Below are 57,343 nucleotides of genomic sequence, written 5' to 3'. Positions count from 1 at the left end.
CGCACCTCGGCCAGCGGGCCATGGGCCCGGATCCGCCCGCTCGCGATCACCGCCACCCAGTCGCACAGCGACTCCACCAGCTCCATGACGTGGCTGGAGAAGACGACGGTCGCGCCGGAGCGGGTGTAGCGCTCCAGGACGCCGCGGATGGTCTGGGCGGAGACCGGGTCGACGCCCTCGAAGGGCTCGTCGAGGAAGAGGACTTCGGGGTTGTGGAGCAGCGCGGCGGCCAGTCCGATCTTCTTCCGCATACCGGTGGAGTAGTCGATGACCAGCTTGCTCTGGGAGCCCGCGAGATCGAGGACGTCCAGCAGCTGGGTGGCGCGCCGGTCGACCTCCGGGCCGGGCAGCCCGCGCAGCCGCCCGGTGTAGGTGAGCAGCTCCCGGCCGGAGAGCCGCTCGAACATCCGCAGCCCCTCGGGCAGCACCCCGATCCGCGCCTTGACCTCGACCGGATCCCGCCAGACGTCATGGCCGCCGATCTCCACGGTCCCCCTGTCGGGGCGCAGCAGCCCGGTGATCATCGAAAGTGTGGTGGTCTTACCGGCGCCGTTGGGGCCGACGAGTCCGATGAACTGCCCGGCGGGCAGCTCCAGATCGATCCCGGCGACCGCGATCTGCTCCCCGTAGCTCTTCCACAGGCCGCTCACCCGCACGGCGGCGGCCCTGGACGACTGTGACTGTGTGCTGTCCGCTGCTTGCTCCTGCGGCACCGGCTCACCCCGTTTTCCCGTGGGACGTGTCCCACTGACGTATCACGCGGGGGCCGGTCACGACGCCCCGCCGTCGCTCCACGATAGGGGCCGCTCCGGGGAGCCCTTCGGGGTGTCAGCGGCGCTCGCGGCCGCAGGCGTAGGCCAGGGCGCTCACCAGCTCTTCCGCGTCGGGCAGCCAGCGGTTGGCGGCGGTGGGCCGCCGGGCCCACTGGATCGGGCCGCGCACGCCCACCCGGGTCGGCGGCGCGACCACGTAGTCGCCCTCGCCGCGGGCGGTCAGGTCGATCGCGTTCGGCGGCCAGCCCAGATTCCGCACCAGGTCGGGGACCTTGGCGGCGGCGCCCGGGAGGACGAAGAAGAGCATCCGGCGCCCGGGGGTGCAGGTGACCGGGCCCAGCTCGACCTGGCGGCGCTCCATGCGGGCGAGCGCCAGGCAGCCCGCGGACTCCGGGACGTCGAGCGCGTCGAAGGTGCGGCCGGTGGGCAGCAGGATGGCGGCGCGCGGCGTCCTGGCCCACATGCGGTGGACCACGACCGCGCTGCCGGTGGCCTGGTTCACCCAGTCCCGGCCGGTCGGATGGGCGCCGGGGGCCGGGCAGTCGGCGGTTCCGCAGGAGCAGCGCTCCACTCCGTCCACGGCCTCGAGCCAGGTGCCGGAGAGCACGTCCCAGTGCCGCTCCTCGGCGTATCGCACCGCCGCGTCGCGCAGCCGCTCCCCGCGCTGCTGAGGGATCTGCGAGGTTCCCGCGGGGAACCGCGTTGGTCCTGTCACGTCCATGGTCTCTTCCACGCACAGGACAACTTCCGCCGTCAACGGGGGTTACGGCCGGGCCCCCGCACGGGCGGTGCCGTCGGGGGTCCGGGGTGCGCGGTGACGGCACGGCGGGGCGCATGGGTGCACGGGCGGGGGCGCGTGTGGGGTTGCGGCTGTGTGAGCGGGTAGCCACCATGCGTGACGGGCGTGCGAGTGTCCGGTGGCCATGCCGCGGCGTCAGGGGGAGGGCGGTCCCGGACTCGGATCGGCGCCGTAAGCGAACGATGCGGTCTATGTGGTCAATACGGGCAAGTTCCGCATTCGCCGTATACCTGCGATATCTGCGGGGCATCACTCAGCAACAGGGACGGATACGCCGAGAACGCAAGCAGTCACTGGGGGTAATGCCATGGCCGCTAGGCCGCTTGTGGCGCGGCAGCCGAACGAACGGTTGCAGGCGCTCATCCAGGAAGCCGGCTGCTCCAACGCCGGGTTGGCGCGCAGGGTCAACATGTGCGGCGCCGAGCACGGTCTCGATCTGCGGTACGACAAGACGTCGGTGGCCCGTTGGCTGCGCGGTCAGCAGCCACGGGGGCGGGCGCCGGGCATCATCGCCGAGGCGCTCGGCCGCAAGCTCGGCCGTACGGTCACGATCGACGAGATCGGCATGGCCAACGGCAAGAACCTCGCCTCCGGGGTCGGTCTCCAGTTCTCGCCGACCGTCCTCGGCGCGATAGAGCAGGTCTGCGAGTTGTGGCGGAGCGACGTGGGGCGCCGCGACTTCCTCAGCGGCTCGACGGTCGCCGCCTCGGCGCTGGTCGAGCCCAGCCGCGACTGGCTGATCACCGGTGCCGACGCCCAGGTGGCGCGCACCGCGGGCGCCCGGGTGGGGCGGTCCGACGTCGCGGCGGTGCGGGCCACCACGGACGCGCTCGTCGACCTGGACCACCGCTACGGCAGCGGCCATGTGCGCCCCGTCGTCGTCCACTATCTGAACAGCGTGGTCTCCGGGCTGCTGGCCGGCTCGTACACCGAGGCGGTCGGGCGCGAACTGTTCGCGGCCGTCGCGCGGTTGACGGAGCTGGCGGGCTACATGGCGGTCGACACCGGGCAGTCCGGCCTCGCCCAGCGCTACTACATCCAGGCGCTGCGGCTCGCCCAGGCCGCCGGGGACCGGGGCTACGGCGGCTATGTGCTCGCCGCGAGCATGAGCCATCTCGCCGCCCAGCTGGGCAATCCCCGGGAGATCGCCCAGCTGGCGAAGGCCGCGCAGGAGGGCGCGCGGGGCCAGGTGCCGCCGCGTGCCGAATCGATGTTCCTGGCGGCCGAGGCGCGCGGCCACGCCCTGATGGGGGACGCGCGGGCCTGTCAGTCCGCGGCCGGGCGGGCGCTGGACGCCATGGAGCGGGCGGTGGGCAGCGGCACGGGCTCCGTCACGGGCGACGAACCCAACTGGATCCGCCACTTCGGCCATTCCTATCTCGCCGATGAGCTGGCCCACTGCCACCGTGACCTGGGCCAGGCCGAGCAGGCCAGGCGGCGCGCCGAGGAGGCCCTGGAGGGCCTTCCGGAGGGGCGGGTGCGGCGCCGGGCGATCGGGCTGCTGCTGCTGGCCACCGCGCATGTGCAGCAGCGCGAGGTGGAGCAGGCGTGCCATGTGGGCACCCAGGCGGTGGATCTGCTGGGCACGCTGCGGTCCAACCGGGGCGCGGAGTATCTGGACGACTTCCAGCAGCGCTTGGAGCCGTACCGGGACGAGCCGGTGGTGCGGGAGTTCGGGGCGCGGCTCCAGGTGCAGGTGGCCTGATGCGCGTGGGGTGAGGCATGGGTGTTGTGGAGCGTGTTGTGTTGTGTTTACCGCTGATACGGATGGGGTTCATATCGCCCCCGATCGTGGTGATGTGCCCCATGTCGCGGTGACCAGTCTCTCTCCGTCCCGATGGGCTCATGGGCACCGCGCCCTCTGGGGAACCGGTAGCGTGACCCGACGATTCCGTCGTTCCGTATAACCAAGGAGTCCCGGTGACGCAGAGCGGTCAGGGGAATGAGCCGCGGCTTCCCGCGGTCCCGCCCGCGCAGCCTGTGCGCGAGGGGGTTGTGCTCCCCGCCCAGGGGGACTACAGGCCCTCGGACGCCCAACAGGGGGCCCCGGCCGGGGGACAGGCGTGGGGGCAGCCTTGGGGGCCGCAGAGCGCTCCGGAACCGCCGCAGCAGGGCGAACTGCCGCCGCCGGGTGAGTTCGGCGCGCCGCCGGCGCAGGGGGAGCTGCCCCCGCGGGCCGAGTTCGGCGCCCCGCCGCCGCCCGAGGTGCCGCCGTACGGGCAGCAGCAGGGCTGGACGCCTCCGGAGAGACAGGCCCAGCCGCCGCACAACGTCCCGTCGCCGCACAACGTCCCGTCGCCGTACCAGCCCCAGCCGCTGCCGTACCAGCCCCAGCCGCTGCCGTACCAGGCCACCGACGAGACCCAGGTGATGCCGCCGCAGCCCGCCGGGGACGCGGACGCGACCCAGGTCATACCCCCGGTCCCGGGTGAGGCACCGCCGCCCCTGGACACCCCCACCACCACGCTCGCCCCGGTCAAGAGCGCGCCGCTGCCGCCCGAGAACCGGCCCGAGTCACCAGCCGAGTCCACCACCCAGCTGCGCGCCGTGCGCCCCGGCCGCCGGGGCGCCCACCGCCAGCAGCCGCCCGCGCCCGCGGCCGCCGAGGAGACCGCGATGCCCCGCCCACGCCCGCCGCGCCCGCCGCGCCCGCGCCGATTCCGGAGCGGCCCGGCAGCGCCCCGTACGCGATCCGTCCCGGCCGCCCCGGGGACCGGCCGCCGCCCTCGGAGTTCGACGGTCTGTTCCGCGACGCCGGCGGTGCCGGTGGCGCCGATGAGACGCAGCAGCTTCCGCAGTTCGGCCCGGACGTTCCGCGGCCGCCGTCCGGCGGCCGTGGTGACGGCGGCCATGGCGGCGGTGGCCGGCGCCGGATGTCGCGGGGCATGATCATCGGCGTCGTGGTGGTGGCGAGCTGCGCCGTCGCCGGGCTCGCCGCGGGTGCCGTGCTCAGCATGGGCGGCGATGACGACGGTAAGGACAACTCGACGCTGAGCAGCGCCTCGCCGAGCGCCGCGGAGTCCTCCAAGGCCGCCGCCGACCCCGTCGAGACGCAGGCGAAGGCGCTGGACGCGCTGCTCGCCGACAGCAACAACAGCCGGTCGTCGGTGATCAAGGCCGTGGACAACATCAAGTCCTGCAAGGACCTCACCACCGCGGCATCCGATCTGCGGACCGCCGCGGGCCAGCGCAATGACCTGGTGACCCGGCTGGGCAAGCTGTCGGTGGACAAGCTGCCCGACCACGCGCGGCTGACCGCGTCGCTCACCAGGGCGTGGAAGTCCTCGGCCAGGGCCGACAACGAGTACGCGGCCTGGGCCGACCAGGTCGGCGGCAAGAAGGGCTGCCCCAAGGGCAAGGCCCGCCGTTCGCCCCGGGTCGGGGCGGCCGAGCGGGCGAGCGGTGAGGCGACCCAGGCCAAGAAGACGGCCTCGGGGCTGTGGAACCCGATCGCCTCCCAGTACGGCCTCACCTCGCGCCAGGCCACCGACCTGTGACCGGGTGGCCGGGGGCGGCGCGGCTGCCGTCCCCGGCCCGGCGCGTGGCCCAGTGGCCCAACCCGTGACTCAGGCCGCGGCCCAACTGGTGGGTCAGTCCGCCGGGCGGTAGCGCTCCAGGATCTTGGACACGTTGACGAAGCCCTTGCGCACCGCCACCAGCCGGCCGTCGCGCACCATCTGGTAAGTGACGTCCGCGTTGACGATCCGCGAGTAGTTGGGCACGTGCAGCGTGTCGTCGTAGCCCCAGCGCAGCGTCGGCGTCAGCCCGCCGGTGTTGACCGCGTGGCCGGCGTCCAGCGCGTTGCGCACGGTGCGGGCGCTGATGTCGTCGGCGTGCAGGGACATCAGCACCGAGCGCAGCACCGTGTAGCCGATCCAGGTGGTCTGCGTACCCGGGTCGTCCGGGTCGATGCGGTTGTCGTCGAAGGCGTACTTGTTGATGACCTTCTTCATGGAGTTCCAGCGCGGATCGTCCCCGGCCGGGTACCAGCCGGTGGCGTACGTGCCCTCCAGGGGGCTGGAGGTGCCGCCGGTGGAGTCGATCAGGGACTGCCGGACGCCGCCGAGGATGGAGGCTATCCGCACCTTGGGATGGTTCTCCTGGACCCGGCGGAAGGAGTCGAAGAAGGTGCCGGTGCGGTTGCCGAGCGCCGCGGTGACGCAGGAGCTCTCCAGGGTCGCGCCCTGGTCGGCGCCGCCGAGGGAGCTGTCGGCGCCGACGCCTTCCAGGGCGGTGGTGGCCTGCTTGCTGTAGTCGCCCGCGCCCGGGGGGGCGCGGACGTCGTGGGCGTCGGCGCGATTGCCCGCCCTGAGGCCGGTGTTGAGGAGCTGGGGCAGCTCGTCGCCCGCGATGGTGTCGGGGCGCACCAGCGCGGTGCGCTCGCAGCGGGAGGCCAGCTGGCGGCCGTTGCCCACCAGCAGGGCCGCCTGGCCGCCGTTGACCGGGTAGGAGTACGGGCTGTCGAACTCCTCCTGCGTCAGCCCGTAGCCGCCTATGTAGGGGATGCCGGCGACCTCCAGCGGGGAGATGAAGGACCGGCCGTACTGGCTGTACGAGCCGACGACCGCGACGGCCTTGTCCTCCTTGGCCCGCTGGGCGCAGCCGGCGGCCTGGACGGCGTCGTTGCGCTCATTGCAGGTGACGACCTCGAGCTTGCGGCCGTGGATACCACCGGAGCCGTTGACCCAGCGGGCGAAGGCCTTCGCCATCGCGGGCATTCCCGGCATATTGGTCGCTTTGGTGCCCTCGGGGGCCCAGGTCATGACGGTGATGGGGTCGCTGTCGCTCTTGTTCGACAGCACCGCGCCGCAGCCGGACAGCAGCGACGCACTGACCGCCGTACACAGTGCCGCGACGGCGGCTCGGAAGGGGCGGGAGGAGGGGCGTCGCCGTCCGGTCATGGCAAGCGAGCTTGGTGCTTCGCGAGGAACGCAGCCGCTATGACAAGACAAGGGATGGTGACGTAGAGGTGAACAGCGGGGGCTGATCCGTCCCTGTGTGTGAAGAACGTACGATCGGTGACTGTGCAAGGTTCGGAGAAGTCTTCCCGTCGCGCCCGTCGCTCGACCACCATGGGGGCCATGCCTGCCAACGACATGCCTTGGTGGCGCTGGCGCACCAATGTGCGCTCGGCGCTGCATATGCTCTCGGACCCCGTCTTCCAGCAGGAGTGCTGGCTGGCCGGCCAGCCTGGGTACGGGGATGTGACGGACGCCGTCTACCGGCTGGTCGAGGACACCTGGCTGGACAACTGGTCCGCCGAGAAGTACGTCGGCACGATCTTCCGTGACTCGCAGGAGGCGGCGCTGGTCGATGTCGCCGTGCTGCGGGTGCTGAGGATCATGCACCAGGCGGGCGCGGACGCCCCCGTCTCGGCGTACCTCGAGCACCATGGCTGGCCGGAGGCCGTACGAGCGGCCCGCGAGGCCCATGTGCGGCTGGCCACCAACGACGGCGAGGATCCGGACATCCCGCCGCGCACCCTCGAAGTGCTGGCGATCATGACGCAGGCGGTCTGAACGACGTCGCGGGTGTGGGGCGCTGTCGCGGGTGTGGGACGCTATGGAGTCATGAGCGAGTCACATCCCGTCCCCGACCAGTACATCCTGACGCTGTCCTGCCCGGACAAGCAGGGGATCGTGCACGCCGTGTCGAGCTATCTGTTCATGACCGGCTGCAATATCGAGGACAGCCAGCAGTTCGGGGACCGTGACACCGGACTCTTCTTCATGCGGGTGGCCTTCCGCGCCGTCTCGCCGGTGAAGGTGGCGGATCTGCGGGCCAGCTTCGCGGCGGTGGGCGAGTCCTTCCGGATGGACTGGGAGATCCATCGCGCCGACGAGAAGATGCGCATCCTGCTCATGGTCAGCAAGTTCGGGCACTGTCTGAACGACCTTCTCTTCCGGTCGCGGATCGGCGCGCTGCCGGTCGAGATCGCCGCGGTGGTCTCCAACCACACCGACTTCAAGGAGCTGGTGGGCTCCTACGGGGTTCCGTTCCACCACATCCCCGTGACCAAGGACACCAAGCGGGAGGCCGAGGCCCGGCTGCTGGACCTGGTGCGCGCGGAGCGTGTGGAACTGGTGGTGCTGGCCCGCTATATGCAGGTGCTCTCCGACGACCTGTGCAAGGAGCTGTCGGGCCGGATCATCAACATCCACCACAGCTTCCTGCCGAGCTTCAAGGGCGCCAAGCCGTACCACCAGGCGCATGCGCGCGGGGTCAAGCTGATCGGGGCCACCGCCCACTATGTGACCGCCGATCTGGACGAGGGCCCGATCATCGAACAGGAGGTCGAGCGCGTCGGCCATGGGCTCACCCCGGACCAGCTGGTGGCGGTCGGCCGCGATGTGGAGTGCCAGGCGCTGGCCCGCGCCGTGAAGTGGCACAGCGAGCGCCGGGTGCTGCTCAACGGGCACCGTACGGTCGTCTTCGACTGACTCGGAGGACCTGCTTCAGAGGCGGGACAGGGACGCTGTGGCGAAGAGCACATCCCGGATCGCCTCGGTGTCCCCGGACAGGCCCGCCGCCGCGTCCTGCGGCGGCACATGCCCGGACGCCAGCAGGTAGAACGCCTCCTGGTCCAGCGCGATCGTCGCCACCGCCTCGTCCGGCGCGGCCGTCGCCGCCGGGGAGTCCAGCGGGATGTACCAGTCGCCGCCGCCCGTGCCCTCCACCTGGAGGTGGAGCGTACGGCCCGGGGTGCCCGCCTCGACCAGTCGGCGGGGCGGGGCCGCGAGCCCGGCCCGGCGCCGCTCGGCCAGGGTCCCCGGGAGCAGCCGGGCACACAGGTCGATCATGGCCTTGAGGTGGGCCGAGGCCGGTGGCTCATAGGGGTAGTCGATGGCCTCGGCGATGTCCCCGGCGTGCACCCAGCACTCCAGGGCGCGGTCGAGGAACGCGTCGCGGATCGGCAGCGCGAAGTCCCCGTACTCCACATCGAGCTCGGCGACCCCGCGCCCGGCGAACGACACCGTACGGACCAGGGCATGGCCCTGCTCGCGCCACAACTCCCGTACCGCACCGGGCGGACCGGCCCCGTACGCGGCGCCGGGCTCGTGGTGCCAGTACGCCTCCGTACGGGCCAGGGGCGAGCCGGGGGCGGCGGCGCCCATCGGGTCGGGGAGGCCGAGGGAGGCGGCGACGATGCCGTCCACGACCATCAGATGGCCGATCACCCCGGCGACGGTGGTGTCCCGGCCGGTGAGCCGCCGCCCGTCGAACCACTTGAGCCGCACCGGCGCACGCCACTCGGCCTCGCCCATGTCGCGCAGCAGCGCGTCCAGCCGGGCGGCCTCGGCGTCGTAGGCACCGGCCCAGCCGGGCATGGGTATCCGGGCCGGCCGGCGGCCCAGACAGCCCGCGAGCACCCGGGAGCGCAGCATCGGGTCGAGGTCCAGGCTGTGCTCGGTGTGCAGCAGCCCGACGGCGTCACGCAGCCGCAGCGCCTCCTCGGCGCAGGAGGGGCAGTGGTTGAGATGCGCCTCTACGGCGGAGGTCTCCTCCTGCGAGCACGCGGTGAGCGCCCAGGCTCCGAGCAGCGAGCGGAGCAGGTCGTGCGAGAGCGGATGGGCCGCGGAGGGTGTGGGCGCCGCCAGGGGCGGGGCCGGTGGGGCGGGTGCAACCGCGGGCGGGGCCGCGGGCGTGGGCAGTGCCGCGGAGGCGGGCGGTTCAGGGGCCGGACGCGGCTCCAGCTCTGGCCCTTGACGCGGCTCCGGTTCTGGCCGTGAGCGCGGCTCCGGTTCTGGTTCCGGGCGCGGATCCGCTTCCGCTTCCGGTTCCGGATTCGCTTCCGGGCCGGGGCCCGGGGCCGGTTCCGGTTCGAGGCCCAGGGCCGGTTCCGGTTCGGGGGCCGGGACGGGTTCCGGGGCGAGGGCAGGATCGGGCTCCGGTCCGGGCTCCGGGGTCCGTTCCGCCGCTGCCTCGTTCGCGCGTGCCCCGTCCGCCCGTGTCTCGTCCGCCCGTGTCTCGTCCGCCGTCGGCGGGCGCGGGGCGGGGATGCCGCCGTCCAGGGCGCCCGGCCAGTGGCCGCTGTCCTCGGCGGCCGAGCGCGGCGGCGGTATGCGTGGTGGCCCGGCGGGGTGGGACGGCAGATCCGCGTCGCCGCCCCGTCCGGGCCCGTCTCTTCCGTCCCCGGAGCCGCCGGAGCTCTCGCCGTAGGCGTCGTCGTACGGGTCCGGCCCGCCGCGCCCGGTCACAGCGCCCGCCCGTAGCCAGGGGGCGAGACCGCGCGGGGCGGCTGGACATGGGCCGTGGACAGCAGTTGGAGGCCCAGCCGGAGGCGGCGCCTGGCCTCGTCCTCGGTCACCCCGAGGGCGGCCGCGGCCTGCCGGTAGTCGCGGCGGTCGAAGTAGGCGAGCTCCAGGGCGGCGCGCAGCGGGGCGGGCATCGAGGTGACGATGTAGTCGGCGCGGGCGGCCACGGACGCCTCGCGGATCCGCTCCTCCAGGGCCTCGCCCGTGAGGGGGTCTCCGCAGGCCGACGCGGTCTGCGACGTGCGTAGCCGGTGCACCGCCTGGCGCTGGGTGAGCATGGCGATCCAGGCGCGCAGCGAGCCCTGCCGGGGGTCGTACGCGTCGGGGTTCTCCCAGACGTAGCCGAAGACTTCCCGGGTGACGCGGTCGGCACCGGTGTCGTCCTCGAGGACCCGATGCGCCAAAGTGTGGACAAGTGAGGCGAAACGGTCGTAGAGCTCGGCGAGTGCGGCCGCTTCGCCGCGTGCCAGCCGCTGTTGCATCCTGCGGTCCCAGCGGGGCGGTGCGTCGTTCGCCATGCGGCCCCCAATCCCGAGTTGTCCGGCCGGCCCTCCAGGCACTATGCCCACGTTCATATCGAATGTAATGCCGGTGGCTCTCACAACACGCGTCCATCAGGCAAAGTGCGTGAGAACGAGGCCGCGCATGGTATGGGGACGGTCGCTTTGCGCGGGATCGGGGAGACGAAACGCTTCGGCGCGGCATAGGGTCGTCCCTCAAGGCGTATGCCTGGGGGAGTTTCATGCGCCGATGGGCGGGCAGCCGCCCGGGAACGGCAAATTCCGGTTAGCGGCGAGCGAAGGGCTTCGGGCGCGTGACGTTGAAGGTGATGGAGGACCGGCGGGGGGAGTGGGTCGTTCTCCAGGTCTCTGGAGAAATGGACCTGGTGACCTCGCCCGCAGTCCGGCAGCACGTCCACGACGCGGTCGCCGAGGGCCGCCATTGGCTGGTTCTGGACCTCTCGGAGGTCCGGTTCTGCGACTCCAGCGGGGTCGGCGTACTGATCGCGGCGCGTCGGCTGATGCGGTCGTGCTCGGGGCGGCTGCGGCTGATCCTGCCGCCGCAGGACGCCGCGCACGGTTCGCATGTGCATCGGGTGCTGGCGGCCCTGGGGGTGCGGCGGCTGTTCGATGTCTACCCCGATCTGGGGGCGGCCACGGAGCTGGACGAGGACGACGAGGACGCGGTCGACCCCCTGTCGGCCTAGGCGCTCCTCGGGAAGCGCCCTGACCTGCCGTCGATCGTCCTCGGCGCCGTCGTGGCTGGTCGCGCCCGCGCGGCGGAGCCGCACATCGACACAGCCCCGCGCCCCTTCGGGACGCCACCGAACCGCGGCCGGCTTCCCCCTCCGTACGCCTGCGGGTGCGCCCGGGGCGGTATGCGGCCCGCTCATGCCGGACCCGTGACGCGCGGGGTCTTGGGGAAGTCGGCCCGTACGACGAAGCCGCCCTCCTCCGTGGGCCCGGCCTCCAGCGTGCCGCCCAGCAGCTGTGCGCGCTCCCGCAGCCCGACCAGACCGTGACCGCCGCCCGGCAGCCCCGGGGCCACGGCGGAGGCGTCGGGCGGGCCGTTGCGCACCTCGACCCGCAGGCCCCGCGTCTCCTCCGCCGCTTGAGCCGTCCCGTCCGCCGCATGGGCCGCCCCGTCCGCCGTCTTGTGTGCCGCTCCCCGAGCCGTCCCGGGCGCCGCTTCCCGAGCTGTTCCCCGAACCGCCTCGCGATCCCCTCCCGATCCGTCCGCCGCCTCCGTCCCGTCCGTCGCCCCCGTCCCGTCCGCCGCCTCCGGCCCCTCCGCCTGCGCGTCGTTGACCCGTACCGTCACCCGCGCCCCCGGAGCGTGCTTGCGGACGTTGGTGAGCGCCTCCTGGACGATGCGGAAGGCGGCACGTTCCACCGCCTCCGAGTGGCCCGGCCGCTGGGTCGCGCTGTCCGTCTCGAAGCTGACGTCCAGCGCGCTGAGTTCGATCAGCCGGGGCAGATCCGCCAGCCGGGGCTGCGGGGTCAGCTCCTCGTGGTCGCCGCCCGCCGCGCGCAGGATGCCGACCATATGGCGGAGTTCGTCCAGGGTCCGCACGGACAGCTCGCGGATGGTCCGCGCGCCCTCCCGCGCCTTCGCGTCCTCCGCGCTGATCTGCACCGCACCGGCCTGGAGGCTGATGAGGCTGACCTGATGGGCGACCACGTCGTGCATCTCGCGGGCGAGCCGGGCGCGTTCGGTGGACAGCACCCGCTCGGCGATCAGCTCGTCCGCGTGGCGGCGGCTGCGGGTCAGGTCCTCGATCCGGGCGGCGAGCTCCCCGCGCGTACGCACCAGGAGGCCGAGCGCGATGGGTCCCACCGAGGTCACACACGCGTCGATCAGCGTGAGGGTGTTCTCCCGGTACGCGGTCGGCTCGAAGTCGGAGACCGGCCAGGGGATGAAGTGCGCGGCGGCCAGCAGCAGCGCGGAGACCCCCAGCAGCCGCCGGTCGGGGCGGAGTCGGGCCACCGTGTAGAGGGCGATCATCGGCGCGAACCAGACGTAGCCGATGAGGATTCCCGGCAGTGTCACCAGGAAGACCAGTGCGGGCAGCTTCCGGCGCACCAGCAGCGCGGCCGCCGCCACCAGCGAGACGTTGAGCTCCAGGCCGAAGGTGACGCCGTTGACGAGCAGCGCGTCGGCGACCGCGAGCAGGACCGGGACGATCAGCGAGCCCCAGCGCATGACCCGCTGCGGCGGCCGCCGCCGGAAGACCGTGGCGGACGGCGGCGGGGAGGGGGTGGGCGCGGGCGCGGACGACGCGGCCGGGGGCGCGCCGGACGTACCGGACGCGCCCGGTACGCCCGGCGCACCGGGGGACGAACTCCGGGGCGGAGGCAGCGGGGAGACGGTCACCGGGGGCCACCTATCGGCGGACGGCTGGTGACGAGCCCGGCGCGGTCGGCGACGATCGCCGCCTGGACGCGGTTGAGCCCGCCCAACTTGCCGAGCACCGCCCGTACATGGTCCTTGACGGTGCTGGGCGCCAGCCCCATCCGCTCGGCGATCTGCGGATTGGCCAGCCCCTCGCCCAGCAGCGTCAGCACCTCGCGCTCGCGCGGGGTGAGCGCCTCGACGGCCTCGGCGGCCGTCGCCTCCGCCTCGGCGGCGAGATAGCCGCCGATCACGGCGCGGGTGACGGCCGGGTCGAGCACGCTGCCGCCCTCGGCGAGCGTGCGCACGGCCCGTACGAGCTGCTCGGGATCGGTGTCCTTGAGGAGGAAGCCCGCGGCTCCGGCACGCAGCGCGGCCGCCAGGTACTCCTGGACGTCGAAGGTCGTCAGCATCGCCACGGCGGGGGAGCGGGGCGCGGCCCGCAGCTGTCTGAGGACGCTGAGCCCGTCGGCGTCCGGCATCCGGATGTCGAGCAGCACCACATCGGCCTTGCTGCCCAGCACCGTGTCCACCGCGAAGGCTCCGGAACATTCGGCGACCACTTCGATGTCCGGGGCCGTGCCCAGGATCAGTCGCAGACCGGATCGCACGAGCGCCTCGTCGTCCACTACAGCCACACGGATCACCGGCCGCTCCCTCGCCTCAGCTGTCATGCCCATTGTCCGGACAGCCTGCCTCATCGGAGAGCGAATATGGAGTGGTTGGCTCCGTCAGTGGGCGGGAACACCCCCGCCGGTCGGAGGGGGTGACGGCAGACCAATGGTGGATTTCCCCGGCGGCTCCCGGCAGGCAGAGTGGATGTCAAGCCGCATCACCCCGTGGGGTCGTCCCGAACCCCAGCCCCGTGACCGCGCCGGAGTGCCTCCCGATGCGCGATCGGCGGACACGGCAGCGGGGCGTTGCCGCGGTCAGGCCGCCGCGACCCCCACACGCGGCGGCCTGTTCGTCTCTCCGACCGCCTGCCGTGCGGTGCGCCCCGACCAGGCGCTCGGCCCGGCGCCCCAGGCGCCGGCCGGCCCCCGAGAAGCTACGGGGAGGGGCCGGGCGGGCGGTCGGTGGGGGCGGGGAGGGGCCGATGGACGCCTCACATGGGGGGCTCGGCGGGGGCCGGGCCCAGGGTGGTGGTGCCGGGCGCGGCGCGGTGGCCGAGCCCGGTGCGGTAGGCGTCCATCGCGGCCTCCAGGCGGCCCTCCCGGCGGAGCAGATCGCCCAGCAGCCGGCAGAGGTCGGCCAGATCACCGGCGGCGCCGGTGCGTTCGAGCAGGGACAGCGCCGCGCAGTAGTGCTCATCGGCGGCCTCGGCGTCGCCCCGTTCGTCCGCGATCACGCCCATCAGCCGGTGGGCGCCGCCCGCGTGGACCGCGCCGCGGTCGGCGGTCAGCCCGGCCTCGCCCGGTGCCGCGTCCAGCCCCGCGGGGGCGCTCGCGGCCCCCGCGGCGGGGGTGCGCGCCAGCAGCGGCAGCAGCAGGGCCTCCGCCTCCGCGGTACGGCCGCGCCGGCGCAGCACATCCGCCAGCTCGACCTCGACCTGCACGGTGAACAGCGCGGCCCGCTTGGAGGCCAGCATGTCCCGGGCGGTGCGCAGTTCACGCTCGGCGCGCTCCAGATTGCCGTCCTGGGCGTGCACATAGCCGCGCATCCAGTGGCAGTGCGCCAGGTCGGTGTGGATGCGCAGCTGCTCGTACAGCTCCTGCGCCTTGGCCAGGGAGGCGTCGGCCTCGGCCGTGCGCCCCTCGGCGATCAGGGTGCGGGCCACCCCGCGGTGCATCCGGGCGATGAGCCCCGGGTCGTCCACGCTCGGCGCCAGCGCGAGCGCCAACTCGGCGGCGCGTACGGCACGGGCGTGCGCCCCCATGTCCATATAGGGCGCGATGGCCGCCGTATAGAGCAGCAGCAGCGCGTACGGGTCGTGCAGCCCCGAGGCGTTGAGCTCGTCGATGGAGCTCTCCAGCAGATAGCAGGAGTAGCGCAGTTCGCCCGCGAGGAGATGGGCCACGGCCCGGCCGCGGATCGCCGGGATCCGGCGGGGCAGCGGTTCCCCGGCGAGCAGCCGCTCCACGGCCTCGAAGTGGTCCCGGGCGACGGTGAGGTCACCGGTCTCCAGCGCGCAGTCGCCGAGCCCCAGCAGCGCCGCCGAGCGCTCCTCGGCGAACCCGAGCCGCTCCGCCTCGTCGCGCACCTCCGCGAAGAGCCCGGCGGCGTCCTCGGCGGCGCCCGTCGCCAGCGCCCGCCGGGCGTCGGTGACGGCGGCCCGCAGCCGGGTGGCGTCACGGGGTGAGCGGCCGGTGGTCAGCTCCTCGTAGCTGACGCCGAGCCGGTCCGCGAGATGACGCAGCGCGGCCTCGGATGGGCGCACCTTCCCGGCCTCGAGGGTGGAGACATAGGCGGCGGTGTACGCGGGCTCGGCCAGCTGCCGCTGGGTGAAGCCGCGTTCGGTGCGCAGTCTGAGCACCCGGCGCCCTATCTCGGCGGTCGACTCCGCCCCGGCCGCCCCCGTCACCGTTCCCGCCGTCCGCCCGTCACCGGCGCTTCTGTCGGCCACCGTGCCCTCTTCTCCCCGGCGGTAACTTAATCGCCGGGCTAAGTCCATTTAACGTGAGGATTGAAGGATGCAGCAGGCAAGCACAGCGGTACCGGCCGGGCCGGGCGCCGTGACGACCGTCCGTCAGCCGGAACTGCTCCTCGCCGACTATCACTTCGACGTACCGCTCGACCATAAGGCTCCCGAGGGCGAGCTGATCCGGCTTTACGCACGAGAGGTCGTCGCCGCGGGCAAATCCGCCGCCGAGCGCGAGCGGCTCCCCTGGCTGCTCTACCTCCAGGGCGGGCCCGGCTGCGGTGCGGACCGCCCGGTGGGCCGCTCCGGCTGGCTGGACCGCGCGCTGGACGAATACCGCGTGCTCCTGCTCGACCAGCGCGGCACCGGCCGCTCCACCCCGGCCAACCGCCAGACGCTGCCGCTGCGCGGCGGACCCGGGGAACAGGCCGAGTACCTCTCCCACTTCCGCGCCGACGCGATCGTCCGCGACTGCGAGCTGATCAGGCGCCGGCTCATGGGGGACCGCCCGTGGACCGTGCTCGGCCAGAGCTTCGGCGGCTTCTGCGCGGTGACCTACCTGTCCCACGCGCCCGAGGGGCTGGACGCGGCCCTGATCGCCGGCGGACTGCCCGCGATCGACCCCGGCACCGACACGGACGCCGTCTACCGGACCGCCTATCCGCGGATGGAGCGCAAGACCCTCGCCCACTACGCCCGCTATCCGCGGGACGCGGACGCCGTCCGGGCCCTGGTGCGGCATCTGGCCGACCACGAGGAGGTCCTGACGGACGGGACCCGGCTCACCGTCCCCGCCCTCCAGCAGCTGGGCTTCCTGCTCGGCACCGGCGACGGCTCGCACCGGCTGCACTACCTGCTGGAGGACGCGTTCGTGCCCACCGCCGACGGGCCGCGGCTGAGCGACGCCTTCCGCGAGCAGACGGCGGCCGTCCTCTCCCGCGCCGCCACCCCGCTCTACAGCCTCCTGCTGGAGCCGACCTACGCCCAGGACGGCCGGGCCACCGACTGGGCCGCGGAGCGGATCCGCGCCGAATTCCCCGCGTTCGACGCCGGTAAGGCGGTCGCGGAGGACCGTCCTGTGCTCCTTACGGGCGAGACGGTGCACCCCTGGATGCTCGACACCCACGCGGCGCTGCGCCCGCTCGCCCGCACCGCCGAGCTGCTCGCCGCGCGCACCGGCTGGGGCCCGCTGTACGACACCGAGCGGCTGGCCCGTAACACCGTGCCGGTGGCCGCCGTGATCTACCACGACGACCTGTACGTGGACACGGGGCACTCCCTGGCCACCGCGCGGGCGATCCGGGGCCTGCGCACCTGGGTGACGGACGAGTTCGAGCACGACGGGATCCGGGCCGGGGGCCGCCGGGTGCTGGACCGGTTGCTGCGGCTGGCGCGTGACGGGAGGGACTGCGCGGGGAGGGGCTGAGCGGCAGGTCGGGAGGGGGTGACCGGGGGACGGGGAGGGGCTGAGCGAGCAGCGCGGCGCATGGTTGTGCGATGCCCGATTTCCTAGCCACTTCCCTAATTCCCATTGCCCCCGCCACCCGGAGCCCTTAGGTTGAGCGGCGAATTAATCCTGCTTAACTGGCCGCTTATCGCGAAGACTTCGGGAGTCACCGTGCGCAGACGGATACGGAGCCGCATACGCAGCCGCATTCCCCTGCGCACCGCGGCCGTCGCCGGAGGCATCGCCCTGGCGGCGGCCGCGGCCATGACCGCCCCGGCCACGGCGTCGCCGGGAGCGTCCGGCTCGTCCGCCGCCGCCGACGCCGCCTCGTCCCAGCGCGCCCTGGACGTGGAGTACTTCACCGGCCCGGGCGGCCACCCCCGCCACACCGAGGTCCCGGCGGCCACTCCCGAGCGGCTGGCCCGCGCCGCCCGCTCCCTGTCCGCCAAGGAAGCCGCCGCCGACGGCCAGGTCGGCTCGGTCGTCGACAACGGCACCACGGCCGACAAGCTGGACGTCGTCTTCATCGGCGACGGCTACACGGCCGGCCAGCAGGAGGACTTCCACGCCGACGCGCGCTCCAAGTGGGAGCAGATGTCCGCCGTGCAGCCCTACGCCTCGTACAAGGACCTCTTCAACGTCTGGACCGTGGACGCCGTCTCCAACCAGTCCGGCGTCTCCGGCGACCCGTCCAGGGACGTCGTCAAGGACACCGCCCTCGGCTCGTACTTCTGGTGCGACGACATCGAGCGGCTGCTGTGCGTGGACACCGCCAAGGTCGAGTCCTACGCGGCCAAGGCGCCGCAGGCCGATCTGGTGGTCGTGCTGTCCAACTCCACCAAGTACGGCGGCGCGGGCTACACCCTCACCTCGCAGGTCGGCTATGACGGCATCGCCACCGCCGCCTCCGACCACGCCGACTCCGACCAGATCGCGGTCCACGAGACCGGCCACTCGCTCGGCAAGCTGGCCGACGAGTACTTCTACCCGGAGTACGGCACCTACACGGGCGCCGAGCCCGACGAGTCCAACGCCACGAAGCTGAGCGCGGCGCAGCTGACCGCGCAGCAGAAGAAGTGGTACCGCTGGATCGGCCAGACCTCGCCCGACGGCGGCACGGTCGGCGCCTACGAAGGCGGCCGCTACTACCCCAAGGGCATCAACCGCCCCACCGACAACTCGATCATGCGCACCCTGGGGCGGGAGTTCAACCTCCCCGGCCGCGAGGCGATGATCGCGGGCTTCTACCGCCACGCCAGCGCGCTCAGCAGCCGTACGGCCACCGCGAAGGCCGTAAAGCGGTCGGCGGGCATCGAGGTCGACGTGCCCAAGGGCGCGTCGCTGAAGTGGTACGTGGACGGGGCGGAGGTCACCGCCGCGAACGGTAAGACGAGCGTCACCCCGGCGGAGCTGGGCGTCCCGAGCGACGGTACGACCCACAAGGTCACCGCGAAGGCGGCGGACGGCACGAGCGCGGTGAAGGACCCGGCCCTGCGCAAGCTGCTGACCGACTCCCGGACGTGGAAGGTCACTGGCTGACCTTCCCGTTCCCCCTGACTGGCCGCCCCGTGGACCCCCGCTGCGGGGCGGCCCACTCCCCTTTTTTGAGGCTCGGTTCGCCTCCGGGGCGCCTTAGTCTCCCCACAGCTACCGCTGGGAGGTGCCCCCTGCCGGAAGACCTCAGGGGCCGGAAGCGCGAAGGTGCCCGATGAGGGGCGGCCGCGGTCCGCCCCCCTAACATCGGCGGGTCCCAGACTTCCGTATGGCGCGCCCGGGCTCAATCGCCCGTGGGGGCGGGTCGGTGGTCCGGTGTTCGAGGGCCTCCGTGGGGTGAGGCAAGATGAGCCCATGGGTACCGGGGGAGAAGGCCGTCTGATCGCCAACCGCTACCGGTTGGCCACGCGGCTCGGACGCGGCGGAATGGGCACGGTCTGGCGGGCCGTCGACGAGTTGCTGGGCCGCGATGTCGCGGTCAAGGAACTCCATGTGGACGAGGGGCTCACCGCCTTCGACTCGCAGTTGCGCGGCGAGCGCACCCTGCGCGAGGCCCGGACCGTCGCACAGATCAAGCACCCGAACGTGATCGTCCTCCACGATGTGATCGAGGAGGACGACTGCGCCTGGATCGTCATGGAGCTGGTCGACGGGCTCTCGCTCGCCGACCGGCTGGGCGCGGACGGCCCCGTCGGGGCGCGTGAGGCGGGGCGGATCGCGACCGCGCTGCTGGGCGCGTTGCGCGCCGCGCACGCGCGCGGGGTGCTGCACCGTGACATCAAGCCCGCCAATGTGCTCGTGGAGTCGGGCACCGGCCGGGTCGTGCTGACGGACTTCGGGATCGCGCAGGTCACCGGGTCCACCACGATCACCGAGACCGGCTCGTTCGTGGGCTCGCCCGAATACACCGCGCCGGAGCGGATGTCGGGGCGGCGCACCGGGCCGGAGTCGGACCTGTGGTCGCTGGGCGTGCTGCTCTGCACGCTGGTGGGCGGTGAATCCCCGTTCCACCGCGAGTCGCTGGCCGGGGTGCTGCACGCCGTCGTCTTCGACGAGATCCCCGTGCCGGAGGCGGCGGGCCCCCTGAAGCCGGTCATCGAGGGGCTGTTGCGGCGGGCTCCGGAGGAGCGGCTGGGCGCCGACGAGGTCGAGCGGATGCTGGTGATGGCCCAGGAGGTGGGCGACACCCCGGAGATCCCGCTGGAGTACACCCCGACCCAGCCCAGCGTGCCGTTCGGGCCGGACGGCCGCGGTTCATCGGCGTCCGTACCCGTGCCGCCCCCGGTGTCTCCGGTGTCCTCCCCCGCGCCGTTCCCCGCTTCGGCGCCCCCGGCCGCCTCCGTACCCGCGGCCGCTTCCGCCGCCCCCGCCGCCCGGTCCCGTTCCGGCCGTGGCGGGCGCCGCCGTGCCGTCCTTATGGCGGCCGCCGCGGTGGTCGCGCTCGCCGGCGTGGCCGCGGGCGTCGTGGCGCTGCTGGACGACGGGGGCGGTGACGGCGACACGGCGCTCGGCGGGCGTACGAGCCAGAGTGCCGACAAGGAGAGTTCGCGGAGCCCGGGCGCCCCCGAGAAGGCGCCGCAGCGGCCCGTGAAGGACTCCGAGGCCACGGCGAGCCCCTCGCCCCGGCTCCCCGACGGCTATGAGCTGGTCAAGGACCCGGTCGGCTTCTCGCTCGCCGTGCCCGAGGGGTTCGCCCGCGAGTACAAGGCGCCCCGGGTCTACTACAACTCGCCCGGTATGGAGTTCCGGATCGGGATCCACGTCCAGGAGCAGAGCCCCGAGGGCCCGCTCGGGCTCAGCCGTAAGGCGGACGCCAAGGGCCCGCGGGACTATCCGGGCTACCGCAGCGGCCAGGTCATCGAGACGGAGCACGACGGCCGCCCCGCCGCCCTGTGGGCGTTCATCTGGAACGGCTCGGCCGACGACGGCGGCTCACGGCAGACATACGACCTGAGCTGGAACGAAGACGGCAAAATGTACGACCTGTGGCTATCCGCCCCGGTCGGTGAGAAATCCCTGGGCAAGCGGCATTTCGACACCGCCGCCGCCACGTTCTCGCGCACCGGCGCGGAGAACTGAGCGACGTCGCAACGGCTTTGTCACGAGCGCCCACGGCGTCTCCACAGCGGTGCTACCGACCGAGTAATGATGGGCGCATGACGAACGACGGGGGACGGGCGAACGAGCCCACCAGCTACAGCCTGCGGCCACCGCACGCTCCGGCCGCCCCGGTGCCGGCGCCGCAGCCGCCACCCGAGGGCCCCGGGGCACCCGAGGCGCCCGAGGCCGGGGCGGCGGGGCCGTCGCGGGGCGCGTACGAGCCGACGCGATTCGCCGATCCGCGCGGCGGCGCCCAGCCGCCCACCGGACAGCGGCCCGCCGAAGGGACGCCCGCCGAAGGGACGTCCGCCGAAGACCGGCCCGCCGAAGGGACGCCCGCCGAAGGGACGTCCGCCGAAGACCGGCCCGCCGCGCAGGACCCGAGCAGTGGGCGGCTCATCGGCGGCCGCTATCAGCTCGTCTCCCGCCTCGGCCACGGCGGTATGGGCACCGTCTGGCGGGCGCACGACCAGATCGTGGACCGCGATGTCGCGGTCAAGGAGCCGCGCGTCCCCGACCATCTGCCCGAGCGCGAGCGGCGGACCGTCTATCAGCGGATGGAGCGCGAGGCGCGCGCCGCGGCCCGGATCGACCACCCCTCCGTCGTCACCGTCCACGACGTGGTGGTCGAGAACGGCCGCCCCTGGATCGTGATGGAGCTGGTGCGCGGCCAGTCGCTGGGCGACCGGCTGATGGAGGGCACGCTGGATCCGCGCGAGGCGGCCCGGATCGGCCTCGCCGTGCTCGGCGCGCTGGCGGCGGCCCATGAGGCGGGTGTGCTGCACCGCGATGTGAAGCCGGACAACGTGCTGCTCGGCCGGAGTGACCGGGTGGTGCTCACCGACTTCGGCATCGCGCAGATCGAGGGCGAGCAGCGGCTGACCGAGACGGGCGGCTTCGTCGGCTCGCCCGAGTTCATCGCGCCCGAGCGGGTGCTGGGCCAGCGGCCGGGGCCGGAGTCCGACCTGTGGTCGCTCGGCGTCGTGCTGTACGCGGCCGTCGAGGGCATGTCCCCGTTCCGGCGCTCCCACGCCCCCGCGACCCTCCAGGCCGTGCTCGGCTCCGAACCGCAGGTCCCCGCGCGGGCCACCGGTCCGCTCGCCACGCTGATCATGCAACTGCTGCGCAAGGACCCGGCGATGCGCCCGGCGGCGCCGGAGGTGCGGCAGGCGCTGGAGGCGGCGGCGCGGGAGCCGCGGTCGGTGCCCACCATGCTCACGACGGCCGGATACCCGCCGGGCGGCGGGCAGTCGGCGGGCAGCCGCTTCGTGCCGCCGATCCTGCACAAGAACCGTAAGGCGCAACTCGGTCTTGGCGGTCTGGTGCTGGTGGTCGCGGCCGCCCTGGTGCTCACGATCATGAAGCCGTTCTCCGATGAGGGGCTGCCGCCGGGCTGGACGGTCCGGGAGGAGCGCGATGTCGTGGGCGCGTCCCTGGCCGTGCCCGGCGAGTACCGGCGGGTCCAGGACGACAGCGACTCGGACAACCCGCTGGTCACGTACTACGACCCCAGCGGTGTCTTCAGCGTCTCCCTGCGGCGGTCCACCCCCGACGGCGAGAACGACCCCGCGAACCTCGACGCGGCGGCGGACCAGATCGTCGCCTTCTACAAGGACGGCGGCGGGGCGACGGTCGAGGAGGCCAGGAGCGAGAAGGCCGGGTCGAAGCAGCAGGGGAAGGAGGCGCGGGACGTCACCACCTCCTATCTCCCGTACGGCACCAGCAGCAACAAGAACCCCATCCGGTATGTGAAGCGCGATCACCTCTATGTCAACAAGGCCAAGGTCGTCTGGGATCTGACGGTCTCCATGCCCGCCAACGGTGACGCACAGAGGGACGGCGAGGAGCTCTACGAGCGGATCGTGCGGAATCTGAAGATCGACCAGCTCTGAGGGAGCATCGACGAGCCCCGCGGGAGTTGGGCGGGTCCGCCCGGGGTCAGGGGCGAAAGTTGTTACCGCCGGGTACCCAAAGCCGCCGGGCGGGCCTACTCTCGCCCCCATGACGGACTCGCACATCACGCAGGGCGGCGCCGGCAACCCGGTCGCCCCCGAAGGCACCCGCACCGCCGCCGACGTCGTCACCCCCGAGCTGATCACCCGGCTCACCCGGGGTGTCGGCGGCAGCGGCACCACCGTCAGCCACACCCCGTTCACCGGGGAAGTCCTCGCCGCCGCCCTGCCCGAGTCCACCCCCGAGGACGTCGCCACCGCTTTTGAGAACGCCCGCGCCGCCCAGCGGGCCTGGGCCGCGACCCCCGTCCGCCGGCGCGCCGCCGTCCTCCTCCGCTTCCACGATCTGCTGCTGCGCCGCCAGCCGGAGATCCTGGACCTGATCCAGCTGGAGACCGGCAAGACCCGGCTGCACGCCCAGGAGGAGATCCAGGGCGTGGCCATCGTGGCCCGCCATTACGGCCGTAAGGCGGTCGCGTATCTGCGCCCCAAGGGGCATCTGGGCGCGGTGCCCACCCTCACCAAGGTCACCGAACTGCGCCAGCCGCGCGGGGTCGTGGGCCTCATAGCGCCCTGGAACTACCCCCTCCAGCTCTCCGTGGGCGATGCGATCCCCGCCTTCGTGGCGGGCAACGCCGTGGTGATGAAGCCCGACACCGAGACCGCGCTGTCCGCCCTGTGGGCGCGTGAGCTCATGGTGGAGGCCGGACTTCCGGCCGGGGTGTGGCAGGTCGTGATCGGGGACGGCCCGGTGGTGGGCCCCGCAGTGGTCGAGCGCGCCGACTATGTCGCGTTCACCGGCTCCACCCGCACCGGCCGCGAGGTGGCCCAGGCCGCCGCCGCCCGCCTGGTGGGCTGCTCCCTCGAACTCGGCGGTAAGAACGCCATGCTGGTGCTGCGCGACGCCGACCTCGCCCGCGCGGTGGACGGCGCGGTGCGCGGCAGCTTCGCCTCCGCCGGGCAGCTGTGCATCTCCATGGAGCGGCTGTACGTCCACGAGTCCATCGCGGACGACTTCCTGGAGCGCTTCGCGGCCCGTACGAAGGCCATGCGGCTCGGCACCGCCCTGGCGTACGGGGCGGAGATGGGCTCGCTCGTCTCGGAGCGCCAGCTGGAAACCGTCACCCGCCATGTGGACGAGGCCGTCTCCAAGGGCGCCACGGTGCTCGCCGGCGGCCGCGCCCGCCCCGACATCGGCCCGTACTTCTACGAGCCGACGATCCTGGACGGCGTGGAGTCCCCGATGGCCGTCTGCACCGAGGAGACCTTCGGCCCGGTCGTCTCCGTCTACCGCTTCCGCGACGAGGGCGAGGCCATCGAGCGCGCCAACGCGACGTCCTACGGTCTGAACGCCAGCGTCTGGACCAAGGACGCCCGGCGCGGCCGCGCGATCGCCGGTCGGCTCCGCGCGGGCACCGTCAACCTCAATGAGAGCTACGCCGCCGCCTTCGGCAGCGTCGCGTCGCCCATGGGCGGCATGGGCGACTCCGGACTCGGCCGCCGCCATGGCTCCGAAGGCATCCTCAGGTTCACCGAATCGCAGACGGTCGCCCAGCAGCGGCTGATGCCGCTCGGCCCGGCATTCGGGATGACGGACGAGAAATACGCGGACTTCATGACCCGCAGCCTGCGCGCGCTCAAGGCACTGCGCCTGCGCTGACCAGCACATTTCAATGGAGGTACCAGTGTCAGGGGAGAAGTCTGCCCAAAAGCGGGCACAAGAGCGCGGCCACGACGAGGACTTCGCCGACGGTCTCGAGGTCCATGCCGACACCCGTCCCGACGACGGTGACTTCGACTACGACGTGATCGTGATCGGCTCGGGATTCGGCGGATCGGTATCGGCCCTGCGACTGACCGAGAAGGGCTATCGGGTCGGCGTCCTCGAGGCGGGCCGTCGATTCACCCCCGAAACCCTGCCCAAGAGCTCCTGGGACTTCCGCAACTACCTCTGGGCCCCGGCCCTCGGCTGCTTCGGCATCCAGCGCATCCATGTGCTGGGCAAGGTCATGGTGCTGGCGGGGGCCGGGGTCGGCGGCGGCTCGCTGAACTACGCCAACACCCTCTACGTACCGCCCGAGCCGTTCTTCCGGGACCGCCAGTGGGGGCACATCACCGACTGGCAGGAGGAGCTGAGCCCGTACTACGACCAGGCGCGGCGGATGCTCGGGGCGCGTCTCAACCACACCCTCACCCCGTCCGATGTCCACCTCAAGGCGGCCGCCGAGAAGATGGGCGTGGGCGACACCTTCCATATGGCGCCCGTGGGCGTCTTCTTCGGGGACGGCCACGACGCCGACGGCACCACGAAGGCCGTGCCGGGCGGGGCCGTTCCCGATCCGTACTTCGGCGGCGCGGGCCCGACCCGTAAGGCGTGCACGGAGTGCGGTGAGTGCATGACCGGCTGCCGCCACGGCGCCAAGAACACCCTCAACGAGAACTATCTCCACCTCGCCGAGCGGGCCGGAGCCGTGGTCCACCCGATGACGACCGTCGTCGCCCTGTGCGACGACCCGCACGGCGGCTATACGGTCACCACCGTCCCGACCGACAACCGCCGTAAGGGCAAGCCGAAGGCGCTGCGCTCCCGGTACGTCGTCCTCGCCGCCGGTACGTACGGCACCCAGACGCTGCTGCACACGATGCGGGACAAGGGGCTGCTGCCGCGCGTCTCGGAGCGGCTCGGCATCCTCACCCGCACCAACTCGGAGGCCCTGGTGGGCGCGCAGACCACCGACCGCCGCTACCGCCGCGCGCGGGGCGGGGAGGGGCGGGCGGACTTCACCCGGGGCGTCGCGATCACCTCGTCCATCCACCCGGACGAGAACACCCACATCGAGCCCGTGCGCTACGGCAAGGGCTCCAACGCGATGGGGATGCTCTCCATTCTCCAGATCCCGCACGGCGGCCGTGTTCCGCGCTGGCTGCGCTTCCTGGGCGCCAACCTCCGGCACCCCACCCTGGCCGTGCGATCGCTGTCCAACCGCCGCTGGTCGGAGCGGACCATCATCGGCCTGGTCATGCAGACGCACGACAACTCGCTGACCACCTACCGCAAGCCGAAGGGGCCGGGGAAGGGGCTGCTCACCGCCCGCCAGGGCCACGGCGAGCCCAACCCCGACCACATCCCCGAAGGCGCCGAGGCCGCCCGCCACATCGCCGACTCGATCAACGGCTTCGCGGGCAGCAACGTCGGCGAGCTCATGGGCACCCCGCTGACCGCCCACTTCCTCGGCGGCTGCCCGATCGGGGCGTCCCCGGAGGAGGGCGTCATCGACCCGTACCACCGGCTCTACGGGCATCCGGGCATCCATGTGGTCGACGGCGCCGCGGTCTCGGCCAACCTGGGCGTCAATCCGTCCCTGACCATCACGGCCCAGGCCGAGCGGGCGATGTCCCTGTGGCCCAACAAGGGCGAGTCCGACCCGCGCCCGGCCCCGGAGGCGCCGTACGAGCGCCTGCGGCCCGTCCCGCCGCGCAGCCCCGCCGTACCGGCGGACGCCTTCGGGGCGTTGAGGCTCCCGCTGCTGCCGGTGCCGAAGGTCCCGCCGCGCGCCTGAGTGCCGGGGCGCCTGAGCGCCGTACGGGCCGGAGACCAGCCCGTACGGCGCCCCGCGGAACCGTCGCGAGGACCGTCAGACCGTGGCGCGACGGCGGCGGACCACGAAGACCGCGCCTCCGCCCGCGGCCATCGCCACACCGCCGATCACGGCGATCATCGGCAGCGCGGAGGAGGAACCCGTTTCGGCCAGGCTGCCCTTCGGGCTGATCTCCGTGTCGCCCTCGGGCTTGTGCGGCAGCGGCTTCTTGCCACCCTGCGGCTTCGGGTCGGCCGGGGGCACATGACCCGGCTTCGAACCCGCCTTCAACACGTCGAACTCGTAGTACTCACCGGTCGAGTAGACGCAGTTGCCCTCGTCGTCCGCGTACACGCCGACGCTGATGGCGTAACCGAAGCCCTCGGGCGCGCTCTTGGCGACGCTCAGCCGGAGGTCGACCGTAAGGGTCTCGTGGGGGCGCACATCGGTGTAGCCGATGTAGCCGGAGCCCGGGTCGCTCTCGTCGGTGGAGATCGCCTTCCAGGCGCCGGACGAGGGGTCCTTGTACTGCAACGTCAGGTACTTGCCCGTCCCGTCGGGGGCGGACTCGTGCACGGTGCCCGCGAAGAGCCCGAAGTCGACCCGCTGGTAGCTGCGGTCCGATTCGTTCTTCACCTGGAACGTGAAGCCGTGGAAACCGCTGCCCGCCACGACCTTCGACGGCAGGCCGACCAGGGTCGTGCTGAGCTCCGGGTCCTCGTTGTAGTCCCCGTCGTCCGCGCACTCGCCGTCGCCCGGCTCCTCGGTGGAGGTCGGGGTCGGCGTCGGCGTCGGGGTGGCGGTCTCGGTCGGGGTGCCCGAGGGGGTGCCGGAGGGGTCGCCGGGGGTCGGAGCCTGGGTGGCGCTCGTGGACGGCGCCGGGGTGGTCGGCGTGGCCTCGTCGGTCGGGGTCTGCGACGGCGCCGGGTCCTCGGGGGACTGCGTCACGGTCTCGGAGGCGGACGGCGACGGGCTCTCGCCCGGCGTCGTGTCCGCGAAGGCAGCGGGGGCCGCGAGAAGCGCGGCGGGGGCTATGGCGGCCGTCGCTGCGGCGGCCGTCAGGGCGCGGCGAAGCTTCATGAAGACCTCTCTGGGTCCGTACGCATCGCCATGGCGGGCGATACGCGTGTGGAAGGCCGTCGCGGTGGGGCGCGGGATGGCCGTGCGTTTGCACGTACATGACCAGGCGGATGGCCGAAAGGTTGCCTTCACAGTTGCTCACAGAATGGTCACAGAATCCGCTATGGGCGCCCTGCCTCGCACGTCATCACCCGTACGGCGCGTGACCGGTCCGCGCGGGGGCTCGTTGTGCCCGGTGCCGCGCCAGCCAGGAGCGGTCCGGAAAAATTCACGCGTGGCTCAGATCCGCCGCAGCGATGAGACGCGGCCCCTGTGGTGATTCAGGCGGCCCGTCGTGGGACCTCGCTTCGGCGAGGTGACCGGTCGGCAGGGGACAGCAGCCCGGTCACCACCTAAGGACGGTCGGCCCCGGGGACGCCCGGGGCCGACCGCATCCGGTCGAAACGGTTGCGCCCGGCGCTCCGCATCCACCACGATGCTGAGAGGGAAAACGCCCCCGGTCACACCCCGACATTGGTCCGACCACGCGGGCGTACGCCGTTCAGACACCCCTGACATACGGGCCCCATAAGCCAGCGGCGCAACCCCCCGGCGCCGCCTCTCAGCACCGGCGCTGCCCTGACGCCGGTGCTGACCGCCTAGGGCCCCGGGGGCGCCCGCCCCGCTCGGGCGCTCCCGGGGCCCTTCGCCTGTCCGCCGTCCGCGTCCGCCGTCCGCGTCCGCTGTCGTGGCCGCGAGGGCGGAGGGTCAGACCCGGCCCCGGCACAGCTCCAGCAGCGTCATGGCGAGCGTCGTGCCGGGCTTGCCCAGCCGCTGCCGGTAGCGGTCGAGGATCTCCATCTCGCGGGAGAGGTGCACCCGCCGCCCGCCCGCCGCGATCCGCGCCTCCTGGACGGTGGCCGAGACCGCCATCCGCTCCCGGACGAGATCGAGGATCTGCCCGTCGAGGGCGTCGATCCGCTCCCGCGCGGTCCCGATCACATGGGCGGCCTCTGTGGCCGAAACGCTGCTGCTCATATCCGTGTCTCCTGGTCCGTGTGGCGGAGCCCTGGAGTCCGGCCCAGACCCGGAAGAAACGACGACACGCCCCGGGCCTTTGCCGGCCCGGGGCGCCTGGGAAGTCGCTGTCAGTGTTTACGCAGCACGACCATGGCAGCCGGACGGGCCGGTGCCATAGGTAAAGACGAAGGTCATGCGCGTGGACATGGCGTCGATTATGGGCCCGTTAGAATCGAAAGTCCAAACCTGCGGTCCCGCCCCGAAGCCGTGGCCCCGCCGCAGCCCGTTCCACCGCACGCCACCACCGCCGGAAGGCCGCCGAAGTGCCATCAGCGTCCCCTGCTGCCGCCCCCGACACCGTCCTGGTCGTCGACTTCGGCGCGCAGTACGCCCAGCTCATCGCCCGCAGGGTCCGTGAGGCCCGGGTCTACAGCGAGATCGTTCCGTCCACCATGCCGGTGGCCGAGATGCTCGCCAAGAACCCCAAGGCGATCATCCTCTCCGGCGGCCCCTCGTCGGTCTACGCCGAGGGCGCGCCCACGCTCGACCGCGCGATCTTCGAGGCGGGCGTCCCGGTCTTCGGCATGTGCTACGGCTTCCAGCTGATGGCCACGGCGCTCGGCGGCACGGTGGACAACACCGGGGCGCGGGAGTACGGCCGTACGGCGCTCACCGTCACCAAGCAGGGCTCGACGCTCTTCGCGGGCACCCCCGAGGAGCAGCAGGTGTGGATGTCGCACGGCGACGCCTGCTCCGAGGCGCCCGAGGGCTTCACCGTCACCGCGTCCACCGATGTGGTGCCGGTCGCGGCCTTCGAATGCGATGAGCGCAGGCTGTACGGCGTGCAGCATCACCCCGAGGTGATGCACTCCACCCACGGCCAGCAGGTGCTGGAGCACTTCCTCTACCGGGGCGCCGGCCTGGAGCCCACCTGGACCACCACCAATGTGGTCGAGGAGTCCGTGGCCGCGATCCGGGAGCAGGTCGGCACCAAGCGCGCGATCTGCGGGCTGTCCGGCGGAGTGGACTCCGCCGTGGCTGCCGCCCTCGTGCAGAAGGCCATCGGCGACCAGCTGACCTGCGTGTACGTGGATCACGGGCTGATGCGCAAGGGCGAGTCCGAGCAGGTCGAGAAGGACTTCGTGGCGGCCACCGGCGTGCAGCTGAAGGTCGTCGAGGCCGAGGAGCGCTTCCTTACCGCGCTCGCCGGGGTCTCCGACCCCGAGGAGAAGCGGAAGATCATCGGCCGGGAGTTCATCCGGGTCTTCGAGCAGGCGCAGGCCGAGCTGGTGGCCGAGGCGGGCGCGGCCGGTGAGGACGTGGAGTTCCTGGTCCAGGGCACCCTCTACCCCGATGTCGTGGAGTCCGGCGGCGGCACCGGCACCGCCAACATCAAGTCCCACCACAATGTGGGCGGGCTGCCCGACGACATCGAGTTCCAGCTGGTCGAGCCGTTGCGCCGGCTGTTCAAGGACGAGGTGCGGATGGTCGGCCAGGAGCTCGGCCTGCCGGACGAGATCGTCCACCGCCAGCCCTTCCCGGGCCCCGGCCTGGGCATCCGGATCGTCGGCGAGGTCAACAAGGAGCGCCTGGACCTGCTGCGCGAGGCCGACGCCATCGCCCGCGAGGAGCTGACCGCCGCCGGTCTTGACCGCGACATCTGGCAGTGCCCGGTGGTCCTGCTCGCCGATGTCCGCTCGGTCGGCGTCCAGGGCGACGGCCGCACCTACGGTCACCCGATCGTGCTGCGCCCGGTCTCCTCGGAGGACGCGATGACGGCCGACTGGTCGCGGCTGCCGTACGACGTGCTGTCGCGGATCTCGACCCGCATCACCAACGAGGTGGACCAGGTGAACCGGGTGGTGCTGGACATCACCAGCAAGCCGCCCGGCACCATCGAGTGGGAATGATCTTCATCTGATCGTCAAACGCCGCTGCCGTCGCTCATTCGTTTGGGCGGCGGCAGCGGCGTTCGTGCTCGGTACGCTGGCCCTACGGCCGAGAATCCCGTCCATGGGAGAAACCATGACCGCTGAGCCGCCGCACACCACCTCGTGGCCGATGCCGCCGCTGGATGGCTACACCGTGGACGATTTGCTGACGCTGCCCGATCTCCCGCCGCATACCGAATTGATCGACGGGAGCCTGGTTTTCGTGAGTCCGCAGCGCTACTTCCACAGCGTCGTGATTGATCTGCTGGTGAGCGGGCTGCGCCAGACTGTGCGGCCTGACCTGCGGATCGCACGCGAGATGACTGTGGTGATCGACAAGCGCAACGGCCCGGAACCGGACATCGCGGTCGTGCGTGCCGAAGCCGTGCGGAGCCGTGAACAGACCTATTTCGAGGTCGGCGATGTGATCCTGGCCGTCGAGGTGGTCTCTCCCGAGTCCGAGGCCCGGGACCACGACACCAAGCCGCACAAGTACGCCAACGCGGGTATCCCGCACTTCTGGCGCGTCGAGATGACCAACACGGACGCACGCCCCGTGGTCCGTGTTTTCGAGCTTGACGAAGAAAGGCACGTCTACCGGTCCACCGGCTTCCACCACAACCGGCTCAAGCTCTCGGTCCCCTTCACCATCGACATCGACCTCACCGAGATCGACCACCTGTAGCAGGCCCTGACTCTGGCCTCCTGCGATACCCAGAGGTAGCTTCCGCTCCAGCACACCTGAGGAGCGGAGCTGCCGATGACGAACCAGCCGCAGACCCCCACCCCGATACCGACCGACCAGCTGCGGTTCACCATGCCCCCGCAGCACGCCTCCCACCACGACGAGCGGCGCTACCGCAAGGAGCGGCTGGCGGCGGCGCTGCGCCTGTTCGGGCGGTTCGGGTACGAGGAGGGGGTCGCGGGCCACATCACCGTGCGGGACCCGGAGTTCACCGACTGCTACTGGGTGAATCCGTTCGGCATGCCCTTCGGTCACATCACCGTGAGCGATCTGCTCCTCGTCAATCAGGCGGGTCAGGTGGTCGAGGGGCGCGCCCACGTCAACCAGGCGGCCTTCGTCGTTCACTCTTCCGTGCATCAGGCGCGGCCGGACGTCGTGGCCGTCGCGCACAGCCGCTCGGTGCACGGCCGGGCGCTGGCCGCGCTCGGCGAGCCGCTGGAGCCGATCACCCAGGAGGTCTGCGCCTTCTTCGAGGACCACGCGGTCTACGGGGGCACCACGGGGGTCGTCGTGGACGAGGACGAGGGGCGCGCGATCGCCGCGGCGCTCGGCGGCCGCAAGGCCCTCATCCTGCGCAATCGCGGTCTGCTGACGGTCGGGGACTCGGTCGACGCGGCCGCGTGGTGGTTCATCACGATGGAGCGGGCCGCCCAGGTGCAGCTGACCGCCAAGGCGTCGGGCACGCCGGTCCCCATCGACTACGCCGACGCGATGCGGACGCGTGAGCAGCTGGGAAACGATCTTGTGGCGTGGATCAACTATCAACCTCTGTATCTCCAGATCACCCGCGATGAGCCGGACCTGCTGAGCTGATACCCGCCGCGGTACGGCACAATCCCCTCTCAACACATGACAGTTGGGCGGTGCCGTGCGAACCCACGGTCCCGTACGGAACGAGTGAACGACGGAGCGACCCGCGTGGCGGTGGAGCAGGCGGAGAACGCCACGACGGCAGAGGGACAGCATCCCCATGGGCACCCGCACGGCCACAAGGGCTGTGAATGTCCTCAGGGGGCCCGTGAGGGCCACCGGAGGGCCGTGGCCACGTTCGTGGCCCTGCGGGAGCGTTTCGCGGCCGGAGAGGGCCTTCCCAAGGCTCTCGCCCACTCGGCCGGGGCGTCCCGGCAGTGGGTCTCGGACGAGCTGGCCCACGCGGCCCGTTCGGTCGCCGACAGCGGCCGCGCCGAGACCTCGGCCTGGCGCCACCGGGTCTGGCTGCGCACGGTGTTCGTGGTGTGGGGCGCGGCCGGGGCGCTGCTGATCGGCCAGTTGGCCACGGCGATCGGCGCGGGCTGGTCGGTCGCGCGTACGGCCGGGCTCACCGCCGCCGTGGCCACCGCCGCGCTGCTGACCCTCACCGCCCGGCTGCACCGCGCGGACGGCGGCCCGCTCGCCCCGCTCGTCGGCGAGGACAACCGGCTCTCCACCTCCCGTACCGTCGCCGCCGCCTGGCTGCTGATCGCGGTCTTCGCGGTGCTGGTGCTCGGCGTCGAGCTGGCGGTGGCCCCGGGCGACCGGCAGCGGCTGACCGACGGACTCGCCCTCGACCACACCGCCGGGCTCCTTACGGTCGCCGCGTTGACGTGTGTGGCCGCGGTGCTGGCACGGCTCGTCGTGGCGGCCCGGGTGCGGGCGCAGCGGCTCCAGAAGGTGCGGGCCGTACGTCCGCGCGCCGCCGATCTGCTGACCGACGACGCGGGCCGCGGCAGCTTCGCCGATGTGCAGTACATCGTCGTCCACACCGTGGCCCTCGCCTTCACCGCCGTCCGCCTCGCCCGCGAGCCGTGGCGGCTGCCCGATGTGCCGTGGGGCCTGGCGCTGCTGGCGGCGGTGTCGGTGGTGATGTACCTGACCGGGAAGTACGCGGAGGGCGGCCGCCCGACCGTGCTGTCCGTCGTACGGGCCCTCCCCGAGGAGGGCGCCATCGACCGGGACGCCCCGATCCGCACCGGCGACGACATCGAGATCCGCGGTAGCGGCTTCGTCCCGCCCGGCGCTCAGGACCCGGACCGGCTGGCCAAGCTGGTGGTCCGCATCGGCGCGGTGCACGTCCACGTCCCGCTGGTCCCGGTGGCCGGGGGCTTCAGCAGCCCCACGGACACCGCGCTCACCGTGCCGGTCCCGGTGGACGTGGAGCCCGGCCGGGTGGATGTGCAGGTCGTGACGGCCTCGGGGGCGGAGACCAACCGCTACCCCATCGATGTTATGGACTGAGTCGTTCCGGCCGGCCGCTCCGTATGGTTTCGTCGAACGCGCAACCAAATGGCGGGGTGACGGGAGGCGGGCGGCATGAGACACGCGGATCGTATGGCCGGTTCGGGTACGGCGGGCAGCGGCGGGAGCGTGCACGGTATGGGCGGGATGGGTGGCGTGAGCGGCATAGGCGGGCAGCAGCAGCCCGTGGGGATCAGGGCCACCGCGGGCCGTTACGCCCTGCTGCCGCTGCGGATCTTCCTCGGCGTCACCTTCGTCTACGCCGGTATCGACAAGCTCACCGACTCGGCCTTCCTGTCCGACTCGGGCTCGGGCTCGATCGGCGAGCTGATGCGCCAGGTGCGGGACAGCTCGGCCGTGCCGTGGCTGGTCGACCAGGCCCTCAAGGACCCCACCGCCTTCGGGTACGCCATGGCCTACGGCGAACTGGCCGTCGGCCTCGGCGTCCTGGTGGGCCTCCTCTCCCGCCTGGCCGCCTTCGGCGGCGCGCTGATCTCGCTGAGCCTGTGGCTCACCGTCAGCTGGCAGTCGGACCCGTACTACTACGGCAACGACCTGGCCTATCTGATGGCGTGGCTGCCGCTGGTGCTGGCCGGGGCGCCGTATCTCTCCCTGGACGTCGCCATCTCCCGGCGCCGGCGCCGGCAGGGCTCGCAGCTCTTCACCTAGCCCGCGGCTCTCACGGGAGGCGCGTCTTCCCGCGGGGCGCGCCTCTTCACGCGGGGCGTGCCCCCGGGCCCTGCCCCGTCACCCGCCCCGTCATTTGATGATGCGGAAGCCGTCCCGGACCTCGTCGAAGATCGGCCGGTAGGTGCTCCAGTCCGCGTCCGGGGCGCTCAGGTAGATCGCGTACTCCTTCTCGCCCTCATTGCCGAAGCCGAGGTCGATCGCGCGGAACATCCGGACCTCGCCGCGGAATTTGAACTCCCAGATCGCGGCGGGCATGCCCTGGTACTTCGTCTCCTGGAGCCGCAACCGCTCGTAGATCGGGTACTCATTCTTGTCCTTGAACGCGACCTCCAGGTCCTCGAAGTGCTGGACCTGGTTGCCGGAGGCGAAGTCCAGGACGTCGATCCGGAAACCGGCCAGCCCGTTGGGGTCGAGGTAGCGGACCTCCTGGGTGCGGTCGACGGTGTTGCCGTCGGGGTCGTTCTGCTCCTGGCGGGTCCAGCCGTCCGGGATGGGGAGGGAGAAGCCGAACTTCTTCTCCTTGACGATGTGGTAGCCGGACGGCGGGGTGTACGGCTTGGTCTCCGGCGCCGACGGGTTGCCCGTGGCGGAGGAGCCCCCGCCGTTCCCCCCGCCGTTGTCGTGGTCGAGGCCGAAGACATAGATGCCACCCGCCACGGCCACCACCGCCAGGGAGGTCGCCGCAGCGGTCCACACCGCCTTGCGGCTCTTGCGCGCCGGACCGGGTGCGGGCGGGGGCACCGGCGTCTGGGTGGTCATGGACGGCGTCGACGCGGTGAACGGCGTGGCCGTGGGCGGGGTGTGCTGCGCGCCGGGCGTGTTCCCGGTGCCCGGGGGGTGCGAGGGGAGCCGTGGGTCCGACGCGTGCGGAGTGCTCGGAGTCTGCGAAGCGTTCAGCGGAGCGCTCGTCGTGTTGTGCGGAGTGCTCGGTGTGTGGGTCGTGTGTTGATAAGGGGTCGATGTCGTGGCCGCGTTCGTCGCGGAGCGCGCGTCCGTGCCCGTGGTCCGGTCCGTGCCCGTACCTGACTCCCGCCGCGTCGACAGGTTCATGGTCGCGTCGATCGGCGGATTCTTGGTGGTCGTGTCGAGCGGCGAGGTCTGGAGCGAAGTCGTCTCGGGCTCCGAGGCCGGGAGCCGCAGCGCCCGTTCGGTCTCCTCGGCCGTGGGCCGCAGCTCCGGCTCCTTGGCCAGCAGGCTCTCGATCAACGGGGTCAGCGCGCCCGCCCGTTTGGGCGGGTCCAGCGGATCGACGGCGATCGCGTAACCCGTCTCAATCGCCGTGGCCTTGCGGAACGGCGGCCGCCCCTCGACCGCCTGATAGAGCGTCGCCCCCAGCGCCCAGAGGTCCGACGCGGGGCCGGGTTTGCGGCCCCTGACCCGCTCGGGCGCGATGTAGTCGATGGAGCCGACGACCTCGCCGGTCTTGGTCAGCGTCGAGGTGCCGGTGGCCATGGCGATGCCGAAGTCCGTGAGCACGACCCGGCCTTCGGGGCCGAGCAGCACATTGCCGGGCTTGACGTCCCGGTGCAGCACCCCGGCCGCGTGCGCGGCCCGCAGCGCGGCGATCATGCCGCGGCCGATGCGGGCGGCCTCGTCGGGGGAGACCCGTCCGCCGTCCTTCAGCAGGTCGGCGAGGGTCGTGGAGGGCACGTACTCCATGACGATGCACGGCAGTCCGTGGTGGTCCACCACGTCATGCACCACAACCACGTTGGGGTGGGTGATGCGGGCCGCGCTGCGCGCCTCGCGGCGGGTGCGTTCGTGCAGGGTCGTCAGCTCGTCCTCGGCGAGGTGCGGAGAGACATACAGCTGCTTGACCGCGACCTGGCGGCCCAGCAGTTCGTCCTCCGCGCGCCACACCGTGCCCATGCCACCACGGCCGATCTTCTCGGCCAGGCGGTAACGTCCGGCTATCAGGTGGCCTACGTCCGACACCGCTTTCCCCTCCCCGCACACGTTCGATGCGACACGATAGCCGCCGTGACCCTCGGGGAGATCTCAGGGAAGACCTAGGGGCATGCCGGATGTCGCGAGTACCGGCCCCGTTGTCACCATGGACGTATGACCGAAGCACCCACCGTGGCGGACGAGGCCGAGGCCGCGTCCGGTTCCCGCCTGTCACAGACGCCTCTGCGGCGCAGTCGTGACCATAAGGTGATCTCGGGGGTCTGCGGAGGGCTCGGCCGCTACTGCGATCTGGACCCGGTGATCTTCCGGGTGGTGCTGTCGGTGCTGGCCGTCGCGGGCGGCCTCGGTCTGATCGTGTACGGGTTCTGCTGGCTGCTGATCCCGTTCCACGGCGAGGACGAGAACGAGGGGCGCAGGCTGCTCTCGGGCCGGGTCGAGGGCCCTGGGCTGACGGCGGTGCTGGTGGCGCTGGTGGGCTGCGGGCTCTTCCTGTCGATGCTCAACAACGGCGGCGTCATGTACTTCTCGTTCATGCTCGCCCTCGCGGCGGCCGGTGCGGGCTATTGGTCGCACCACCGGCGGCAGGCGGAGAGCGTGGGCGCGGTGGACGCGGCCACGGCCCAGGCCGTCGCCGACGCGCCGCCCGAGACCAAGGCGCCGCCCACGCGCGGCGGCCCCGGTCCGTCCTGGTGGCGCGATCCGATCGTCAAGGACGGTACGACCGGGCCGCTCGGCGCCGGGGCCGGGTCGCGGACCGGCTATCTGTGGGGGCCGGACGACGGCCCGTACGACAAGCGGGAGGCGAAGGCGGAGCGGGCCCGCCGGGTGCCGGACCGGGCCTCGATCGGCGGCTGGGCCTTCCTGGTGGCGGTCGCCGCCGCCGTGGTGGGGGCGCGGGCGGGGTGGTCCTCGCAGCCGCTGGGCACCAGCCTCGAGATCGGGTTCGCCTGCGCGCTGGGGGTCTTCGGGCTCGCCCTCGTCATCAGCTCCCGCTGGGGGCGGGCCGGTGGCGGCACGGTCTTCCTCGCACTGCTGACGAGCGTGCTGCTGGCGGGCGCGGCCGCCCTCCCCGACGCCGTCACACCCGACTGGGCCCGGCGCACCTGGGCCCCGACCTCGGTGGCGTCGCTGCGCGACGGCTATGAGCTGGGCGGCGGTGTCGCCGAGTTGAAGCTGGACCGGCTGCCGCTGGAAGCGGGCGGCTCCGTCTCCAGCCGGGTGGAGATGGGCGCGGGCAAGCTGGCCGTGACGGTCCCGCGCGACGCCCGGGTGAGGCTGGACATCGAGGTCGGGATCGGCGACATCTGGCTGCCGGGCCAGAAGCGGGACAAGCACAACGTCGACATCGGCCCGGGCCGGGAGCGCAAGCTCACCCTGGAGCCGGTGGGCGGCGGCAAGGCCGCGGGGACGGTCTCGCTGAAGCTCGAGATGGGGCTGGGTGCGGTGGAGGTGAAGCGCTCATGAGGCGCCGTTCGTTCGGTCATCGGTTCGATCGTGGGGCCGACCATCGGTTCGGCCATTGGCCCGGTCATCGGTTCGGTCATCGGTTTGGTGATCGGTTCGGTGATCGGTCCGACCACTCGGGCGGTCACTCGCCGGGGCAGGTGTCCCCCGACCGCTCCCGCCATCCGTTCGAGCCGGGCAAGCTCGTGGCCGGGCTGGTGATCCTGGGCGTGGCCGCCGCGTACGGGATGGACGCGGCCGGGGAGTGGGACGTCCGGCCGGAAATCGCCCTCCCGGCCCTCCTGTGCGGCCTCTGCGTCGCGGCCCTGATCTCGGCCCTCACCTACGCCCTCCGCCGCCGGTCGGGCAGGGCGACGCCGGACGACTGACGACCCGGACGACTGACGACCCGGACGACTGACGACGGAGACCCGGGGTCCAGGGCTCGCCGACCTCCGGTTCCCGGCCCCGGTTCCCGGCCCCGGTTCCCGGCCCCGGTTCCCGGCCCCGGTTCCCGGCCCCGGTTCCCGGCCCCGGTTCCCGGCCCCGGGGCCCCGGGCCCCGGGTCGGGGAACGATCAGGGGCGACCCTGATGCCCGTTGTCGGCCGGACGTGTGACGATCGAGCCATGACCGCCGCAGTGCCCCCCACGGCCCCCGAGCCACCCCCGCGCAAGCTCTACCGCAGTGCCGAAGGCCGCCTCCTCGGCGGTGTGGCACGCGGGCTCGCGGGCCATCTCGGGCTGCCGGTCTCCTGGGTGCGGATCGTCTTCATCGCGCTCTTCATGGCGGAGGGGTTCGGCGCGCTCGTCTACGCGCTCTTCTGGTTCATCGTCCCGCTCGGCGTCGGCGGCGTGGAGACGACCGCCGCCCGCCCGCTCGCCACCGTGGGCCCCGACGGCCGCCGCCGGATCCTGGCCCGCAGGCCGGAGCGAGGCCAGATCATCGCGCTGGTCGCCCTCTTCGTCGGCATGGGGATCTTCGTCCAGGGGTTCCACCTGGGCCGCGCCAACACCTATATCTGGCCGCTCCTCCTCATCGGCGCGGGCGTCGCCCTCTTCTGGCGCCAGGCGGACAACGCCCGCCGCGCCCAGTGGGTCGAGCTCAGCCGCAGCAAGCGGGTCCTGCCGCTGGCCCGTGGCGCCGCGGGGGTGGTGCTGGTGGCCGCCGGGGTGTCCGGGATCGTCGTCCTCCAGGGCTCGGCCAAGCACCTGGGGGCCGTGCTCCAGGCGGCCCTGGCCGTCCTTGTCGGCATCGCGCTGCTGGCGGGCCCGTATGTGGTGCGGATGACGCAGGACCTCTCCGAGGAACGGCTGATGCGCATCCGCGCGCAGGAGCGGGCGGAGGTGGCGGCCCACGTCCATGACTCCGTGCTGCACACCCTCACCCTGATCCAGCGCAACGCGGAGGACCCCCGCGAGGTGGCCCGGCTCGCCCGCGCCCAGGAGCGGGAGCTGCGCGCGTGGCTCTACCGGCCGGAGGGTACGGGCAAGGACGAGGCCGAGGAGCCGGACACCCTCGCGGAGGCGGTGAAGCAGACGGCGGCGGAGGTCGAGGATCACCACGGCGTCCCGATCGAGGTGGTGGTGGTCGGCGACTGCCCCCTGGACGAGAAACTGGGCGCACAGATCCAGGCGGCGCGCGAGGCGATGGTCAACGCGGCCAAGTACGGTGGCGACGGCGGGGCCGTCCAGGTCTTCGCCGAGGTCGAGGGGGCCACGGTGTTCATCTCCGTGCGCGACCGCGGCCCCGGCTTCGACGTGGACGCGGTGCCGGAGGACCGGATGGGCGTACGCGAGTCGATCATCGGCCGGATGCAGCGGAACGGCGGCACGGCGCGGCTGAGATCCGCGCCGGACGGGGGCACGGAAGTGGAGCTGGAGATGGAGAGGGCGGCGACGACATGACCGACGCGACGGGCGGTACGAACGCGGCGAGCGGCCCCGGGGCGCAGGGCGTGCCGGGCGCCGTGCCCGGTCCGGCGGGTGCCGGGGGTGCCGGAGGCTCGGGGGCGGGCGATGCCGGGGCGGCGCGGCGGGTGCGCGTGGTGCTCGTGGACGACCACCGGATGTTCCGCACCGGGGTGCAGGCCGAGATCGGGGAGACGGCCCGGACCGGTGTCGAGGTGGTCGGCGAGGCGGCCGACGTGGACCAGGCCGTGACCGTGATCACCGCGACCCGCCCCGAGGTCGTGCTGCTCGACGTCCACCTCCCCGGCGGGGGCGGCGTCGAGGTGCTGCGCCGCAGCGCCTCGATGATGGCCGACCAGGACCGTCCGGTGCGTTTCCTCGCGCTGTCCGTCTCGGACGCCGCCGAGGACGTCATCGGGGTCATCCGCGGCGGCGCCCGCGGCTATGTGACCAAGACCATCACCGGCACCGACCTCGTGGACGCGATCTTCCGGGTCTCCGAGGGCGACGCGGTCTTCTCCCCGCGCCTCGCCGGTTTCGTGCTCGACGCCTTCGCCTCCACCGACGCCCCGCCCGTGGACGAGGACCTGGACCGGCTCACCCAGCGTGAGCGCGAAGTGCTGCGCCTGATCGCGCGCGGCTACGCCTACAAGGAGATCGCCAAGCAGCTGTTCATCTCGGTGAAGACGGTCGAGAGCCATGTCTCGGCGGTGCTCCGCAAGCTCCAGCTCTCCAACCGCCATGAGCTGACCCGCTGGGCGACGGCCCGCCGCCTGGTCTGAGCCTCAGCGGCTCGGAGGGCGCTGCGGCTCAGCCCGGCACCCCCATCCGCTGCGTGCCGACGACCGACAGCAGCCGCAGCGCCTCCTCGGCCGGTGAGCCGGGCTCGGCGGTGTAGATGATCAGCCGCTGGTCCCGGTCGGCGATGTCCAGCACATCGCAGTTGACGGTGATGGGCCCGACGAGCGGATGGTGCAGCGTCTTGCACAGGGTGGGCCGGGCAGACACATCGTGGGAGTCCCACAGCCGGGCGAACTCCTCGCTGCCCGAGCGCAGCTCGGCCACCAGCTCGGTCACCTCGGGGTCGTCGGGGTAGCGGGCGGCCGCGGCGCGCAGCCCCTGGGCCGAGGTCCGGGCGAACTCGTCCGTGTCCGACACCCCGTACAGCCGCCGCCCGTCCCGGCGCGGTCCGAGGAAGGCGCGGCGGACGAAGTTGCGGTCGCGGCGCGAGAGGGCGGAGAAGTCCTCCATGAGGGCGGCGGCCAGCTCGTTCCAGGCGATCACCTCGTACGTCGCGGAGAGCACGATCGCCGCCGCGTTCGGCAGCCGCCGCAGCAGGTTCGCGATGCTCGGCCGCACCTCGCGGGAGGGCCCGGCCGGCGGGCCCGGCGGGGCGCCCGCGAGATGGTGCAGATGATCGCGCTCGGCGTCGCCCAGCCGCAGGGCGCGGGCCAGCCCGGTCAGCACCTCGCGGGATGGGCGCGGGGCGCGGGCCTGCTCCAGCCGTGTGTAGTACTCGGTCGAGATGAACGCCAGCTGCGCCACCTCCTCGCGCCGCAGCCCCGGCGTGCGGCGCCGCGTCCCGGCGGGCAGCCCCACATCGGCGGGCGTGATCCGCTCACGTCGGCTGCGCAGAAAGGCCGCCAGCTCTCGTCTGTCCACGCCCTCAGTGTGCGCGGACGGCCGGGCGCTCAGCCAGGTACAGCCGGTGCCTGGCTGGGCCCCGGCACCCGCGGCAGCTTGGGAAACATGAACGACACACCGAACGCCACCCCCGAAGCCCCCGAAGCCCCGCCCCGCCCCCCGGCCGCCGGCCTCCTGGCCGGCAAGGTCGCCTTCATCACCGGCGCCGGACGCGGCATCGGCGCCGCCGCGGCCCGCCTCTTCGCCCGGGAGGGCGCCCGGGTGCTGCTGGCGGCCCGTACGGAGGACCAGCTCAAGACGGTCACCGAGGAGATCCGGGCGGTCGGCGGCACCGCGGATCACGTGGTGTGCGACCTGGCCGACGCGACGAGCGTCCGCGCCGCCGTCGACCGGGCCGTGGAGCTGTACGGCCGCCTCGACGTGGCCTTCAACAACGGCGCGACGATCCAGCAGCCGGGCCCGATGGACCAGCTGCCGCAGGCCGACTTCGACCATGTCTACGCCGTCAACCTCCGCGGTCCCTGGCTGGCCATGAACGCCGAGGTCGCCGCCATCCGCGCCACCGCCGGAACCGGAGCCATCGTCAACAACTCCAGCGTCGGCAGCCTCATGGGCAACCCCGAACTCCCCGCCTACGGAGCCATGAAGCGCGCGGTCAACAGCCTCACCGAGTCCGCCGCCGTCACGTACGGCCCGGAGGGCATCCGCGTCAACGCCATCGCGCCCGGTGCCACCCTTACCGAGATGATCCGCGCATGGGAGGAGGAGTCCCCCGGCGTCGTCGAGCGGATCACCGCCCACGCCCCGCTCCGCCGCGCCGCTGACCCGGACGAGATCGCCCAGGCCGCGGCCTGGCTCCTCAGCGACCGCGCCTCGTATGTGACCGGCGTGGTCCTCCCGGTGGACGGTGGTACTAGGGCCTGAACTCCGGCTCGACTCCCGTCAGGTCGCGGCTTGCCGACCACAGGTGGGCCGCGACTTCCGCGTCGGCCAGGTGGCCTCGGACGGGGCGGCGGCGTGGGGTGCCGCGGAGGGCGAAGCGGCGGGGGGTCCACAGTTCGCCGCCGGTGATGGCCGGGTCGAGGACCGCTCGTACGGCGGGCCAGGCGGCCGCGTCCTTGCCCTGCACGAGGATCCCGGCGGGGAGGCCGCGCAGCCGTTCGGCGGGTGTGCGGACGTGCAGGGGCGGGCGGGACGGGGTGAGGGAGTCGAGCGCGCCGCCGGGGTGGGTGACCACGCTCCGCACGGTGCTGCCGATCGCCCTCAGCCGTCGGTCGAGTTCGAAACCGAAGAGCATCTGGGCCAGTTTGGAGCGTCCATAGGTGCGCTCGGGCTCGTAGTCGCGGGTGCTCTCGAGGTCGTCCAGGTCCAGCCGCTCTGATGTGGCCGCGAAGCTGCCCGTGGTGATGACGCGGCCCTCGGGGGCGGCCGCGAGCAGTGGTGCCAGCCAGTGGGTCAGCGCGAAGTGCCCGAGGTGGTTGATGCCGAACATCGCCTCATGGCCGTCCCCGGTCTCGCGGCGGGTCGGCTGGTCGAACTTCACCCCCGCGTTGTGGACGACCGCGTCCAGGCGGTCCGACCCCAGCGCTTCCGCGGAGGCTTCGAGCGAGGAGAGATCGGCGAGGTCCAGCCGGATATGCCGCACCCGGGCGCCGGGGACCCGGGAGCGGATCGAGGCCACGGCGGCGTCCGCCCTGTCCGGGGCGCGGCTGCCGAGGACGACGGTGGCTCCCGTACCGGCGAGCTGTTCGGCGACGAAGTACCCGATCCCCGCGTTGCCTCCGGTCACCAGAAAGGTCTTTCCGTCGGCCCGTGGAAGGCTGTGGACATCCCACCGCTCGGTCGGGGATTCGGTCGGGGCCGCGGAAGGCATACGGGGGCTCCTGGCGTTCGTAAGGGGGGCGGGACCCCAATGGGGCGCACGCTGAACGCTGTCAGCCTTACGGTCGTCACCGACGCCCCGCCGACAGAGCGCCGTCACTCCCCGCGCCCCGCCGACAAATCGCCGCTCCCGCGCCCCGTCGACAGATCGCCGCTCAGGCGAACCCGTGCCCCACCGGCACCGCCACATCCAGCGTGTCCTTCACCATGGCGAGCGCCGCGCCCAGGGGGCTGGAGCGGCCGCCGCTCACCGTGATGTCGCCCGCGTCGGGGCAGCCGTAGACGGCGGCCTTCTCGGGGCCCCGGAGGGCGTACAGGGGGTCGCCGGGTTCCGTCTCCTCCAACGTGACGCGGACGACGAGCGGTTCATCCGCGCTCGCGGTCGCGACCGACCGCAGACGGCGGCCCCGCGCGGCAGCCGTGCGGGCCGCCTCCGCCGTCCCGGTGTCGATCCCCGGGCCCGCCTCCGTCCTTACGGCCGTCGCGTCCCACCCCCACAGCAGCGCCGCCAGCAGCCGTACCTTCACGGCCGCGTCGGCGCCGGAGAGGTCGGCCGTCGGGTCGGCCTCGGCGATACCGCGCCGCTGGGCCTCCGCGACCGCGCCGGGCAGCGCGTCGCCGTCCGCCAGCCGGTCGAGGACGAAGGTGGCGGTGCCGTTGGGGCAGGCGCGCAGCGTACGGCAGCCGAGGCCGCGTACGCCGATCCGCGCGAGGTCGGCGGTGGGGAGGGCGGCTCCGGTGGCGCCCGAGATCCGGACGCGGCTGCCGCCCTCGGCCGCCGCCCGGCCCAGCTCGCCCCAGTGGCTGAGCAGATGGCTCTTGGTGGCGGTCACCACATGGACCCCGCGCCGCAGGGCCGACAGCGCGTCCGCGGCGGCCTGTTCGCGCACCGCCGGGGACGACGGCACGGCCTGGGCGAGCACTGCCGCCCCCGTACGCTCCAGGGTCTCGGCGAGCGGCGGCAGCGGGCCCCAGCCGGTGCGCGGCTCCGGCGGCAGTCCCTCGGCCGCGCTGGTGCGCACGGCGGGGAGCCGCAGCGGCAGCGGGCCGCCGATCAGCCGCTCGGCGTAGGCCCGGCCCACCGGGCCGTATCCCGACAGCACGACGGAGGGGCGGGCGCTGAGGTCGGCATCGTGTGGCATGCGGCCAGTCTGCCTGGTGGGCTCGGCACCGCTACGCCGGGCGGGCCGCCCCCGCGAAGGGCATGTCCGCCACGGAGGCCAGTCGGACCGGGGCCCCGGGGTGCGGCGCGTGGATCATGCGGCCGCCGCCGATGTAGAGGCCGACATGGCTGATGCCGGAGTAGAAGAAGACCAGGTCGCCGGGGGCCAGTTGGTCCCGGGTGATCCGCTGTCCGGCGTTGATCTGGGTGTACGTGGTGCGGGGCAGGGCGACCCCGGCGGCGCGCCAGGCGGCCTGGGTGAGCCCCGAGCAGTCGTAGCCGTGGGGGCCGGTGGCGCCCCACACATACGGCTTGCCGAGGGCCGCGTACGCGTAGGAGACGGCGCGGGCGGCGCGGCCCGCGGCGGGGGCGGGGGAGCCGGCGGCCTTGTCGCCGTCCCGCGCCGCCAGCAGGCGCTGCCGCTGCTCGAGGGTCAGCCGGTCGAGCAGGCGATCGGCGGCGGCGAGCTTCTCCTGGACGGTCCGCTTGTGGTGGGCGGCGGCCGCCCGGGAGGCGCGCAGAGCGGCGAGGCGGTCGGCCGCCTCGCCGCGGACCTGGCGTAATTTCCGCTCCTGACGGCCGATCGTGGCGATCAGTGCGGCCTGGCGGCTCCCCGCGCGCTCGGCGAGCGAGGCGCGCTGAAGGTACTGGTCGGGGGAGGAGGACAGGGCGAGCTGGAGGGCCGGGGCGATCGTCCCTGAGCGGTACTGGGCGGTGGCGAAGGCCCCGAGGGCGTTGCGCGCGGTGTTGAGCCGGGTGGTGCGGCGGGCGGCCTGATCGCGCAGCGCCTCCAGCGTCCGGCGGGCCTTGTCGGCCTTCTCCCTCGCGCCGTTGTACCGCTCGGTGGCCTCCTCGGCCTCCCGCTGGTACTCGTCGACCTTCGCCTTCACCTGGGCGGGGGTGAGGCGGTTCTCGGCGTGCCCGGTGCCGTTGAGGAGGGTGGCGGACGCGGCGCCGGTGAGGGCGAGGAGCGCGGCCGCGCGGGCGGTGCCGCTGGTGAGCGAGCGCTGCTTGGGCTTCCTGTGCGACGCCACTGCGGCGGTTCACCTGGTCTTTCTTGGGCAAGCCAGTTCGGGCAATCCAGGACATTCGGCAGATCCTGGACCCTTGTGGGGAACGGACGGGCAGGTGGCAGTCCGCCATGAGGCGGGGACCCTCGGTTGACGGGAAGCGGACTGCCACCTGGAGGAGGAAGCTAGGCCGGAAAGCGGGTGCCGTGCGGGGGATTGAACGGGAGTGCACGGATTTCGTCGCTCCCGTGACGGCTGCTGATCGTCCGGCGAGTGGGGTGGTCGGAAGTGTGGGGCGGCCGTGATCGAAGCGGTGATAGGGCCCCACCCGAGTGCCGGGCGATGATATGAGCGCGGCTAGTCTCCGGAGCCATGGACGTACTCATTCACCTGTTCGTCGGCCTCCACATCGTCGGCATCGGTGCGCTGCTCGGCGGCTTCTTCTCGCAGCTCAAAGCCGCGCGCGCGGGCGAGGCCCGGATGATCCCGGCGATGCTGCACGGCGCGTTGACCATGCTGGTGACCGGCGTGGCGCTGGTCGGGCTCAACCAGGCGGACGACAACAGCGTCAACACCATCAAAATCGGCGTAAAGCTGGCGCTATTGGTCGTTATTCTCGGCCTGGTCTATGTGAAGCGCGACGAGGAGAAGGTAGAGTCGGCCGCCTTCGGCGCGGTGGGTGCCTTGACGACGGCAAACATCTTCATCGCCGTGCTGTGGACCTGACGAACGAATGTTCTGGGGGTAATCCCACGACAACGCGACACGATCCCGAGGCAACCGTTTGCACTCGCGAGCTGTCTTAGTAAAGAGCGAGGCAGTCGAGAGGAGTGGCCAATGGGGGTAGTGGGGGCAGTCAGAAGTCATAGGCGGCGCGTGGGCGTCGCGCTGGGGCTGGCAGGGATGGCGGTGCCGCTCGCGGTGGCCGTCGCCGGTCCGGCGCAGGCTCAGGCACGGCCGCTGGGCCGGTCGGCCGGCGCGGTGACACCGGTGAGCATGGCCGCGTCGTCGTGCACCACCACCGCGGGGCCGTACCAGCGGCAGGCCGAGCGCTTCCTGGGCCGTCCCGTGGACGGTCGGCAGTCGCGGGCGGACTGTCTGGCGATCCAGAAGTTCCAGATCGACCACGGCATCAGCCCGACGATCGGCTACGCGGGCCCGATCACCTCGGGGGTGATGAGCCTCATCAGCGCCCAGAAGGCCGCCGGGCACAACCCGAACGCGGCGAAGAAGTGCCCGACCAACAAGGGCCGCATCGCCTGCGTCGACCTCACCCGCCAGCTGAGCTGGGTCCAGGACGGCTCCCGGCTGGTCTACGGGCCGGTGCCGGTGCGATCCGGGCGGGACGGCTTCGAGACCCGCACCGGGCTGAAGAGGGTCTACTGGCGGAACATCAACCACTGGTCGACGCTCTACAAGGTCGCCATGCCCTACAGCCAGTTCTTCGACGGCGGCCAGGCGTTTCACTCGATCGAAGGCAGCGTATGGTCACCGCCCGGCTCCCACGGCTGCGTCAACATGCGTAAGGGCGACGCCAAGAAGTACTGGAGCCTGCTGAAGAACGGCGACGACGTGTACGTCTACGGGCGCAAGCCCGGCACCTGAGGCGCTGACGGCGCCCCTGAGGCGCTGACGGCGCCGCTGAGCCGATGACGATGCCGCTGCCCGGGGTCCGGCCCCGGGCGGCGGCATCGTCAGGATCAGGGGGCCCTACGAGGGCCGCACGCTCCCGTAGATCGGCATCTCCGTGATCGGCGCCTTCTTCACCACATCGCCCGGCTTCGGCGCGTGGATCATCATCCCGTCGCCGATGTAGAGGCCGACATGGCTGATGTCGTCGTAGAAGAAGACGAGATCACCCGGCTGGAGTTGGGACGTCGAGACCCGCGTACCGGTCTTCACCTGGTCCCAGGTGGTGCGCGGCAGCGAGATCCCGGCGGACTTCCAGGCCGCCTGCGTCAGCCCCGAGCAGTCGAAGGAGCTGGGCCCGGTCGCGCCCCAGACGTACGGCTTGCCGAGCTGCGCCTTGGCGAAGGCGATGGCCTGGGCCGCCTTGGAGCTGTTGGCAGGCGCCGAGGGCGTGGAGGGCGCCGTCGAACCGGAGCCCCCCGCGTTCCGCTGCTCCTGCTTCTCGCGCGCGGCCGCCTCCTGCCGCTGCTTCTCGGCCAGCTCGGCGGCCTTGCGGCGGGCCTCTTCCGCCTTCTTCTTCTCGATCGCCGCCAGCCGCGCCTTCTCCTTGGCGGTCAGATTCGCCAGCAGCCGCCGCGCCTCGGTCAGCTTGTCCTGGACGGTCTTCTTCTGGACCTTCAGCTGCTTCTGGGACGCGGTCAGCGAGGCGAGGCTCTCGCTGGCCTTACCGCGCTCCTTGGCGGCCTTCACCCGCTGCTTCTGGAAGTCGTCGACGGCCTGCTTCTGCCGACCGGTCATCCGGTCCATCAGATGCGACTGGTCGAAGACGTCCTGCGGGTCGTTGGAGAACAGCAGGGTCGCGGCGGAGCGGGCCATTCCGCCGTCGCGGTACTGGGCGGCGGCGTAGGTGCCGAGCATGCGCCGCGCCTCGTTGAGCTTCTCGGTGCGCTGGGCGACGGAGTCCAGCAGCTTGTCGACCTTGGCCCGCTGCTGGTCGGTGCGCTCCTTGGCGGCGTTGTAGCGCTGGGTGGCGGTCTCCGCCTGGTGGTACAGGGTGTCGACCTTCTCCTTCACCTGCTCGATCGACTGGGCGGCCGGCTTGGGGTCGGTGGGCGCGGCGTTGGCCGACTGGGAGAGGAGGGTGACGGATGCGAGGGCGGCCGTGGTGAACCCGACGGCCGTACGGCGGCTGTGACCGGTGAGCGGGGCGGGTATTCGGCTCCGCGGCTTGCGGTGCGACGCCAAGGGAGGCGACTCCTTCCGTGGACCGCCTACCGGGTTAGCTGTCGGGTTCGGGCGGTACGGAAGGTTGCCCTACGGCCGTGTCCGGGCGGCACTGTCCGTGCTGCACCGTTTCGGGCCGATTCACCCCGGTCTTGCGTTGTTGGGTCCCCGGCTCCGGGCGCCTCACGGCGTACCGGACTCGGCGGAGGCCGCCCGTGCCGACGTGGTTCGCCGACGGGTCCTCCGGGCCGCCTGAGGCAGGACGGTAGCCAACACGTGGGGCTCCTGTGAAGACTGGTGACCGTTATGCCCGAAACCGTTTCGTGATGTTCGGGCATCGGCTGTCAGTGGGGCGGCCTAGACTCGGGGAGCGATGAGCAGCCTCTTTGACGACAGCTTCCTGGCGGACCTCGGGCCTCCTTCGGACGAGGAGCGGCCACCGCCGCCCGAGGATTCGGCGCACCCTGGCCACGGTGGTGCCGAGGACGTGCCGCATCACCTCTTCAGCGGCGATTTCGACGCGCCCGTGCCCAGGGAGGGCCACTACCGGGACGGCGCGGCCCGGCCCGTCGTGGACCCGTCCGCCCTGCTCGAGGGGTTGAACGAGCAGCAGAGGGCCGCCGTGGAGCACACCGGCTCGCCGCTGCTGATCGTCGCGGGCGCCGGATCCGGCAAGACCCGGGTGCTCACCCACCGCATCGCCTATCTGCTCGGCGCCCGCTCCACCCACCCCGGCCAGATCCTCGCCATCACCTTCACCAACAAGGCGGCGGGCGAGATGAAGGAGCGGGTCGAGGAGCTCGTCGGCCCGCGGGCCAACGCCATGTGGGTGTCCACCTTCCACAGCGCCTGTGTCCGCATCCTGCGCCGGGAGTCGAAGAAGCTGGGCTTCACCTCGTCGTTCTCGATCTACGACGCGGCCGACTCCAAGCGGCTGATGTCGCTGGTCTGCCGGGATCTGGATCTCGACCCCAAGCGGTTCCCGCCGAAGTCCTTCAGCGCCAAGATCTCCAACCTCAAGAACGAGCTGATCGACGAGGAGACCTTCGCCGGGCAGGCGGCAGGGGGCACCTCCCGGACGGAGTCTGGGGGAGGTTTTGAGAAGACGCTGGCCGAAGCGTATGTGATGTACCAGGCGCGGCTGCGCGAGGCCAACGCGCTGGACTTCGACGACATCATCATGACCACGGTCAATCTGCTCCAGGCGTTCCCGGACGTCGCCGAGCACTACCGCCGCCGCTTCCGGCACGTCCTGGTGGACGAGTACCAGGACACCAACCACGCGCAGTACACACTCGTGCGCGAGCTGGTGGGCACCGACACCGAGGAGACCACGGCCGCCGAGCTGTGCGTGGTGGGCGACGCCGACCAGTCGATCTACGCCTTCCGGGGCGCCACGATCCGTAACATCCTCCAGTTCGAGGAGGACTACCCCACCGCGCGGACGATCCTCCTCGAGCAGAACTACCGCTCCACCCAGACCATTCTGAGCGCGGCCAACGCGGTCATCGAGCGCAATGAGAACCGCCGTCCGAAGAACCTGTGGACGGAGGCCGGCGCCGGGACCGAGATCACCGGCTATGTGGCCGACACCGAGCACGACGAGGCCCAGTTCGTCGCCGACGAGATCGACCGGCTGACGGACGCGGACGACGCCAAGGCCGGGGACGTGGCGGTCTTCTACCGCACCAACGCCCAGTCCCGTGTCTTCGAAGAGGTCTTCATCCGCGTCGGGCTGCCGTACAAGGTCGTCGGCGGTGTGCGCTTCTACGAGCGCAAGGAGGTCCGGGACGTCCTCGCCTATCTGCGGGTGCTGGCCAACCCCGAGGACTCCGTCCCGCTGCGCCGGATCCTGAACGTGCCCAAGCGCGGCATCGGCGAGCGCGCGGAAGCCATGATCGACGCGCTGTCGCTGCGCGAGAAGATCACCTTCCCGCAGGCGCTGCGCCGGGTCGACGAGGCATACGGCATGGCGGCCCGCTCGGCCAACGCCGTCAAGCGGTTCAACACGCTCATGGAGGAGCTGCACACCATCGTGGAGTCCGGGGCGGGCCCGGCCACCGTCCTGGAGGCGGTGCTGGAGCGCACCGGCTATCTGGCCGAGCTCCAGGCGTCCACCGATCCGCAGGACGAGACCCGGATCGAGAACCTCCAGGAGCTCGCCGCCGTGGCCCTGGAGTTCGAGCAGGACCGCGGCGAGGAGAACCCCGGCACCCTCGCGGACTTCCTGGAGCAGGTCGCGCTCGTCGCCGACTCCGACCAGATCCCCGACGAGGACACCGAGGGCTCCGGCGTGATCACGCTGATGACCCTGCACACGGCGAAGGGCCTGGAGTTCCCGGTCGTCTTCCTCAGCGGCATGGAGGACGGCGTCTTCCCGCATATGCGAGCCCTCGGCCAGACCAAGGAGCTGGAGGAGGAGCGGCGGCTGGCCTATGTCGGGATCACCCGCGCCCGCGAGCGGCTCTATCTGACCCGCTCGACGATGCGCAGCGCCTGGGGACAGCCCGCGTACAACCCGCCCTCCCGCTTCCTGGAGGAGATCCCGGACCAGTATGTGCGCTGGCGGCGCACCGGGCCCGCCACCCCGTCGGCGTCCATGGGCGGCATCGCCTCGACCCCGCCGTCGGGGCTGTCGTCCGGTCTGTCGACGTCGCGTTCGCGCACCGGGGGCAGCGGGTTCGCCACCCGGCGGGCCCAGGAGCGCCCGGTGGTCGCCCTGGCCATCGGCGACCGGGTCACCCATGACACGTTCGGGCTCGGCACGGTGGTGGCGGTCAAGGGCAGCGGGGACAACGCGGAGGCGACGATCGACTTCGGCGACGAGAAGCCGAAGCGGCTGCTGCTGCGGTACGCACCGGTGGAGAAGCTGTAGCGGGGGCTCGCGGGGGCCGGGGGCTGGGGGCCGGGGGGGCTTCGGGGGCTGGACGCCGAGGCTTTAGCGCGCCGGTCGAGGTGGGCGCGCTACGGCGGGCGGAGCCGGAAGGCCGCCCCGGTCAGGTCGGGTCGAGGCCCTTGCCGCGCAGCCAGGGCAGCGGGTCGATGGCCGCGCCCCCGCCGGGGTGCACCTCGAAGTGCAGATGCGGACCGGTGGAGTTCCCGGAGTTCCCGGAGTACGCGATGTTCTCCCCGGCCTTGACGGTCCCGGAGCGGATCTTGGCGCTGCTGAGGTGGCAGTACCAGGTCTCCGTGCCGTCCGGGCTGGTCAGAACGACCATATTGCCGTAGGCGTCGTTCCACTGCGTCCTTACGGTGCCGTCGGTGGCCGCCATCACGGGCGTCCCGTAGCTCACCGGGAAGTCGATACCGGTGTGCACCGACATCCAGTTGATACCGGCCTGGCCGAACATGGCGCTCAGGCCGTGCTGGGCGACGGGCAGCGCGAACTTCGGGCGCAGTGCCTCCTTGCGCGCCGCCTCGGCCGCCTTGCGCTTCTTCTCGGCGGCCTGGCGTGCCTGGAGGTCGATCCGCTCCTGGGTGCGGCTGGCGCGGTCGCGGAAGTCGTCGGCGCCCTCGCGGACCCCGGCGAGCTGGGAGTCCAGCTTGCTGTTGGCGACGGAGGGCTTCACGGGTGCCGCCGCGGTGTCGGGGGCGGCCTGAGTCGTGGACTCGTCCTTCTTGTCGCTCCCCACGCCGCTGACCGAGGCGGCGGCCACGGCGGTGACGCCCAGGGCGCAGACGGAGGGGACGGCGACGGTGAGGAGCGCGGAGCGTTTGGGGCGGGGCGAGGGGGTACGGCGGCGGCCGCGGTTCACCTCCCGGCGAGGGGAGGGGGCGGATTCCCGCATGACCGCCGCCTCGGGTTCAGGCTCCGCTTCGGGACCGGGGTCGTCGTACGGCCGGTCGGCCTCGTTGACCGGCTCGAAGACGGCGGTGTGCTCGAACGCGCCGGGCTGCTCGGGGATGACGGCCTGCTCGAAGACGGCCGTCTGCTCGAACGCGGCGTTCTGGTCGTAGGCGTTGGGCTCGTGCTCGTGCTCGGGCTGATCGAAGCCGGAGTGGTGGTCGAGCCCCTGCTGGTCGAGTCCCTGCTGGTTCAGCCCGGAGTGGTCGTACTGCGCCTCGTCCACGGTCCCGTAGCCGGAGGTGTCCCAGACCTGGGTCTGACCGGTGTCCACGCCCGAGGTGTACGCCTCGGCCTCGTACCCCGCGCCGTGGTCCCACTGCTCCGGCAGCTCGGTGTGGCCGGTGGCGCCCGTGTCCCAGGCGCCGATGTCCCACTGGGCGCCGGTCTCGGCGTCCTGCTGGGCGGGGATGCCGGTCGGCAGGTGATAGCCGGAGGCGGCCCACATCGCGGTGGTGTCGTAGGCGCCGGAGTCGTAATGGGCCGTGTCGTAGTGACCGGTGCCGTGGTCACCGGTGCCGTGTTGGCCGGTCTCGTGGCCCAGGTCGTAGTGGCCGGTGGCGTACGACCCGGTCTGGTGGTGCTGGTCGGCCGTGGCCCACTGCGAGGCGTCGTACTGACCGCTGTGGGTGCCCTGGCCGCCGTCGTAGGCGCCCGGAAGCGCGCCGAAGAGCGGGTCGCCGTCGCCGTAGAGCGGGTCACCGTCCCCGTAGGCGGTGGCCAGGTGGGCGAAGTTGCCGGTGGAGTACCCGTCGTACCCGTCGTACCCGACGTAGCCGTGCGCTGTGTCCTGCCGCTGACCGTAGGCCTCGCCGTACGGATACGAGGCGTCGGGAGCGGGGACGGTCGGAGAGGCCCCCGACGGGTGACGGTCGTTCACCACCAACTTCTCTTTCGCCTCGGCTGCAGGAGAATTAGCGGCGACTGTACCCGGCGGTACGCGGCAGCGACAATCTTCCGTGAGTTTTGAGCATCTCGGCAAAGGGCATTTGGCCGTCTTTCGGCTGACTGTACGTGCTTCCTTGGCCGGATGTTCGATTGACGTTCGGCAATTCCGAGGCTTCCGAACCATCGGGAACCGCGCTAGAGGCGTCCGTCGGCGCCTCGTCGGCGGCGTCCAGGGCCCCGTGGATACGGGCGGCGACGGAGAAATGCACCGCCAGGGCGAGATGTCCGATTCCGTTGACGCGGATGTTGCGGGAGATCACATCCGGATGGTCTATCCGGGCCGTCTCCTTCGGGATCATCAACTGATCCACATCGCTCCGGAAAGCGATGAATCGCGTACGGCAATCGGGGGCAGGCTGCCGCAACTCCGTTATCGCCGAGGAGTCCGGGCACATCTGACGCACGAGTGGATGTGCGGACAACAGGGGTGCGATAGGGATGTCGTGGATGGCGCTGTGACCGCATGACGCGGGACCGCCCGTCGCACCGCGGCGCCATGCGGCTCGCGGCGGCGCTGCGCGGTGCGACGGTCCCCGCTGCGGCTCCCCTGATGTGGCCGGCCCGAGTGCACATGTCCCACGTGTGATTTCCCCCTCGCCGCGCGCCGCGAAACTGCGGGTAGGGGATGCTGGGGATAACGTTCGTTCACGTCGATGTGGGCGGGCGTGCGACGGCTTGGAGGCTGCGATGGGTGTGACCGGTCCGATCCGTGTAGTGGTGGCCAAGCCGGGACTGGACGGCCATGACCGTGGTGCGAAGGTGATCGCGCGGGCACTGCGCGACGCGGGCATGGAGGTCATCTACACCGGGCTCCACCAGACCCCCGAGCAGATCGTCGACACCGCGATCCAGGAGGACGCCGACGCGATCGGGCTGTCCATCCTGTCGGGTGCCCATATGACCCTGTTCACCAAGGTGCTGGAGCTGCTGCGGGAGCGCGACGCGGAGGACATCAAGGTCTTCGGCGGCGGGATCATCCCCGAGGCGGACATCCCCCCGCTCAAGGAGCAGGGCGTCGCCGAGATCTTCACTCCGGGCGCGACCACGACAGCCATCGTCGACTGGGTCCGCAAAAACGTTCGCCCGGTAGCCGCCTGAGCCGCCGCACCGCTCTCTCGCCCCGGGCCCCTCGTGCCCCGGGCCCTTCGTGCTCCGGGCCCTTTGTGCTCCGGGCCCTTCGTGCTCCGGGCCCCTCGTGCTCCGGGCCCGGAGCCGGGGCACTCCATGAGCCCGAGCCCGGTCCGGGTCACGTCGGGTCGAGCTCTGCTCGCATCGCTTCTCTGAGCCGGAGTGTGCCCACCAGGCGTTGGAATGCCTCCGCCCAGTAGCCCCCGGCGCCCGGGGCCGCTCCCTCCCTCTCGTCCGGTATCGCCGTCAGCACTTCGAGGCGGTCCGCCTGAGTCGGGTCCAGGCAGCGCTCCGCCAGGCCCATGACGCCGCTGAAGCTCCAGGGATAGCTGCCCGCGTCGCGGGCGATGTCCAGGGCGTCGACGACGGCCCGGCCCAGCGGCTCGGCCCAGGGGACCGTGCACACCCCGAGCAGCCGGAAGGCGTCGGAGAGGCCATGGGACGCGATGAACTCGGCCACCCACTCCGCCCGTTCCCGGGAGGGCAGCGCGGAGAGCAGCTTCGCCGGGTCGCGCCAGGCGGCGGGGGCCGCCTCCCCGGCGGTGACCGGCGCGACCGCCGGGGTGCCGAGCAGCGCACGGCACCACTCGGCGCTGCGCTGCCGCACGGCGGCCCGGCACCAGGCCGCGTGGAGATCCGCCTGCCAGCCGTCCGCGACGGGCAGCGCCACGATCTCGGCGGGTCCGCGGCCGCCGAACCACTCGGTCCAGCGGTCCAGCGGGGTCGCCTCCACCAACTGACCCAGCCACCAGGACCGTTCCCCCCGGCCGGAGGGCGGCTTGGGCACGATGCCGTCGCGCTGCATTCCGCTGTCGCACTCGTCCGGCGGGCGGACGGTTATCCGGGGTGTCCGTTCGGCGGCCGTCGGCTCGTCGTGGGTCAGCCCGTCGTGGGCCGACCCCTCGTGGGTCGACCCGTCGGCGGTCGGCGCTCCAGCGGTCGGCTCATCCCCGGTCAGCGACACACAGTGTCGCGACCGCTCGGCCATCCGCGCTGCGAGCGCCGAGCCGGGGAGCGCGGAGAGCAGCTCGGCGGCGGTCGCCCGGACGTTCCGGCTGCGGTCGGACAGCGCCTGTTCGAGGAACGGCTCATCGGACGGGGAGAGATCGTCGCGCAGCGAGTCCAGGAACATCAGCCGGTCCTCGGCCCGCTCGGTCGACCAGGTGCCGCTGAGCAGCGCCAGCCCCGCCGCCGGGTCGCGATGGCGGGCCGCCGCCAGCAGCGACACCCGCTCGGCGAACAACCCCTCCTCCCACAGCCGCTGTTCCTCGTCCGGTGCGGCGGCGGCCTCGGAGGACGGCTCCGGGTGGGCCGTGGACGCCCGACCCGTCGCGCCCCGCAGCGCGAACTTCCAGTCCGGGTTGAGCCGGGCCAGCCACAGCGCACGCGGCCCGCCGAGCGTCAGCGCCTCGGCCCGCAGATCGGTGCGGGCGCGGGCCGCGTCGAGCAGCGCCGGGAGCAGCGCGTCGGGCACTCGATAGCTGTGGTGATTGGCCAGCGCGAGCCACTGCGGCAGCAGTTCCGCGAGGTCCGGCGCGGAGCGTGAACCACCGCGCCCCGGCGCCGAACGGTCGGCGAGCAGCAGCGCCAGCCTGCTGCGGGCGGCCGTGGGCAGCGCCGGCCGCGGATCCTCGGGCGCCCGGCCCCAGCCCGGCCCGCCGCCGCACCGTGCTGAGCGCGGCCGCGTCCAGCAGGGCGGACGGCGCGTCCTGCCCGGGGCGCGGCGCGACGGGCGGAGTGCGCCGCTCGGTCCCGAGCAGCGCGGCCGCGACAAGATCGTCCCAGGACGCGGTGGGCGTGCTGGACGCGGCGGACGCGACGGAAGGGCCGGATGCGGCGGACGTGCTGGACGCGGTGGGTGTGCTGGACGCGGCGGACGCGCTGAACGCGACGGACGCGCCGGATGCGACGGACGTGCTGGACGCGGCGGAAGGGCCGGATGCGGCGGACGCGCTGGACGCGGTGGGCGTGCTGGACGCGGCGGACGCGACGGAAGGGCCGGATGCGGCGGACGTGCTGGACGCGATGGGCGTCGTACTGGTCAACGGGTGCCTCCCTGCGCTGCCGTGCCGATGAGCGAGACGGGGGTCGGGTCCCAGGTGGTGATGGGGGAGAAGCCGCGATGCCCGCACTCCCCGAAGACGGTGACCGGGCCACCGCCGGATATCGCCATCAGCTGCCATAGATCGGTGCGCCCCGCGCAGCGCGGATCGACGGGCAGCGCCGAGCCGCTCCGCTCGTCCGCCAGCTGCCATCCGTCGTCCCCCGGGACCGGCACCACATCGGCGAGCACCACCGGCCAGCCGTCCAGCCATGGATCCTCCCCGAGCGCCGCCCCATAGGCCGCGAGCGCGGTCTCGACATCGCACCCCTCGGGGGCCCCAGGCACATCGCACCCCTCAGCGGCGGGAGGCGCCGTAGGAGGCGCGGCCTCCGCCGTCTCCTCGTGCCGGGTGCCGATCGCCGCCCGCAGCGGCCGCGCCGCCGGGTAATACGCGAGGTCCGCGTCGAGCACCAGGCCGGTGGGCAGCGCGAGCTCGGGGGACTGGCCGGGGGCGCTGAACGAGAGCAGCAGCGCCATACGGTGCGTACGCTCGCCCCGCAGCCAGATCCGGCGCGTGGTCAGCCTGCCGTCCGTACCGTCCTGGCGGCCCAGGACCAGCCAGCGGTCCCGGATCGCCTCCTCCGTGGCCAGCAGCTCGGCCACCGGTGTGGTGAGCCCCACGCGGGTGCGCGTGGTGGCGGCCAGCTTCTCCGGGAGGCGGTCCAGGTGGAGAAAGCCCCGGTTGAGCAGATGGGCCAGCGCGCACTCCTCCAGCAGCCGGGCGGGCCACCCCGGACCGGACGACGGAATCGCCGCCAGCTCCCGCACCCGCGCCTCGAGGCCCGGAGCCTGGGCGTCGATCATCCGTGCGGCCGTCTCGTCCCACACCCCGTACCCGGCGCGGTCGGCGGAGGCCAGACCGTCGCGGAGCAGATCGGCGAGCCGTCGCTCCAACTCCGTGGCACCCGCGGCGATGCGCTGGGCCCGCCGCTCGGCGCGGCGGCGCGCCGCCTCCGGGCCGGCCGCGCCTCCGCTCCCCCCTTTCCCCGCGCCGTCCCCCGCCCCGCCGCCGGGGCCCGTGCCCCCATCCCGGGCCCCGGCGGCGAGCTTTTCGGCCCGCTCCCGCCGGTCGCCGAGCCACTGCTCGGCCCACTCCGGCGACTCCCCGCCCGTGGGCACGCCCCCCTCGCCGGACGCCCACAACAGCAGCAGACCCAGCGCGTGCTTGCACGGGAACTTCCGACTCGGGCAACTGCACCGATAGCCGGGCCCGTTCAGATCGACCACCGTCTGGTACGGCTTGCTGCCGCTGCCCGCGCACAGCCCCCACACCGCCGACCCGTGCGCGCCCGCGCCCGACCACCTGCCGGCCGCGGCGAGCTTGCCGCCCGCCGTGCGCGACGCGGCGTCAGGAGCCAGGGCCAGCACCTGCTCCGCCGTCCAGCGTTCCCCCTGCGGATTCATGTCTGCGACGGTACGGGCACCCACTGACAATTGCCTTGACCTGGGCGTTCGCTGACGGAGCGCCGGTTGTCAGTGGGGTGGTGCAGTGTGGTTCACGCGTCCGGAAACGGAACGAGGAAACGAGTCGTGGGGGAGCTGTGACCGTCACTGTGCCCGGAACCGAATCCACCGATACGAGCGGGGCGGCAGCGGCCGCCGGAGCCGCGGAAGGGCTGCGTCCGCACGCGGAGGTCGCCTTCGCCGCCGAGCTGAGCGCGCTGGCCGCCGCCGACGACCGCCCGCGCCCCGCACGCTGGCGGCTGTCGCCGTGGGCGGTCGCCACCTATCTGCTCGGTGGCACGCTGCCCGACGGCACCGTGATCACACCCAAGTACGTGGGCCCGCGCCGCATCGTCGAGGTCGCCGTCACCACCCTCGCCACCGACCGCGCCCTGCTGTTGCTGGGCGTGCCCGGCACCGCCAAGACATGGGTCTCGGAGCATCTGGCGGCGGCGGTCAGCGGTGACTCGACCCTGCTGGTCCAGGGCACCGCCGGGACGCCCGAGGAGGCCATCCGGTACGGGTGGAACTACGCCCAG

The 57,343-nt window shown here is 72.5% G+C and carries 47 protein-coding genes, 2 pseudogenes and 1 riboswitch (2 of these 50 only partly in view); of the genes and pseudogenes, 28 read left to right on the top strand and 21 right to left on the bottom strand.

Going from position 1 to position 57,343, the window contains the following annotated elements; all coding sequences use genetic code 11:
- On the bottom strand, nt 1-713 hold the 5' portion of the coding sequence (locus ABD329_RS08780) for an ABC transporter ATP-binding protein (protein WP_309142760.1). Its footprint begins 103 nt before the window's first position; only the first 713 of its 816 coding nucleotides appear in the window; its start codon is at nt 711-713; its stop codon lies beyond the left edge, outside the window.
- Nucleotides 714-828: 115 nt separating this feature from the next.
- Nucleotides 829-1,494 carry a bifunctional DNA primase/polymerase gene (locus ABD329_RS08775; protein WP_198278092.1) on the bottom strand — a complete coding sequence of 222 codons (666 nt, stop codon included), beginning with the start codon at nt 1,492-1,494 and terminating at the stop codon, nt 829-831.
- 385 nt (nt 1,495-1,879) lie between these two features.
- Here ABD329_RS08775 and ABD329_RS08770 point away from each other — a divergent pair, with 385 nt between their 5' ends.
- The 3 genes from ABD329_RS08770 to ABD329_RS08760 all read left to right on the top strand — a co-directional run bounded on the left by ABD329_RS08770 (nt 1,880) and on the right by ABD329_RS08760 (nt 5,069).
- Entirely contained in the window at nt 1,880-3,277 is a 1,398-nt protein-coding gene (locus ABD329_RS08770; RefSeq protein ID WP_198278091.1) for an NsdA family TPR-like regulatory protein, read from the top strand.
- Nucleotides 3,278-3,492: 215 nt separating this feature from the next.
- Entirely contained in the window at nt 3,493-4,461 is a 969-nt protein-coding gene (locus ABD329_RS08765) for a hypothetical protein (protein ID WP_344316182.1), read from the top strand.
- On the top strand, nt 4,458-5,069 hold the full coding sequence (locus ABD329_RS08760) for a hypothetical protein (RefSeq protein ID WP_344316181.1): 612 nt from the start codon (nt 4,458-4,460) through the stop codon (nt 5,067-5,069). Before ABD329_RS08765 ends, ABD329_RS08760 begins: the two co-directional genes overlap by 4 nt.
- A gap of 93 nt (nt 5,070-5,162) precedes the next feature.
- On the opposite strand, the gene ABD329_RS08755 is transcribed toward ABD329_RS08760, so the two are convergent.
- Entirely contained in the window at nt 5,163-6,473 is a 1,311-nt protein-coding gene (locus ABD329_RS08755) for an ABC transporter substrate-binding protein (RefSeq protein ID WP_344316180.1), read from the bottom strand.
- A 171-nt stretch (nt 6,474-6,644) separates the two neighbouring features.
- On the opposite strand from ABD329_RS08755, the gene ABD329_RS08750 reads away from it, so the two are divergent.
- Both ABD329_RS08750 and purU read left to right on the top strand, forming a co-directional pair.
- Nucleotides 6,645-7,091, top strand: coding sequence for an SCO4402 family protein (locus tag ABD329_RS08750; protein ID WP_166483137.1), 447 nt, complete (start codon nt 6,645-6,647; stop codon nt 7,089-7,091).
- 51 nt (nt 7,092-7,142) lie between these two features.
- On the top strand, nt 7,143-8,012 hold the full coding sequence (gene purU / locus ABD329_RS08745; protein ID WP_198281293.1) for a formyltetrahydrofolate deformylase: 870 nt from the start codon (nt 7,143-7,145) through the stop codon (nt 8,010-8,012).
- Nucleotides 8,013-8,027: 15 nt separating this feature from the next.
- On the opposite strand, the gene ABD329_RS08740 is transcribed toward purU, so the two are convergent.
- A complete protein-coding gene (locus ABD329_RS08740; RefSeq protein ID WP_344316199.1) occupies nt 8,028-9,266 on the bottom strand; it encodes a zf-HC2 domain-containing protein in 1,239 nt (412 codons plus the stop codon).
- Nucleotides 9,267-9,766: 500 nt separating this feature from the next.
- Nucleotides 9,767-10,345, bottom strand: coding sequence for a sigma-70 family RNA polymerase sigma factor (locus ABD329_RS08735; RefSeq protein ID WP_198282171.1), 579 nt, complete (start codon nt 10,343-10,345; stop codon nt 9,767-9,769).
- A 311-nt stretch (nt 10,346-10,656) separates the two neighbouring features.
- Between ABD329_RS08735 and ABD329_RS08730 the strand changes: the two genes are divergently transcribed.
- Nucleotides 10,657-11,034, top strand: a complete 378-nt coding sequence (locus ABD329_RS08730) for an STAS domain-containing protein (protein WP_020870562.1) — start codon at nt 10,657-10,659, stop codon at nt 11,032-11,034.
- Nucleotides 11,035-11,216: 182 nt separating this feature from the next.
- Here ABD329_RS08730 and ABD329_RS08725 read toward each other — a convergent pair whose 3' ends face one another.
- The 3 genes from ABD329_RS08725 to ABD329_RS08715 all read right to left on the bottom strand — a co-directional run bounded on the left by ABD329_RS08725 (nt 11,217) and on the right by ABD329_RS08715 (nt 15,282).
- A complete protein-coding gene (locus tag ABD329_RS08725) occupies nt 11,217-12,701 on the bottom strand; it encodes a sensor histidine kinase (RefSeq protein ID WP_344316178.1) in 1,485 nt (494 codons plus the stop codon).
- Entirely contained in the window at nt 12,698-13,366 is a 669-nt protein-coding gene (locus tag ABD329_RS08720; RefSeq protein WP_137978400.1) for a response regulator, read from the bottom strand. The genes ABD329_RS08725 and ABD329_RS08720 overlap by 4 nt, the downstream gene beginning before the upstream one ends.
- A 458-nt stretch (nt 13,367-13,824) precedes the next feature.
- Complete coding sequence (locus ABD329_RS08715) at nt 13,825-15,282, bottom strand: helix-turn-helix domain-containing protein (protein WP_344316177.1); 1,458 nt, start codon at nt 15,280-15,282, stop codon at nt 13,825-13,827.
- Nucleotides 15,283-15,349: 67 nt separating this feature from the next.
- Here ABD329_RS08715 and ABD329_RS08710 point away from each other — a divergent pair, with 67 nt between their 5' ends.
- The 3 genes from ABD329_RS08710 (at nt 15,350) to ABD329_RS08700 (ending at nt 20,317) form a co-directional block, all read left to right on the top strand.
- Nucleotides 15,350-16,723, top strand: coding sequence for an alpha/beta fold hydrolase (locus ABD329_RS08710; RefSeq protein WP_198282020.1), 1,374 nt, complete (start codon nt 15,350-15,352; stop codon nt 16,721-16,723).
- A 192-nt stretch (nt 16,724-16,915) separates the two neighbouring features.
- Nucleotides 16,916-18,283, top strand: a complete 1,368-nt coding sequence (locus ABD329_RS08705) for a M64 family metallopeptidase (protein WP_198282052.1) — start codon at nt 16,916-16,918, stop codon at nt 18,281-18,283.
- Between the two features lie 309 nt (nt 18,284-18,592).
- Nucleotides 18,593-20,317, top strand: coding sequence for a serine/threonine-protein kinase (locus ABD329_RS08700; RefSeq protein ID WP_344316176.1), 1,725 nt, complete (start codon nt 18,593-18,595; stop codon nt 20,315-20,317).
- Here ABD329_RS08700 and ABD329_RS48185 read toward each other — a convergent pair.
- Nucleotides 20,228-20,659 (bottom strand): annotated as a pseudogene (locus tag ABD329_RS48185) (hypothetical protein); the annotation flags it as partial. The gene ABD329_RS08700 and the pseudogene ABD329_RS48185 sit on opposite strands and share 90 nt — an antisense overlap.
- Nucleotides 20,660-20,736: 77 nt before the next feature.
- Here ABD329_RS48185 and ABD329_RS08695 point away from each other — a divergent pair.
- The 3 genes from ABD329_RS08695 to ABD329_RS08685 all read left to right on the top strand — a co-directional run bounded on the left by ABD329_RS08695 (nt 20,737) and on the right by ABD329_RS08685 (nt 25,850).
- A complete protein-coding gene (locus ABD329_RS08695; protein ID WP_425574304.1) occupies nt 20,737-22,230 on the top strand; it encodes a serine/threonine-protein kinase in 1,494 nt (497 codons plus the stop codon).
- A 109-nt stretch (nt 22,231-22,339) separates the two neighbouring features.
- Entirely contained in the window at nt 22,340-23,950 is a 1,611-nt protein-coding gene (locus ABD329_RS08690; RefSeq protein WP_198280686.1) for a succinic semialdehyde dehydrogenase, read from the top strand.
- Between the two features lie 145 nt (nt 23,951-24,095).
- Complete coding sequence (locus ABD329_RS08685; protein ID WP_198280687.1) at nt 24,096-25,850, top strand: GMC oxidoreductase; 1,755 nt, start codon at nt 24,096-24,098, stop codon at nt 25,848-25,850.
- Nucleotides 25,851-25,925: 75 nt separating this feature from the next.
- Here the strand turns inward: ABD329_RS08685 and ABD329_RS08680 are convergent, their stop codons facing one another.
- A complete protein-coding gene (locus ABD329_RS08680) occupies nt 25,926-26,948 on the bottom strand; it encodes an LAETG motif-containing sortase-dependent surface protein (protein ID WP_344316175.1) in 1,023 nt (340 codons plus the stop codon).
- 747 nt (nt 26,949-27,695) lie between these two features.
- Entirely contained in the window at nt 27,696-27,965 is a 270-nt protein-coding gene (locus tag ABD329_RS08675; RefSeq protein ID WP_020870573.1) for a chorismate mutase, read from the bottom strand.
- Nucleotides 27,966-28,270: 305 nt separating this feature from the next.
- Here ABD329_RS08675 and guaA point away from each other — a divergent pair, with 305 nt between their 5' ends.
- The 5 genes from guaA to ABD329_RS08650 all read left to right on the top strand — a co-directional run bounded on the left by guaA (nt 28,271) and on the right by ABD329_RS08650 (nt 33,506).
- Nucleotides 28,271-29,857, top strand: a complete 1,587-nt coding sequence (gene guaA, locus ABD329_RS08670) for a glutamine-hydrolyzing GMP synthase (RefSeq protein ID WP_198279424.1) — start codon at nt 28,271-28,273, stop codon at nt 29,855-29,857.
- 115 nt (nt 29,858-29,972) lie between these two features.
- Nucleotides 29,973-30,563 carry a Uma2 family endonuclease gene (locus ABD329_RS08665; protein ID WP_198279425.1) on the top strand — a complete coding sequence of 197 codons (591 nt, stop codon included), beginning with the start codon at nt 29,973-29,975 and terminating at the stop codon, nt 30,561-30,563.
- Nucleotides 30,564-30,638: 75 nt separating this feature from the next.
- A complete protein-coding gene (locus ABD329_RS08660) occupies nt 30,639-31,436 on the top strand; it encodes a class II aldolase/adducin family protein (RefSeq protein ID WP_198279426.1) in 798 nt (265 codons plus the stop codon).
- 105 nt (nt 31,437-31,541) lie between these two features.
- Nucleotides 31,542-32,837, top strand: a complete 1,296-nt coding sequence (locus tag ABD329_RS08655) for a hypothetical protein (protein WP_198279429.1) — start codon at nt 31,542-31,544, stop codon at nt 32,835-32,837.
- 138 nt (nt 32,838-32,975) lie between these two features.
- Nucleotides 32,976-33,506 (top strand): DoxX family membrane protein, encoded by a 531-nt coding sequence (locus ABD329_RS08650; protein WP_198279430.1) that lies wholly within the window; start codon nt 32,976-32,978, stop codon nt 33,504-33,506.
- Nucleotides 33,507-33,596: 90 nt separating this feature from the next.
- On the opposite strand, the gene ABD329_RS08645 is transcribed toward ABD329_RS08650, so the two are convergent.
- Nucleotides 33,597-35,462 (bottom strand): serine/threonine-protein kinase, encoded by a 1,866-nt coding sequence (locus tag ABD329_RS08645; RefSeq protein ID WP_198279427.1) that lies wholly within the window; start codon nt 35,460-35,462, stop codon nt 33,597-33,599.
- A 126-nt stretch (nt 35,463-35,588) separates the two neighbouring features.
- Here ABD329_RS08645 and ABD329_RS08640 point away from each other — a divergent pair, with 126 nt between their 5' ends.
- From ABD329_RS08640 to ABD329_RS08625, 4 genes are all read left to right on the top strand, one after another.
- The gene (locus ABD329_RS08640; protein WP_198279428.1) at nt 35,589-36,899 is read left to right on the top strand and encodes a PspC domain-containing protein; all 1,311 of its coding nucleotides are present in this window, start codon (nt 35,589-35,591) and stop codon (nt 36,897-36,899) included.
- 140 nt (nt 36,900-37,039) lie between these two features.
- The gene (locus ABD329_RS08635; protein ID WP_037958395.1) at nt 37,040-37,267 is read left to right on the top strand and encodes a hypothetical protein; all 228 of its coding nucleotides are present in this window, start codon (nt 37,040-37,042) and stop codon (nt 37,265-37,267) included.
- A 239-nt stretch (nt 37,268-37,506) separates the two neighbouring features.
- A complete protein-coding gene (locus ABD329_RS08630) occupies nt 37,507-38,784 on the top strand; it encodes a PspC domain-containing protein (protein WP_344316173.1) in 1,278 nt (425 codons plus the stop codon).
- A complete protein-coding gene (locus ABD329_RS08625) occupies nt 38,781-39,569 on the top strand; it encodes a LuxR C-terminal-related transcriptional regulator (protein ID WP_344316172.1) in 789 nt (262 codons plus the stop codon). Before ABD329_RS08630 ends, ABD329_RS08625 begins: the two co-directional genes overlap by 4 nt.
- A gap of 28 nt (nt 39,570-39,597) precedes the next feature.
- On the opposite strand, the gene ABD329_RS08620 is transcribed toward ABD329_RS08625, so the two are convergent.
- On the bottom strand, nt 39,598-40,449 hold the full coding sequence (locus tag ABD329_RS08620) for an MmyB family transcriptional regulator (protein ID WP_198282339.1): 852 nt from the start codon (nt 40,447-40,449) through the stop codon (nt 39,598-39,600).
- 87 nt (nt 40,450-40,536) lie between these two features.
- Between ABD329_RS08620 and ABD329_RS08615 the strand changes: the two genes are divergently transcribed.
- Nucleotides 40,537-41,355: an SDR family NAD(P)-dependent oxidoreductase gene (locus tag ABD329_RS08615; protein WP_344316171.1), complete on the top strand. Its 819-nt coding sequence runs from the start codon at nt 40,537-40,539 to the stop codon at nt 41,353-41,355.
- Here ABD329_RS08615 and ABD329_RS08610 read toward each other — a convergent pair.
- From ABD329_RS08610 to ABD329_RS08600, 3 genes are all read right to left on the bottom strand, one after another.
- The gene (locus ABD329_RS08610; protein WP_344316170.1) at nt 41,345-42,304 is read right to left on the bottom strand and encodes an SDR family NAD(P)-dependent oxidoreductase; all 960 of its coding nucleotides are present in this window, start codon (nt 42,302-42,304) and stop codon (nt 41,345-41,347) included. The genes ABD329_RS08615 and ABD329_RS08610 overlap by 11 nt on opposite strands.
- A 163-nt stretch (nt 42,305-42,467) precedes the next feature.
- The gene (locus tag ABD329_RS08605; protein ID WP_344316168.1) at nt 42,468-43,454 is read right to left on the bottom strand and encodes a homoserine dehydrogenase; all 987 of its coding nucleotides are present in this window, start codon (nt 43,452-43,454) and stop codon (nt 42,468-42,470) included.
- Between the two features lie 31 nt (nt 43,455-43,485).
- The gene (locus tag ABD329_RS08600) at nt 43,486-44,508 is read right to left on the bottom strand and encodes a C40 family peptidase (RefSeq protein WP_198280105.1); all 1,023 of its coding nucleotides are present in this window, start codon (nt 44,506-44,508) and stop codon (nt 43,486-43,488) included.
- A gap of 348 nt (nt 44,509-44,856) precedes the next feature.
- Between ABD329_RS08600 and ABD329_RS08595 the strand changes: the two genes are divergently transcribed.
- A complete protein-coding gene (locus ABD329_RS08595; protein ID WP_198280104.1) occupies nt 44,857-45,210 on the top strand; it encodes a hypothetical protein in 354 nt (117 codons plus the stop codon).
- A 111-nt stretch (nt 45,211-45,321) separates the two neighbouring features.
- On the top strand, nt 45,322-46,089 hold the full coding sequence (locus ABD329_RS08590; protein ID WP_198280103.1) for a L,D-transpeptidase: 768 nt from the start codon (nt 45,322-45,324) through the stop codon (nt 46,087-46,089).
- Between the two features lie 105 nt (nt 46,090-46,194).
- On the opposite strand, the gene ABD329_RS08585 is transcribed toward ABD329_RS08590, so the two are convergent.
- Nucleotides 46,195-47,358: a C40 family peptidase gene (locus ABD329_RS08585; RefSeq protein ID WP_198280102.1), complete on the bottom strand. Its 1,164-nt coding sequence runs from the start codon at nt 47,356-47,358 to the stop codon at nt 46,195-46,197.
- Between the two features lie 8 nt (nt 47,359-47,366).
- A riboswitch (cyclic di-AMP (ydaO/yuaA leader) is annotated at nt 47,367-47,552 on the bottom strand.
- Nucleotides 47,553-47,710: 158 nt separating this feature from the next.
- Between ABD329_RS08585 and pcrA the strand changes: the two genes are divergently transcribed.
- Entirely contained in the window at nt 47,711-50,212 is a 2,502-nt protein-coding gene (gene pcrA / locus ABD329_RS08580) for a DNA helicase PcrA (protein ID WP_198280101.1), read from the top strand.
- Nucleotides 50,213-50,333: 121 nt separating this feature from the next.
- Here the strand turns inward: pcrA and ABD329_RS08575 are convergent, their stop codons facing one another.
- Together ABD329_RS08575 and ABD329_RS48180 are read right to left on the bottom strand one after the other, a co-directional pair.
- On the bottom strand, nt 50,334-52,061 hold the full coding sequence (locus ABD329_RS08575; protein ID WP_344316167.1) for a M23 family metallopeptidase: 1,728 nt from the start codon (nt 52,059-52,061) through the stop codon (nt 50,334-50,336).
- Nucleotides 52,062-52,095: 34 nt separating this feature from the next.
- The gene (locus tag ABD329_RS48180; protein ID WP_425574301.1) at nt 52,096-52,440 is read right to left on the bottom strand and encodes a hypothetical protein; all 345 of its coding nucleotides are present in this window, start codon (nt 52,438-52,440) and stop codon (nt 52,096-52,098) included.
- A 376-nt stretch (nt 52,441-52,816) separates the two neighbouring features.
- Here ABD329_RS48180 and icmB point away from each other — a divergent pair, with 376 nt between their 5' ends.
- Nucleotides 52,817-53,227, top strand: coding sequence for a coenzyme B12-dependent isobutyryl CoA mutase small subunit (gene icmB / locus ABD329_RS08565; RefSeq protein WP_198281191.1), 411 nt, complete (start codon nt 52,817-52,819; stop codon nt 53,225-53,227).
- Between the two features lie 148 nt (nt 53,228-53,375).
- Here the strand turns inward: icmB and ABD329_RS08560 are convergent.
- Nucleotides 53,376-55,017 (bottom strand): annotated as a pseudogene (locus ABD329_RS08560) (DUF5691 domain-containing protein).
- 37 nt (nt 55,018-55,054) lie between these two features.
- On the opposite strand from ABD329_RS08560, the gene ABD329_RS08555 reads away from it, so the two are divergent.
- Nucleotides 55,055-55,333, top strand: coding sequence for a hypothetical protein (locus tag ABD329_RS08555; protein ID WP_344316202.1), 279 nt, complete (start codon nt 55,055-55,057; stop codon nt 55,331-55,333).
- Here the strand turns inward: ABD329_RS08555 and ABD329_RS08550 are convergent.
- Nucleotides 55,299-56,765, bottom strand: coding sequence for an SWIM zinc finger family protein (locus ABD329_RS08550; protein WP_344316166.1), 1,467 nt, complete (start codon nt 56,763-56,765; stop codon nt 55,299-55,301). The two genes, ABD329_RS08555 and ABD329_RS08550, sit on opposite strands and share 35 nt — an antisense overlap.
- A 149-nt stretch (nt 56,766-56,914) precedes the next feature.
- On the opposite strand from ABD329_RS08550, the gene ABD329_RS08545 reads away from it, so the two are divergent.
- Nucleotides 56,915-57,343: the 5' end (the start) of an ATP-binding protein gene (locus ABD329_RS08545; RefSeq protein ID WP_309142886.1), read on the top strand. The gene runs 705 nt beyond the window's last position; 429 of the gene's 1,134 nt are visible here — the first part of the coding sequence; it begins with the start codon at nt 56,915-56,917; its stop codon lies off the right edge, out of view.

It is taken from the genome of Streptomyces javensis (assembly GCF_039525925.1).
GTDB lineage: Bacteria > Actinomycetota > Actinomycetes > Streptomycetales > Streptomycetaceae > Streptomyces > Streptomyces asiaticus.
The sequence above is the reverse complement of the archived record's forward strand: the minus strand, read 5'-3'. Positions and strand labels throughout refer to the sequence as shown.

Bases quoted from the DNA above. Each gene is read 5' to 3' on its own strand.
- icmB (WP_198281191.1), top strand. From the start codon at position 52,817: ATGGGTGTGACCGGTCCGATCCGTGTAGTGGTGGCCAAGCCGGGACTG.
- ABD329_RS08630 (WP_344316173.1), top strand. From the start codon at position 37,507: ATGACCGCCGCAGTGCCCCCCACGGCCCCCGAGCCACCCCCGCGCAAG.
- purU (WP_198281293.1), top strand. From the start codon at position 7,143: ATGAGCGAGTCACATCCCGTCCCCGACCAGTACATCCTGACGCTGTCC.
- ABD329_RS08770 (WP_198278091.1), top strand. From the start codon at position 1,880: ATGGCCGCTAGGCCGCTTGTGGCGCGGCAGCCGAACGAACGGTTGCAG.
- ABD329_RS08760 (WP_344316181.1), top strand. From the start codon at position 4,458: ATGATCATCGGCGTCGTGGTGGTGGCGAGCTGCGCCGTCGCCGGGCTC.
- pcrA (WP_198280101.1), top strand. From the start codon at position 47,711: ATGAGCAGCCTCTTTGACGACAGCTTCCTGGCGGACCTCGGGCCTCCT.
- ABD329_RS08730 (WP_020870562.1), top strand. From the start codon at position 10,657: ATGGAGGACCGGCGGGGGGAGTGGGTCGTTCTCCAGGTCTCTGGAGAA.
- ABD329_RS08610 (WP_344316170.1), bottom strand. From the start codon at position 42,304: ATGCCTTCCGCGGCCCCGACCGAATCCCCGACCGAGCGGTGGGATGTC.
- ABD329_RS08675 (WP_020870573.1), bottom strand. From the start codon at position 27,965: ATGAGCAGCAGCGTTTCGGCCACAGAGGCCGCCCATGTGATCGGGACC.
- ABD329_RS08755 (WP_344316180.1), bottom strand. From the start codon at position 6,473: ATGACCGGACGGCGACGCCCCTCCTCCCGCCCCTTCCGAGCCGCCGTC.
- ABD329_RS08665 (WP_198279425.1), top strand. From the start codon at position 29,973: ATGACCGCTGAGCCGCCGCACACCACCTCGTGGCCGATGCCGCCGCTG.
- ABD329_RS08690 (WP_198280686.1), top strand. From the start codon at position 22,340: ATGACGGACTCGCACATCACGCAGGGCGGCGCCGGCAACCCGGTCGCC.
- ABD329_RS08775 (WP_198278092.1), bottom strand. From the start codon at position 1,494: ATGGACGTGACAGGACCAACGCGGTTCCCCGCGGGAACCTCGCAGATC.
- ABD329_RS08735 (WP_198282171.1), bottom strand. From the start codon at position 10,345: ATGGCGAACGACGCACCGCCCCGCTGGGACCGCAGGATGCAACAGCGG.
- ABD329_RS08595 (WP_198280104.1), top strand. From the start codon at position 44,857: ATGGACGTACTCATTCACCTGTTCGTCGGCCTCCACATCGTCGGCATC.
- ABD329_RS08650 (WP_198279430.1), top strand. From the start codon at position 32,976: ATGGGCGGGATGGGTGGCGTGAGCGGCATAGGCGGGCAGCAGCAGCCC.
- ABD329_RS08640 (WP_198279428.1), top strand. From the start codon at position 35,589: ATGACCGAAGCACCCACCGTGGCGGACGAGGCCGAGGCCGCGTCCGGT.
- ABD329_RS08680 (WP_344316175.1), bottom strand. From the start codon at position 26,948: ATGAAGCTTCGCCGCGCCCTGACGGCCGCCGCAGCGACGGCCGCCATA.
- ABD329_RS08550 (WP_344316166.1), bottom strand. From the start codon at position 56,765: ATGAATCCGCAGGGGGAACGCTGGACGGCGGAGCAGGTGCTGGCCCTG.
- ABD329_RS08660 (WP_198279426.1), top strand. From the start codon at position 30,639: ATGACGAACCAGCCGCAGACCCCCACCCCGATACCGACCGACCAGCTG.
- ABD329_RS08605 (WP_344316168.1), bottom strand. From the start codon at position 43,454: ATGCCACACGATGCCGACCTCAGCGCCCGCCCCTCCGTCGTGCTGTCG.
- ABD329_RS08590 (WP_198280103.1), top strand. From the start codon at position 45,322: ATGGGGGTAGTGGGGGCAGTCAGAAGTCATAGGCGGCGCGTGGGCGTC.
- ABD329_RS08615 (WP_344316171.1), top strand. From the start codon at position 40,537: ATGAACGACACACCGAACGCCACCCCCGAAGCCCCCGAAGCCCCGCCC.
- ABD329_RS08710 (WP_198282020.1), top strand. From the start codon at position 15,350: ATGCAGCAGGCAAGCACAGCGGTACCGGCCGGGCCGGGCGCCGTGACG.
- ABD329_RS08700 (WP_344316176.1), top strand. From the start codon at position 18,593: ATGGGTACCGGGGGAGAAGGCCGTCTGATCGCCAACCGCTACCGGTTG.
- ABD329_RS08750 (WP_166483137.1), top strand. From the start codon at position 6,645: ATGGGGGCCATGCCTGCCAACGACATGCCTTGGTGGCGCTGGCGCACC.
- ABD329_RS08625 (WP_344316172.1), top strand. From the start codon at position 38,781: ATGACCGACGCGACGGGCGGTACGAACGCGGCGAGCGGCCCCGGGGCG.